The sequence below is a fragment of the Streptomyces sp. NPDC046335 genome (genome assembly GCF_055587985.1).
In genome coordinates, this window is sequence record NZ_JBVJFF010000005.1 from 145,202 (window position 1) to 201,250 (window position 56,049).

Annotated in this window: 50 protein-coding genes, 1 tRNA gene, 1 pseudogene and 1 riboswitch (1 of these 53 running past the window's edge); of the genes and pseudogenes, 22 read left to right on the top strand and 30 right to left on the bottom strand. The window is 71.9% G+C overall.

Annotated features, from left to right (window positions below):
* Positions 1-131, top strand: the final stretch of a protein-coding gene (gene hemC, locus ACZ6JY_RS13085) for a hydroxymethylbilane synthase (RefSeq protein ID WP_469195308.1). The gene continues 844 nt to the left of window position 1, outside the view; 131 of the gene's 975 nt are visible here — the last part of the coding sequence; its start codon lies beyond the left edge, outside the window; the stop codon is at positions 129-131.
* Positions 132-325: 194 nt separating this feature from the next.
* On the opposite strand, the gene ACZ6JY_RS13090 is transcribed toward hemC, so the two are convergent.
* The 15 genes from ACZ6JY_RS13090 to ACZ6JY_RS13160 form a co-directional block, all read right to left on the bottom strand.
* Positions 326-1,297, bottom strand: a complete 972-nt coding sequence (locus tag ACZ6JY_RS13090) for a Ppx/GppA phosphatase family protein (protein WP_469195310.1) — start codon at positions 1,295-1,297, stop codon at positions 326-328.
* Positions 1,294-1,842, bottom strand: a complete 549-nt coding sequence (locus ACZ6JY_RS13095; protein ID WP_469195312.1) for a DUF501 domain-containing protein — start codon at positions 1,840-1,842, stop codon at positions 1,294-1,296. The genes ACZ6JY_RS13090 and ACZ6JY_RS13095 overlap by 4 nt, the downstream gene beginning before the upstream one ends.
* A 264-nt stretch (positions 1,843-2,106) precedes the next feature.
* Positions 2,107-2,586: an FtsB family cell division protein gene (locus ACZ6JY_RS13100; RefSeq protein ID WP_469195314.1), complete on the bottom strand. Its 480-nt coding sequence runs from the start codon at positions 2,584-2,586 to the stop codon at positions 2,107-2,109.
* A 106-nt stretch (positions 2,587-2,692) separates the two neighbouring features.
* Positions 2,693-3,973, bottom strand: coding sequence for a phosphopyruvate hydratase (gene eno / locus ACZ6JY_RS13105; RefSeq protein ID WP_469195316.1), 1,281 nt, complete (start codon positions 3,971-3,973; stop codon positions 2,693-2,695).
* A gap of 330 nt (positions 3,974-4,303) precedes the next feature.
* Positions 4,304-5,023, bottom strand: a complete 720-nt coding sequence (locus ACZ6JY_RS13110; RefSeq protein ID WP_469195317.1) for a transglycosylase family protein — start codon at positions 5,021-5,023, stop codon at positions 4,304-4,306.
* A 4-nt stretch (positions 5,024-5,027) separates the two neighbouring features.
* Positions 5,028-5,213: riboswitch (cyclic di-AMP (ydaO/yuaA leader) on the bottom strand.
* 194 nt (positions 5,214-5,407) lie between these two features.
* Positions 5,408-6,490: a transglycosylase family protein gene (locus ACZ6JY_RS13115; RefSeq protein ID WP_469195319.1), complete on the bottom strand. Its 1,083-nt coding sequence runs from the start codon at positions 6,488-6,490 to the stop codon at positions 5,408-5,410.
* A gap of 136 nt (positions 6,491-6,626) precedes the next feature.
* A complete protein-coding gene (locus ACZ6JY_RS13120; protein ID WP_469195321.1) occupies positions 6,627-7,988 on the bottom strand; it encodes a cytochrome P450 family protein in 1,362 nt (453 codons plus the stop codon).
* A complete protein-coding gene (locus ACZ6JY_RS13125; RefSeq protein ID WP_469195323.1) occupies positions 7,985-8,980 on the bottom strand; it encodes a nucleoside triphosphate pyrophosphohydrolase in 996 nt (331 codons plus the stop codon). The genes ACZ6JY_RS13120 and ACZ6JY_RS13125 overlap by 4 nt, the downstream gene beginning before the upstream one ends.
* 61 nt (positions 8,981-9,041) lie before the next feature.
* Positions 9,042-9,716 (bottom strand): SurA N-terminal domain-containing protein, encoded by a 675-nt coding sequence (locus ACZ6JY_RS13130; RefSeq protein ID WP_469195325.1) that lies wholly within the window; start codon positions 9,714-9,716, stop codon positions 9,042-9,044.
* Between the two features lie 145 nt (positions 9,717-9,861).
* On the bottom strand, positions 9,862-11,418 hold the full coding sequence (locus ACZ6JY_RS13135) for a serine/threonine-protein kinase (RefSeq protein WP_469195327.1): 1,557 nt from the start codon (positions 11,416-11,418) through the stop codon (positions 9,862-9,864).
* Positions 11,419-11,420: 2 nt separating this feature from the next.
* Positions 11,421-12,002 carry a hypothetical protein gene (locus ACZ6JY_RS13140; protein ID WP_469195329.1) on the bottom strand — a complete coding sequence of 194 codons (582 nt, stop codon included), beginning with the start codon at positions 12,000-12,002 and terminating at the stop codon, positions 11,421-11,423.
* Between the two features lie 139 nt (positions 12,003-12,141).
* Positions 12,142-14,202 (bottom strand): N-6 DNA methylase, encoded by a 2,061-nt coding sequence (locus ACZ6JY_RS13145; RefSeq protein ID WP_469195331.1) that lies wholly within the window; start codon positions 14,200-14,202, stop codon positions 12,142-12,144.
* A gap of 129 nt (positions 14,203-14,331) precedes the next feature.
* On the bottom strand, positions 14,332-15,081 hold the full coding sequence (locus ACZ6JY_RS13150) for an N-acetyltransferase (RefSeq protein WP_469195333.1): 750 nt from the start codon (positions 15,079-15,081) through the stop codon (positions 14,332-14,334).
* A 66-nt stretch (positions 15,082-15,147) separates the two neighbouring features.
* Entirely contained in the window at positions 15,148-15,867 is a 720-nt protein-coding gene (locus tag ACZ6JY_RS13155) for an HNH endonuclease family protein (protein ID WP_469195335.1), read from the bottom strand.
* Complete coding sequence (locus ACZ6JY_RS13160) at positions 15,864-16,622, bottom strand: MOSC domain-containing protein (RefSeq protein WP_469195337.1); 759 nt, start codon at positions 16,620-16,622, stop codon at positions 15,864-15,866. Before ACZ6JY_RS13160 ends, ACZ6JY_RS13155 begins: the two co-directional genes overlap by 4 nt.
* A 158-nt stretch (positions 16,623-16,780) precedes the next feature.
* On the opposite strand from ACZ6JY_RS13160, the gene ACZ6JY_RS13165 reads away from it, so the two are divergent.
* Positions 16,781-17,203 carry a nuclear transport factor 2 family protein gene (locus tag ACZ6JY_RS13165; protein WP_469195339.1) on the top strand — a complete coding sequence of 141 codons (423 nt, stop codon included), beginning with the start codon at positions 16,781-16,783 and terminating at the stop codon, positions 17,201-17,203.
* Between the two features lie 23 nt (positions 17,204-17,226).
* On the opposite strand, the gene mfd is transcribed toward ACZ6JY_RS13165, so the two are convergent.
* Complete coding sequence (mfd, locus tag ACZ6JY_RS13170) at positions 17,227-20,757, bottom strand: transcription-repair coupling factor (protein WP_469195341.1); 3,531 nt, start codon at positions 20,755-20,757, stop codon at positions 17,227-17,229.
* Positions 20,758-21,284: 527 nt separating this feature from the next.
* Between mfd and ACZ6JY_RS13175 the strand changes: the two genes are divergently transcribed.
* The gene (locus tag ACZ6JY_RS13175; RefSeq protein ID WP_469195343.1) at positions 21,285-22,736 is read left to right on the top strand and encodes a DUF2079 domain-containing protein; all 1,452 of its coding nucleotides are present in this window, start codon (positions 21,285-21,287) and stop codon (positions 22,734-22,736) included.
* Positions 22,737-22,843: 107 nt separating this feature from the next.
* On the opposite strand, the gene ACZ6JY_RS13180 is transcribed toward ACZ6JY_RS13175, so the two are convergent.
* Together ACZ6JY_RS13180 and ACZ6JY_RS13185 are read right to left on the bottom strand one after the other, a co-directional pair.
* On the bottom strand, positions 22,844-25,426 hold the full coding sequence (locus ACZ6JY_RS13180; RefSeq protein ID WP_469195345.1) for an ABC transporter permease: 2,583 nt from the start codon (positions 25,424-25,426) through the stop codon (positions 22,844-22,846).
* Positions 25,423-26,211, bottom strand: coding sequence for an ABC transporter ATP-binding protein (locus ACZ6JY_RS13185; RefSeq protein WP_447039290.1), 789 nt, complete (start codon positions 26,209-26,211; stop codon positions 25,423-25,425). Before ACZ6JY_RS13185 ends, ACZ6JY_RS13180 begins: the two co-directional genes overlap by 4 nt.
* 367 nt (positions 26,212-26,578) lie before the next feature.
* On the opposite strand from ACZ6JY_RS13185, the gene ACZ6JY_RS13190 reads away from it, so the two are divergent.
* Positions 26,579-28,132, top strand: a complete 1,554-nt coding sequence (locus ACZ6JY_RS13190) for an MDR family MFS transporter (protein ID WP_469195347.1) — start codon at positions 26,579-26,581, stop codon at positions 28,130-28,132.
* Positions 28,133-28,539: 407 nt separating this feature from the next.
* Here the strand turns inward: ACZ6JY_RS13190 and ACZ6JY_RS13195 are convergent, their stop codons facing one another.
* The 4 genes from ACZ6JY_RS13195 to ACZ6JY_RS13210 form a co-directional block, all read right to left on the bottom strand.
* Positions 28,540-29,433, bottom strand: coding sequence for a cellulose-binding protein (locus ACZ6JY_RS13195; protein WP_469195349.1), 894 nt, complete (start codon positions 29,431-29,433; stop codon positions 28,540-28,542).
* A gap of 117 nt (positions 29,434-29,550) precedes the next feature.
* Positions 29,551-30,549, bottom strand: a complete 999-nt coding sequence (locus ACZ6JY_RS13200) for an LCP family protein (protein WP_469195351.1) — start codon at positions 30,547-30,549, stop codon at positions 29,551-29,553.
* Between the two features lie 84 nt (positions 30,550-30,633).
* Positions 30,634-33,699 (bottom strand): SUKH-4 family immunity protein, encoded by a 3,066-nt coding sequence (locus ACZ6JY_RS13205; protein ID WP_469196126.1) that lies wholly within the window; start codon positions 33,697-33,699, stop codon positions 30,634-30,636.
* Positions 33,700-33,706: 7 nt separating this feature from the next.
* A complete protein-coding gene (locus tag ACZ6JY_RS13210; RefSeq protein WP_469195353.1) occupies positions 33,707-34,693 on the bottom strand; it encodes an SMI1/KNR4 family protein in 987 nt (328 codons plus the stop codon).
* 654 nt (positions 34,694-35,347) lie between these two features.
* Between ACZ6JY_RS13210 and ACZ6JY_RS13215 the strand changes: the two are divergent.
* Both ACZ6JY_RS13215 and ACZ6JY_RS13220 read left to right on the top strand, forming a co-directional pair.
* Positions 35,348-35,878: pseudogene (locus tag ACZ6JY_RS13215) on the top strand (YwqJ-related putative deaminase); the annotation flags it as partial.
* A gap of 94 nt (positions 35,879-35,972) precedes the next feature.
* On the top strand, positions 35,973-36,503 hold the full coding sequence (locus ACZ6JY_RS13220) for an SUKH-3 domain-containing protein (protein ID WP_469195355.1): 531 nt from the start codon (positions 35,973-35,975) through the stop codon (positions 36,501-36,503).
* A 26-nt stretch (positions 36,504-36,529) separates the two neighbouring features.
* Here ACZ6JY_RS13220 and ACZ6JY_RS13225 read toward each other — a convergent pair whose 3' ends face one another.
* A complete protein-coding gene (locus tag ACZ6JY_RS13225; RefSeq protein ID WP_469195357.1) occupies positions 36,530-37,870 on the bottom strand; it encodes a sensor histidine kinase in 1,341 nt (446 codons plus the stop codon).
* Between the two features lie 167 nt (positions 37,871-38,037).
* On the opposite strand from ACZ6JY_RS13225, the gene ACZ6JY_RS13230 reads away from it, so the two are divergent.
* From ACZ6JY_RS13230 to pth, 6 genes are all read left to right on the top strand, one after another.
* Positions 38,038-38,697: a hypothetical protein gene (locus tag ACZ6JY_RS13230; protein WP_469195359.1), complete on the top strand. Its 660-nt coding sequence runs from the start codon at positions 38,038-38,040 to the stop codon at positions 38,695-38,697.
* 22 nt (positions 38,698-38,719) lie between these two features.
* Positions 38,720-38,791, top strand: a tRNA-Gln gene (locus ACZ6JY_RS13235).
* A 130-nt stretch (positions 38,792-38,921) separates the two neighbouring features.
* On the top strand, positions 38,922-40,370 hold the full coding sequence (gene glmU, locus ACZ6JY_RS13240; RefSeq protein WP_469195361.1) for a bifunctional UDP-N-acetylglucosamine diphosphorylase/glucosamine-1-phosphate N-acetyltransferase GlmU: 1,449 nt from the start codon (positions 38,922-38,924) through the stop codon (positions 40,368-40,370).
* Between the two features lie 115 nt (positions 40,371-40,485).
* Positions 40,486-41,460, top strand: a complete 975-nt coding sequence (locus tag ACZ6JY_RS13245) for a ribose-phosphate diphosphokinase (RefSeq protein WP_469195363.1) — start codon at positions 40,486-40,488, stop codon at positions 41,458-41,460.
* 189 nt (positions 41,461-41,649) lie between these two features.
* The gene (locus ACZ6JY_RS13250) at positions 41,650-42,237 is read left to right on the top strand and encodes a 50S ribosomal protein L25/general stress protein Ctc (protein ID WP_469195365.1); all 588 of its coding nucleotides are present in this window, start codon (positions 41,650-41,652) and stop codon (positions 42,235-42,237) included.
* A gap of 73 nt (positions 42,238-42,310) precedes the next feature.
* A complete protein-coding gene (pth, locus tag ACZ6JY_RS13255) occupies positions 42,311-42,913 on the top strand; it encodes an aminoacyl-tRNA hydrolase (protein WP_469195367.1) in 603 nt (200 codons plus the stop codon).
* A 71-nt stretch (positions 42,914-42,984) separates the two neighbouring features.
* Here pth and ppc read toward each other — a convergent pair whose 3' ends face one another.
* The gene (ppc, locus tag ACZ6JY_RS13260; RefSeq protein WP_469195369.1) at positions 42,985-45,729 is read right to left on the bottom strand and encodes a phosphoenolpyruvate carboxylase; all 2,745 of its coding nucleotides are present in this window, start codon (positions 45,727-45,729) and stop codon (positions 42,985-42,987) included.
* Positions 45,730-46,036: 307 nt separating this feature from the next.
* Here ppc and ACZ6JY_RS13265 point away from each other — a divergent pair, with 307 nt between their 5' ends.
* Together ACZ6JY_RS13265 and ACZ6JY_RS13270 are read left to right on the top strand one after the other, a co-directional pair.
* Positions 46,037-47,062, top strand: a complete 1,026-nt coding sequence (locus ACZ6JY_RS13265) for an acyl-CoA desaturase (protein WP_469195371.1) — start codon at positions 46,037-46,039, stop codon at positions 47,060-47,062.
* Positions 47,059-47,745 carry a TetR/AcrR family transcriptional regulator gene (locus ACZ6JY_RS13270; RefSeq protein ID WP_447039276.1) on the top strand — a complete coding sequence of 229 codons (687 nt, stop codon included), beginning with the start codon at positions 47,059-47,061 and terminating at the stop codon, positions 47,743-47,745. The genes ACZ6JY_RS13265 and ACZ6JY_RS13270 overlap by 4 nt, the downstream gene beginning before the upstream one ends.
* Before the next feature lie 6 nt (positions 47,746-47,751).
* On the opposite strand, the gene ACZ6JY_RS13275 is transcribed toward ACZ6JY_RS13270, so the two are convergent.
* Together ACZ6JY_RS13275 and ACZ6JY_RS13280 are read right to left on the bottom strand one after the other, a co-directional pair.
* A complete protein-coding gene (locus ACZ6JY_RS13275) occupies positions 47,752-48,114 on the bottom strand; it encodes a VOC family protein (protein ID WP_469195373.1) in 363 nt (120 codons plus the stop codon).
* A complete protein-coding gene (locus ACZ6JY_RS13280) occupies positions 48,108-49,001 on the bottom strand; it encodes a trans-aconitate 2-methyltransferase (RefSeq protein WP_469195375.1) in 894 nt (297 codons plus the stop codon). Before ACZ6JY_RS13280 ends, ACZ6JY_RS13275 begins: the two co-directional genes overlap by 7 nt.
* A gap of 65 nt (positions 49,002-49,066) precedes the next feature.
* Between ACZ6JY_RS13280 and tamR the strand changes: the two genes are divergently transcribed.
* Entirely contained in the window at positions 49,067-49,564 is a 498-nt protein-coding gene (tamR, locus tag ACZ6JY_RS13285; RefSeq protein WP_469195377.1) for a MarR family transcriptional regulator TamR, read from the top strand.
* Here tamR and ACZ6JY_RS13290 read toward each other — a convergent pair.
* A complete protein-coding gene (locus ACZ6JY_RS13290; protein ID WP_469195379.1) occupies positions 49,523-50,299 on the bottom strand; it encodes a LuxR C-terminal-related transcriptional regulator in 777 nt (258 codons plus the stop codon). The two genes, tamR and ACZ6JY_RS13290, sit on opposite strands and share 42 nt — an antisense overlap.
* Positions 50,300-50,557: 258 nt before the next feature.
* Between ACZ6JY_RS13290 and ACZ6JY_RS13295 the strand changes: the two genes are divergently transcribed.
* A complete protein-coding gene (locus ACZ6JY_RS13295) occupies positions 50,558-51,022 on the top strand; it encodes a GNAT family N-acetyltransferase (RefSeq protein WP_469195381.1) in 465 nt (154 codons plus the stop codon).
* 18 nt (positions 51,023-51,040) lie between these two features.
* On the opposite strand, the gene ACZ6JY_RS13300 is transcribed toward ACZ6JY_RS13295, so the two are convergent.
* Both ACZ6JY_RS13300 and ACZ6JY_RS13305 read right to left on the bottom strand, forming a co-directional pair.
* Positions 51,041-51,730, bottom strand: a complete 690-nt coding sequence (locus tag ACZ6JY_RS13300; protein ID WP_469195383.1) for an ATP-binding protein — start codon at positions 51,728-51,730, stop codon at positions 51,041-51,043.
* The gene (locus tag ACZ6JY_RS13305) at positions 51,730-51,924 is read right to left on the bottom strand and encodes a hypothetical protein (protein WP_469195385.1); all 195 of its coding nucleotides are present in this window, start codon (positions 51,922-51,924) and stop codon (positions 51,730-51,732) included. Before ACZ6JY_RS13305 ends, ACZ6JY_RS13300 begins: the two co-directional genes overlap by 1 nt.
* A gap of 405 nt (positions 51,925-52,329) precedes the next feature.
* Between ACZ6JY_RS13305 and ACZ6JY_RS13310 the strand changes: the two genes are divergently transcribed.
* The 6 genes from ACZ6JY_RS13310 to ACZ6JY_RS13335 all read left to right on the top strand — a co-directional run bounded on the left by ACZ6JY_RS13310 (position 52,330) and on the right by ACZ6JY_RS13335 (position 55,572).
* Positions 52,330-53,202 (top strand): helix-turn-helix domain-containing protein, encoded by an 873-nt coding sequence (locus ACZ6JY_RS13310; RefSeq protein WP_469195387.1) that lies wholly within the window; start codon positions 52,330-52,332, stop codon positions 53,200-53,202.
* Positions 53,199-53,411, top strand: a complete 213-nt coding sequence (locus ACZ6JY_RS13315; RefSeq protein WP_469195389.1) for a DUF397 domain-containing protein — start codon at positions 53,199-53,201, stop codon at positions 53,409-53,411. Before ACZ6JY_RS13310 ends, ACZ6JY_RS13315 begins: the two co-directional genes overlap by 4 nt.
* A 60-nt stretch (positions 53,412-53,471) precedes the next feature.
* Positions 53,472-53,678, top strand: a complete 207-nt coding sequence (locus tag ACZ6JY_RS13320) for a DUF397 domain-containing protein (RefSeq protein ID WP_469195391.1) — start codon at positions 53,472-53,474, stop codon at positions 53,676-53,678.
* A 71-nt stretch (positions 53,679-53,749) separates the two neighbouring features.
* Positions 53,750-54,973, top strand: a complete 1,224-nt coding sequence (locus ACZ6JY_RS13325; protein WP_469195392.1) for a helix-turn-helix domain-containing protein — start codon at positions 53,750-53,752, stop codon at positions 54,971-54,973.
* 111 nt (positions 54,974-55,084) lie between these two features.
* On the top strand, positions 55,085-55,384 hold the full coding sequence (locus ACZ6JY_RS13330) for an ATP-binding protein (RefSeq protein ID WP_469195394.1): 300 nt from the start codon (positions 55,085-55,087) through the stop codon (positions 55,382-55,384).
* Positions 55,381-55,572: a hypothetical protein gene (locus ACZ6JY_RS13335; RefSeq protein WP_469195396.1), complete on the top strand. Its 192-nt coding sequence runs from the start codon at positions 55,381-55,383 to the stop codon at positions 55,570-55,572. Before ACZ6JY_RS13330 ends, ACZ6JY_RS13335 begins: the two co-directional genes overlap by 4 nt.
* 61 nt (positions 55,573-55,633) lie before the next feature.
* Here the strand turns inward: ACZ6JY_RS13335 and ACZ6JY_RS13340 are convergent, their stop codons facing one another.
* Entirely contained in the window at positions 55,634-55,975 is a 342-nt protein-coding gene (locus ACZ6JY_RS13340; RefSeq protein WP_469195398.1) for a DoxX family protein, read from the bottom strand.
* Positions 55,976-56,049: the final 74 nt, after the last annotated feature.

The window sequence follows — 56,049 nt, forward strand, 5'->3', positions numbered from 1 at the left end:
ACGGTTCCAAGTTCGTTCACGCGCACTTCTGGGGCGAGTCCATGAACGATCCGGCCGTACTCGGCTCGCGCGTCTGCGCTGAACTGCTGCGGCAGGGGGCCCGCAACATCATTGAAGGAATTCCGCACTGACGGTCAATCCCCGAACAGAACGGCCCCGGTACCTACAGCGAGGTACCGGGGCCGTGCTGCCTGCCAGGGAGGCGCGGCAGATTGGGCGTTAGATCGCTCACGTGTTCGATTGCAACCGGCACATCTCCACGACAGGACGCGGCCCCGACCCCCAGGTAGGGGACGGGGCCGCGACTTACAAGCGTCTTGGCAGGTCAGAGGCCTTTCTTACCTTCCTCGACCTCTTCTGCCACTTTGTAGGCAATGCCGTCGAGGATGTCGTGTTCGCTCACCACGACCTCCTCCGCGCCGATCCTTTCCATGATCGCGAGCAGCACCAGCGCGCCCGAGGCGATCACGTCGACGCGGCCCGGGTGCATCGCGGGGATCGCGGCGCGTTCGGCGTGGGTGGCGGCCGTCAGGCGGTGCGTGATGGCGCGCACCTGCTCGTAGGGGAGCCGCGTGTGGTGGATCGCCTCGCTGTCGTACTCCTCCAGGCCGAGCGCGATCGCGGCGACCGTCGTCACCGAGCCCGCGAGGCCGACCAGCGTGCGGGCCTCCTTGAGCGGCACGGTGCGCTCGGCGAGGTCGAGGGCCGCCTCGATGTCCGCGCGGACCGCGTCGAACTGCCCGGGCGCCGGGGGGTCGGCGACCACGCCGTCGTGGACGAGGTGCCGCTCGGTCATGCGGACGCAGCCGACGTCGACCGAGCGGGCCGCACGGACGGAGTCGGTGCCGACGACGAACTCCGTCGAGCCGCCGCCGATGTCCACCACCAGGTAGGGCTTGGCGAGGTCGTCGCGGCCCGTCAGCTCCTTGGTGGCGCCGGTGAAGGAGAACTCGGCCTCCTGGTCGCCGGTGATGACCTCGGGGTCGACGCCGAGGATGTCCCGCACACCTCGTACGAAGTCGTCGCGGTTCTCGGCGTCGCGGGAGGCGGAGGTCGCCACGAAGCGGAGGCGCTCGGCGCCGTGCTCCTTGATGATCCCGGCGTACTCGCGGCAGGCCGCGAAGGTGCGCTCCAGGGCCTCCGGCGCGAGGCGGCCGGTCCTGTCCACGCCCTGGCCGAGGCGGACGATGGTCATCCGGCGGTCGAGGTCGACCAGTTCGCCGGTGGCCGGGTCGGCGTCGGCGACGAGCAGCCGGATGGAGTTGGTGCCGCAGTCGATCGCGGCGACGCGGGTCATTCGGCGCCCCCGTCGGCAGCGTCCTCGGCGGCGCTCGGCGTGACGCAGGGGCCCTTGGCCCACCACTCGGGCAGCATCGCGAGCGCCTCGTCGCCGAGCGGGTTCACGCCGGGGCCCGCGGCCAGGGAGTGGCCGACCAGGACGTGCAGGCACTTCACGCGGTCCGGCATGCCGCCCGCGCTGGGGAAGCCCTCCAGGACCTCGATGGCGTCGCGGCGCGCGATGTAGTCCTCGTGCGCGGCGCGGTACGCGGCGGCGAGTTCCGGGTCCGTCTTGAGCCGCTCCGACATCTCCTTCATGACGCCGTTGGCCTCCAGCGTGCCGATCGCGGACGCGGCCCGCGGGCAGGTGAGGTAGTACGTCGTCGGGAACGGCGTCCCGTCCGGGAGCCGCGGCGCCGTCTCGACGACGTCCGGCTGCCCGCAGGGACAACGGTGCGCGATGGCCCGCAGCCCGCGGGGCGGACGGCCGAGCTGCTCCTTGAAGGCCTCGACATCGGCGTCGGTGGGCTCGGTGCGCGGGGTGGTCGGCGGGGGCGTGTGCATGCCTGTCTTTCCATCAGGTGGTCGATCGCCGGCGCGATCGAGACGGTGGTGCGTCGGGGCGGTCGAGGGGGCTACTCGCCGGGGCGATGGGAGTCGGCCGTCAGGGCGGTCGACGCCGGGCGTCGTGACGAGCGAGAGGTCGGGCGTCGGGGCGGTCGGAAACGGCCGTCGGGGGCGGGCGAGAGGTCGGGCGTCGAGATGGTCGGAGTCGGGCGTCGGGCGAGCGGCATCGGGCTAGCGGAGGCGGTTGGCGGGGCGGTGGGGTCAGTTGGTGGGGCGGTCGGCCTTGTCCACGCTGTCCCAGACGTTCGAGTACCAGGGGCGTGACGCCGCGCCCTGGTCCGCGCGCCGGGTCTTCGCCGCCGACGGGTCGATCACCGTGAAGCCGGTCTCGCCCGGCATCACGTAGTGCAGGCGGTGCCGGATGCGCTGCTCGGCGTACGCGTCGTCCTGCCAGCGGGCCTTCTCGTCGCGGAGCTTCTCCACGTCGGCCCGGTGCTCGGTCTGCTGCCGGCGCAGGTTGTCGATCTCGGTGCGCTGGGAGACGTACTGCCTTATCGGGTACGCGAGCACCACGACCAGCGAGCAGAGCACCAGCGCGAGGAGCGCGGCCCGGCCGGTGAGCCGGGAGCGGCGGGCCTGGCGCTTGGTCTGGGAGCGGTAGACGCGCTCGGCGGTCTGCTCGCCGAGCAGCCGTAGCCGGGTAGCCGTGGAGAACCGGTCCCTGGTCCCGGCCTTGGCCATGGTTCCGCCTCCCCGAAGCAGCGCGTGCACGTGACTACGTCCCCGCACACGGTACGGGACCGGGTGCGGGGACGTAGGTAACCGGGCATTACGCCTGCGGCACGGCTCAGCCCTTGTAGCGCGGGAAGGCGCTGCGGCCCGCGTACACGGCGGCGTCGTCGAGGATCTCCTCGATGCGCAGGAGCTGGTTGTACTTGGCGACGCGCTCGGAGCGGGCCGGGGCGCCGGTCTTGATCTGGCCGCAGTTGGTGGCGACGGCCAGGTCGGCGATGGTGACGTCCTCGGTCTCACCGGAGCGGTGGGACATCATGCACTTGAAGCCGTTGCGCTGGGCCATCTCGACGGCGTCCAGCGTCTCGGTCAGCGAACCGATCTGGTTGACCTTGACCAGCAGGGCGTTCGCGGACTTCTCCTCGATGCCGCGGGCCAGGCGCTCCGGGTTGGTGACGAACAGGTCGTCGCCCACCAGCTGGACCTTCTCGCCGAGCTGCTCGGTGATGGCGTTCCAGCCGGCCCAGTCGTCCTCGAACAGCGGGTCCTCGATGGAGACGAGCGGGTACGCGGCGACGAGCTCCGCGTAGTACTCGGTCATCTCGGCGGCCGAGCGGGTCTTGCCCTCGAACTCGTACGAGCCGTCCTTGTAGAACTCGGACGCGGCGACGTCGAGGGCGAGCGCGATCTGCTCGCCGGGGACGTAGCCGGCCTCCTTGATGGCCTCGAGGATGAGGTCCAGGGCGGCGCGGTTGGAGTCGAGGTTCGGCGCGAAGCCGCCCTCGTCGCCGAGGCCGGTGGCCAGGCCCTTGCTCTTCAGGACCTTCTTCAGCGTGTGGTAGACCTCGGTGCCCCAGCGCAGGGCCTCGGAGAAGGACTCCGCGCCGATCGGGGCGATCATGAACTCCTGGATGTCGACGTTGGAGTCGGCGTGCGACCCACCGTTCAGGATGTTCATCATCGGGACGGGCAGCAGGTGCGCGTTCGGACCGCCGAGGTAGCGGAAGAGCGGCAGGTCGCTGGCCTCGGACGCGGCGTGCGCGACGGCGAGCGAGACGCCGAGGATGGCGTTGGCGCCGAGCGAGCCCTTGTTGTCGGTGGCGTCCAGGTCGAACATGGCCTGGTCGATCAGGCGCTGCTCGGTGGCGTCGTAGCCGACGAGCTCCGGGCCGATCTGCTCGATGACGGCGAGGACGGCCTTCTCCACGCCCTTGCCCATGTAACGGTTGGGGTCACCGTCACGGAGTTCGATGGCCTCGAAGGCTCCGGTGGAGGCACCGGACGGGACGGCGGCACGACCCGTGCTGCCGTCGTCGAGGCCGACCTCGACCTCGACCGTGGGGTTGCCTCGGGAGTCCAGGATTTCCCGGGCTACGACGACGTCGATGGACGGCACGAGCATCTCCTTCTGGGATGTGACGCGTTTACGCGGGGCCGCTTCGGCCCTGCGTCTCCTGAGCCTAACCGGCCCGGAGCCTTCGGCCAGCCGACCGCCCGCCCCGTGGGACGCACGAGCGCCCAAATACCGGGGAAACGGGACGGAAGCCCGCGTTTCTACTGACCAGTAGCTCGCTGAAGGCGAACAGCCGGGGGCGACCAGCCGGGGGCCGGGGGCGGACATACCCCCGCCCCGGTGCGTACGGGGGATACGCGCACCGGGGCGGGGAGCCCGTGGGGACGGGGGTACGGCCGTGCGTCCGCCGAGGCACGGCCGTGGCCGCGCGGGTCAGCTCAGGTGGAGCTGCTGGCCCGGGTAGATGAAGTCGGCGTTGTCGATGATGTCGCCGTTGAGCTTGTAGACCTTCTGCCAGCCGCCCTTGACGTCGTGCGACTCGGCGATCTTCGACAGGGTGTCGCCCGTCTTGACCTTGTACTCGCCGTCGCCCTTCTCGACCTTCTTGCCGGTCGGGGTCTCGACGGTCTTCTTGGTCTGGGTCTGCGGCGCGGGCTGCGGCTTCGGCGCGGCCTGCTCCTGCGGGGCGGCCTGCTGCTGCGGGGCCTGCTGCTGCGTCTTCTGCGGCTGCGGCTTGGTCTGCTGCTGCGGGGCCTGCTGCTGGGCGCCGCCGCCACCGGAGGCGTTGGAGAGGCCGACACCACAGCTCGGCCAGGCACCCTTGCCCTGGCCCGCGAGGACCTTCTCGGCGATCTCGATCTGCTGGGCCTTGGAGGCCTTGTCGGCGCTGGACGCGTACTTGGTGCCGCCGTACGCGGCCCAGGTGGACGGCGAGAACTGCAGGCCGCCCTGGTAGCCGTTGCCGGTGTTGATGGACCAGTTGCCGCCCGACTCGCACTGGGCGACGGCGTCCCACTCGGAGGCGGTGGCGGCCGAGGCCGAACCGGCGGCCATCAGCGGGGCCGCCACGGCGGCACCGGTGACACCGGCGAGCGTGACGACACGGGTGGCCTTGGACGGACGGCGGTGCTTGCCCTTGCTGGAAAACAGCATGAGTTGATCCCCTCACCGACGCCTGCGAGGTGAGCTGTCGGGTTCGGGCCAGTGAAGTTGCCCGGCCGCACTCTCCCGAGTGCGGCTCCACCCCTAGCCGGTCCGTACGTCCCGCTCCTGTTCGGAGCCGAACTTCCGGGCCCGGCACTTACCTTGGGTCCCCCGCTCCTGCCTACGGCGCTCGAAGCGACGATTGTTCCCGTCCGGCCGTTGGCAGGATTCGGCGTACCGACCGGCGGGGCCCACCAATGGCGAGCGGTCACGACCGTAGACAGGGGACCACCCGAATTTCAAAGACGATCAGGGCTTCTGAGACCCATCTCTCACTCGCGCCAAAACGGGCATTCGACGCGAAGTACCCCGCCGACGCATCGTCAACTACCCCTATTTTTCGCCCAAATCGAGGCTCTGACCGGGGAGAATGAGGTCCGGGTCGTCCCCGACGGTCTTCTTGTTCTCGGTGTAGAGCCTGGACCAACCGCCGTCCACACCGTGGTCGTCGGCGATCGCCGAGAGGTTGTCGCCGGAGCGGACCGTGTACGTCCCGTCGGCCGGCTTGTCCGTCCGCTCGTGGCCGCGCGAGGCGTGCCGGCCCGAACGGTCGCCGGAGGCACTCCCGTCGGCGCCCGAACCGCTCTCCCGCGCGCTGCCGCCGCGGTGCCGGCCGGTGGAGGAAGCGGAGTCCTCGTCCCTGCCCGTGGGCGAAGTGCTCTCGCCGTCCGCGGACTCGTCCGAGCCGTCCGGCGCGCCCTTCTCCGCCTTGCCGCCGGGCTCCGCCTCGTCGGCCTTGCCGTCCTTGCTGTCCTCGCTGTCCTTCTTGCCGGACTTGTCGTGATCCTTCTCTCGGTCGGAACCGGAGTCGGAACCGGAGTCCGGCGTGTCGCTCGCGTCGTCGGAGGGCTCCGCGCTGTCCGACGCGTCGTCCGAGGGCTTCTCCTCGCCCTCTGACGCGTCGTCGGACGACTCGTCCTTCTTCTCGGAGTCCCCCGTCTTCGCGGAGTCCTCCTCCTTCTTCTCCGACTTCTCCGAGCCGGACGAATCCGTGGGCGCGGGGACGATCGGGTTGCCGGGGTCCACGTCGGCCTCGGCGCCGTCGTCCGTGAGGCCGGCGATCGGGGCGCAGCTCGGCCACGCCTCGGGGCCCTGCCCGTTCAGGACGCGCTCGGCCACGGCTATCTGCTGGGACTTGGAGGCCTGGTCGGCGCTGGGCGCGTAGACGAGGCCGCCGTTGGCCTCCCAGGTCTCCTGGGAGAGCTGGAGCCCTCCGTAGTAACCGTTGCCGGGGTTGGCGCTCCACGCGCCGCCGCTCTCGCACTCGGCGAGCTTGTCCCACGTCACCGTGGGAGCGGCGCTCGCGCTGGTCGCTCCGAGGAGCGGGATGGCGATGGCGGATCCGGTGACTCCTGCCGCGACGATGAGGACCGGGGCCTGGCGGGGGCGTCGGTGACGACCATTGCCGGAGAGCATGCGGTTGCCTTTCGGGAGACTTGTGCGGCGACCGGGCAACGGGGTGCCCGAGTCGACGTGAACGTAGCCGCAGTCGAACGCTTGTCACAAGTCGATGCAGCGGAGATCACGTGAAAGTCACAATCGTGACGCCCCGTCAGTTGTGGGCCCTCCCCTGTGCGGATGTGAACTCCACCGGCAGCGTCCGCAGTCCGCGCATGATGAGCCCGCCACGCCACCGCAAATCCGACGGATCGACCGCCAGTTGCAGGTCAGGAAGGCGTCGGAGCAGCGTCGCGAGGGCGGTTCTGCCCTCCAGACGGGCGAGCGGTGCGCCCAGGCAGTAGTGGATTCCGTGGCCGTATCCGAGGTGCTGGTTGTCGCGGCGCGACAGGTCCAGGGTGTCCGGGTGCTCGAACCGCTCGGGGTCGCGGTCGGCGGCGGCGAGGACGACGAGGACGGGGTCGCCCGCGGCGATGCGCTGCCCGCCGATGGTCAGCGCCTCGGTGGCGAACCGCCAGGTGGCGAGCTCCACGGGCCCGTCGAAGCGCAGGAGTTCCTCGACGCCGGTCTCCAGGAGCCCGGTGTCGCCTTCGGCCAGCGCCTTCTGGAGGCGTTCGCGCTGCTCGGGGTGGGTCAGGAGGGCGTACACGCCGTTGCCGATGAGGTTGACGGTGGTCTCGAAGCCGGCGAAGAGCAGGATGAAGGCCATGGCGGCGGCCTCGTTCTCCGTGAGGTGCTCGCCGTGGTCGGAGGCGCGGATCAGGCCGGAGATGAGGTCGTCGCCCGGGTCGAGGCGCTTGCGGTGGATCAGCTCGGCGAGATAGCCGCGCATCTTCTTCACCGACCGGGCCACGCCGCCCCTCGGGCCCCCGCCGTGACGGATCATCATGCCCGCCCAGTCGCGGAAGTCGTCCTGGTCCTCGCGGGGGACGCCGAGCAGGTCGCAGATGGCGTAGATGGGGAGCGGGAAGGCGAACTCGTGGATGAGGTCGGCCGCCCCCTTCTTCTCGCCGTCCTTGCCGTCCCCGCCGTCCTGGCCCTCCTTGCCGTCCTCGCCTGCCTCACCGCCCTCACCGGCCTTCTCCAGGATCGCGTCGATGAGGGCGTCCGTCAGCTCCTGCACCCGCGGGGCGAACTCCGCCACGCGGCGCGGCGTGAACGCCTTCGCGACGAGCCTGCGCAGGCGGGTGTGGTCCGGCGGGTCGATGTTGAGCAGATGCGTCATCAGCTCGGCCTTGCGCTCGCCCGGAATGCCGGTCTTGCCCTTGGCGTGCGCGGGCTCGTCGTGATGGGCGGGGTTCTTGCTGAGCCGCTGGTCGGCGAGGGCGTCCTTGGCGTCGGCGTACCGCGTGACGAGCCATGCCTCCACCCCGCTGGGCAGCGTGGTCCTGTGCACGGGCGAGTTCTCCCGCAGCCAGGCGTACGCGGGGTAGGGGTCGGTGGCGAACTCCCAGGTGAAGAGCTCGGGCCCCTGCTCGCCCCGCTGCGGGGCGCTCGCGGCGCTGGGCCCGGTCATCGGCGCTCCGCCCCCTCGGCGGCCAGAACGGCGTCCCGGTAGGCCCGTGCGGCGACCCGCAGTGCCGACTCGGGGTCCACGCCCTCGGCCTCCGCGCGCAGGGCGAGCGCGAGGAGTTCGTAGGCGATGCCCTCGCCCTGGGGCACCTGGACCCGGAGGCCGGCCGTCCGCGCCCGCGAGGCCAGCTTCGCCGCGAGGGCCAGGCTCGGCTGGCCCAGCGGGACGCCCTCCGTCACCGACGTGCGCTGCTTCTCCTCGGCCTTGGTGCGCCGCCAGTGCTCCTTGACCTCCTCCGGCGTCTGCGCGGAGTCGTCGCCGAAGACGTGCGGGTGGCGGTGGATGAGCTTCTCGACGATGGTGCCCGCGACGTCGTCGACGGAAAACGGGCTCTCCGGGTCCTCCTGGGCGATACGGGCGTGGAAGACCACCTGGAGCAGCACGTCGCCGAGCTCCTCGCGCAGTTCCTCCCTGTCGCCCGCCTCGATCGCCTCGACCAGTTCGTACGCCTCCTCGATCGCGTACTTCACCAGGCCCTTGTGCGTCTGCCGCGAGGACCAGGGGCACTCCTCGCGGATGCGGTCCATCACCTGGACCAGGTCGAGCAGGCGCGCGCCCGGCAGGTCGTACGAGGCGGGGAGCAGCTCCAGGTCCGGCATGGCGACGCGGCCCGAACCCGCGAGGCGCGCCAGGCCGTCGGTGAGGCCGCGGTCGCCCTCGGCCGTGGCGACGACCAGGACCGTACGGCCGCCCGCGCAGGCCTCGACCAGCTCATCGGCGGTGGGCGTGGCGTGCGTGACGCTCACGCCCGCCTCACGCAGGTACGGGAGCTGGGGGTGCCGCGCGTCGCCGCAGACCACCTCGTCGGCGCCGTGCAGGGCCTGCCAGGCGGGCCAGGACAGGAGGCCGGGCGCGACGCGGTGGCTGGTGGTCAGGAGGATGACGCGGCCGACGGAGGGGGCGGCGGCCGGGGGCGTGGTCTCGGTCTCGTTCACCCGTCGAACGTAACCCGCCCCGCCGGCCCACCGGACGCCGCCGCCCTGCCGGGCCCGCGCGCTATGCCTGCTGGTCGGCGTCCCCGGCGCTCGCGTCGGTCACCTCGCGCACCCACGGTGTCTTGGCGTCGGCGCGCTTGTTCTTCTCGACGTCCCAGGTGCCGTAGCGCGGGTTGAGGTCGATGTCGAGCTTCTTGGAGGCCCCGGTGAGCGACTTCCAGAAGAGCGCCTGGCCTTCCGGCGCGTTCATGTCCGCGCCGAGCTTCTTCGCGAGCTTCTGCGCCTCGATCTCCGTGCGCAGGCTGTCGTCGAGGTGGGCCGGTGCCACGCTGTACTGCTGGAGCCAGCCCTGTTCCAGCTCCTTGCTGCCGCCCGCCTGCTGCTCAAGGCCCGCCCGCATGGTCTGGATGTCGCGGCGCGTGACACTCACCCCGGCGTCGGCCGCGGCGCGGTGCAGCACCTTGTCGAGGACCATCGTGTGCAGCGTGGAGCGGGTCAGGCCGCCGGACTTCGCGATGGCCTGGGAGTACTGCGCGTCGTCGGGGATGGCGGCCCGCTGCGCGTCGCGCACCTCGTTCACCCGGCTCTCCAGTTGCGCGACCGTGATGCGGTCGCCGCCGACGACGGCGGCGGCGCCGGGATGCGCCTCGCTGCCGCAGGCGGTCAGGAGCGGGGCCGCGACGAGCGCGGCGGTGGAGAGGACGAGCGCGGTGCGACGGCTGTTGCGGCGGTGCAAGGTGGGCCTCCCTGCTGAATGTTTGTGCTTCGGTGCACAAAGTCCGGCAGTGATCGATGGTAGGCAGTGGCCGTCTTCTCGGCCAGCCATTCGACCAACGATTCGCCGGGAGTCCGGGCACTGTGGCCCGCTCCCCCGCCCGGTGCTACCCGCGCACCTGTCCGAGCCACTGGAGCGTCCGCCTGATCTCCTGGGGGAAGGGGTGGCCGGGACCGTGCAGTATCTCCGCGTCGTGCAGCAGCCGCGCCAGGGTGTCGTGGGCGGCGGGCCGGTCGCCGAGGGCGAGCAGCAGCTGCCCGACCCGGCGGCGGATCTCCAGGGACTGGCGGCGGTCGTCCGTCGCGTACTGGTTCTCGTAATAGGGGAGCAGCGCGCGGTACTCGGCGAGCGCGGCGGCCGGTTCGCCGAGCTGTTCGAGGCACTGGGCGGCCTCGTAGCGGAACTGGAGGGAGTGCGGGTCGGCCTGGCCGGACTCGGCGGCCCGCTCGTCGGCGAGGCGCCGCAGCTCGGGCAGGGCGCGGCGGTACTGGCCGTCGTCCATGAGCGTGGCCGCGTACTGCTTGCGCAGGGTGCGTACGACGGGTGAGTGCTCGCCGTGCTTCGCGGCGGCGGCGGGCAGGATCGAGCCGAGGATGTCCACGGCCTGGGTGATGCGGCCCTCGCCGAGGAGCCGCTTGACGTCCTCGACGGCACGGGCGACGTCCTGCTGCGGCGGCGTCCCCGGTGGCTGCGCGGGCATATCGGGCGTGGCCGCGGGCGTCGCTGCCCGGTCGGGCCACGGGGCGTGCGGGCGCAGGAAGGGCCGCGTCGGGTCGAGCGGCCGGCCCGAGGGGGTGCCGCGCGCGGGCAGCAGCGGTTCGAGGTCGGCGTAGACCTCCTGGGCGCTGGCGTGGCGGTGCTGGGGGTCCTTGGCGAGCAGGCGCAGGACGAGCGCCTCCAGGGACTGCGGGACCTCGGGACGCAGCCTGCGGACCGGCAGCGGCGGCTCGTAGAGGTGGCGGTGCAGGACGCCGAGCGCGGTGGCCCCGGAGAACGGCACGTCGCCGCTGAGCAGTTCGTGCAGCAGCACGCCGAGGGCGTACAGGTCGGTGTACGGGCCGACCGCGCCGCCCATCGCCTGTTCCGGCGCCATGTACGCGGGGCTGCCGATCGGCGAGCCGGTGTGGGTGAGGCGGGTGGTGTCGGTGTCCATCACCGAGGCGATGCCGAGGTCGAGGATGCTGATGGTGCCGTCCTGCTTGACCATCACGTTCCGCGGCTTCAGGTCGCGGTGCACGATCGGCACGGCGTGCACCGCGGAGAGGACGGCGCAGAGCTGCGCGGCGACCGCGACGGCCCACTGCCAGGGGTAGGGGTCGTGCTCGGCGAGGTGGTCGCCGAGGTCCGCGCCGTCGACGTACTGCATGACGAGGTAGAGGTCCTCGGCCTCGCTGCCCGCGTCGTGCACGGTGACCAGGCCGGGATGGTCGACCTGCGCGGTGACGCGGCACTCGCGCACGAAACGGCGGCGCAGCTCCTCCGCTTCGGCGCCCGCGACACGGTCGGGGCGCAGCAGCTTCACGGCGACGCGGCGGTCGAGGCGCTTGTCGTACGCCGTCCAGACCTGGCCCATGCCGCCCTGGCCGATGAGGGTGGAGAGTTCATAGCGCCCGGCGACGACGCGGCCGCCCGCCGCCGCGCCCGGCGGCGTGCCCGCTGCCACGGTCAGTTGCCGCCTTCCTGCTTGCGCAGATAGTCGCTGAGTTCGTCGAGTTCGGCTCTGACCTGGTTGATGCGGGCGGGCGCGGGACGCGTCGGCGGCTGCGCGGCCTGCTGGTCCGGCCGCGGGTACACCGGGGCCGGGGCGGGCGTCGGCGTCGGCGTCGGGGCGGGTACGGGGGTGTGCGGGCCGGGGTAGCCGTAGGAGGGCGCCTGCGGCGCGTAGCCGGTGAACTGCGGCTGCTGATGCCGGTTGAAGTGGCGTATGTCCGCGAAGAGGTAGTAGGCGACGGTGACCGTCATCGTGCAGATCAGCACCACCATGCCCGTGTTGCCGGAGGCCTGGAACTCGTCCTCGCCGGGGTCGGTCCCGATCAGGATGTACGCCGTGATGTCGAGCGCGGTCACCACGGCGAGGAGCACCCAGTCGTGGACCTTGCGCGTCACGATGACGAGCCGCAGCATCGGCGCCCACGCGAACATCCCGCACGACATCACCGCGAGCACCACGAGGACCACGCGCAACGTCACATGGTTTCCGCCGGAAGGGGGCGGCTGGACTTGCGGCGCGTAGCCGGGGCCGTGCATGGCTGCTCCTGGTACGTGAAGGACGAACGAATGCGGTTTCGAGCGTATAGGCCGACGCGGTGAACCGGTCCCGGGATGTACCGAACCGTTGTCGTACTGGTCACGCCGCCGCACCGCCGGCCGGTTCCGTCCGGTCGCCTCAACCCGGCGGAAGTGTGCCGTCCGTCAGTCCGTCGTGCATGCCGCGCACCAGCCGCTCGCCGAGTCTGCCCGCGAGGCGCAGGGCGTCCTCGAAGGCGGCCAGTTCGCGGAAGCGCTCGCTGTATCCGCGCTGTCCGGCGAGCGGCAGCCGGGGCAGCTCCAGGCGGCGGACGTCGAGGCGCGCGGAGGTGGAGGCGTAGCTGCTGGCTTTGCGGTGGTTGGCGGTGCCGCGCAGGAAGCCCGCGAGGAACCACGGGTCGAGGGCGGCCGGGTCGGGGCGGAGCAGGGTGAGTCCGCGGCCGAGCGCCGCGCCCGCGGTGGTCTCGTCGATGACGCGGGCCGCCGCGCCGCCGCCGAAGACGGGGACGACGACGTCGCCGGGTTCGGTGCGTACGTCGGTGCCCTCCGCCGTGCTCTCCCGCGCGGCCGGGAAGGGCACGGTCGCGGAGGGGGCGCCGCCGGTCAGGACGTCGTGGTCGGTGAGGACGGGGACGCCGCCGGCCCCCGCGCCCGTGCCGTTGTGCAGGGTCAGGGCGCCCGCGCGGGCCAGTTCGCCGACGGTGGTCAGGGGCGGGCGCGGCGCCGCCCCGGTCTCCCCCGGCGGGAGGTTCGGCGTGAGGTCCGCGGCCCGGCGCTGGGCCGCGCGGAGGTTCTCGCGTACGGCCGTGAGGTCCGCGGTGGTGCCGTCGGCGGCCGGGGGCGGCAGACGGCGCGCGGGGGCCAGGTCGACCTCGTCGTCGAGGAGTTCGAGGACCGGCACGGAACGGGCGAGGCCCGGACGTTCGGCCGTGCCGTGCCGCTCGAAGTGGCGCCAGGCGTCGAGCACGGCGTCCTGCACGGCGGGCCAGAGCTTGTCACGGCTACCGGTGGCCGGGGCCCCGGCAGCCTCCACGAGGAGCAGTTCGGGCGCGGGCGGCACGGGCCCGGGCCTGCGCAACACCCATACGTGCAGCGGCAGGTTGTAGGGCGGCGCGGCCCCCGCGGGCAGGGCGATGACCGCCCGGAGCGCGCCCCTGCGCAGCAGATCGGCGCGGATGCGGCGGCCCGAGCGGCGGGACGCGGCGGCGGGCGGCATCAGGAGCACGGCCGTGCCGCCGTCGGTGAGACGGGCGAGCGCGTGCTGGACCCAGGCGAGCTCCGACTCGGCGCGGGCCGGGAAGCCGTACGTCCAGCGGGCGTCGTAGGCCAGTTCGTCGTGGCCCCAGTCGCGCTCGTTGAACGGCGGGTGGCAGAGCACCGCTTCGGCCCTGCGGTCGTCGTAGGCGTCGGCGCGCAGGGTGTCGGCGGGCATGGTGCGCACGGTCGCGTCCGAGTGCAGGGCCAGGCGGAGCGCGGTGAGGGCGGCCAGTTCGGGCGCGCTGTCCTGGCCGTACAGGTACTGGTCGGGGCGGGCGGGGACGGCGCGCAGCAGGGCGCCGGTGCCGCAGGCGGGGTCGAGGACGGTGCGCGCGGGGCCCGCGAGCTGCGCCATCAGGGCGGCGGGGCCCTCGGGGGTGAGGGTGTACTGGCGGGGGTTGGCGTCGAGCTGCCTGCCGAGGAGGAACTCGTACGTCCGGTGGGCGCCCAGATCCGCCGCGAGCTCGGCCGCGCCCCGCAACAGCGGTACGGAGGGCAGGAGTTCGGCGGGCTCGGGGATGCGCACGGCCCGCCTGCGGCGAACGCCGAACCGCGCGGTCACCACCTCGTCGAGTTCGGCGGGGAGCAGCGCCGCGAGCCGCTCGTCGGAGACGGCGCTCAGCGCGAGCCAGGCGGGGGGCCTGTCCCGGAGCAGCAGCAGGGCCAGGCCGGTGTGCGAGAGGGCGGCGGAGGGGCCCGCGGGGTGCCCGGAGAGCTGCTGCCAGACCCGTTCACGCAGGGGCACCTCGACGAGCTTGCCCTGCGCGCGCAGCCACCGCTCGACCTCGGCGAGGGCGAAGGCGGGGCTGGTGTCGGTACCGCCCACCGGCTTGGGGAAGTCGCCGTGCCTGCGGCGCCAGTTGCTGACAGCGGCCCGTCCCACCCCGGCGAGCCGGGCGATACCGGCGGCGGTGACTTCGGTCGTCCGGTCCGGCGGCGTCATGGTGAATCCCCCCTCGTCGCGGCGTCGAGCATACCCAGCGCCTGCTCGCACGCGACGCTTCACACCCGTGAACTTAGAGTACACATGCCGCCGCGTTGACTCGGTTCACAGCCGTGGCGCGGGCCCCCGTCACAACGCGTGCCGTACCCACACGTTCGGCTCGACGTACACCGCATAGCCGCGCCGCGCCTCGCAGTGCACCGGTACGAGCGCGCCCGGGACCTCGACCGGGCCCTCCTCGTCGAAGGGCAGTCCAGTCCATTCGCGCCACTGCGCGGTCGACCCGGACACCGTCATGGAGGCGTGCGCGACCTTCTCGATCACGCCGCCCGCGCGCACGTGGACCCGCAGCCAGGGATCGTGGGGCAGGCCGTCCTCGCGCATGCGGTACGCGTACTCGTCGATCTGCGCGGCCGGTTCGAGATGCTTGGCGTTGGGGCGTACCGGCGCGACGACCTCGCTGAAGCCGCGGGCGCGGGCGTTGTCCCGCATGGCCGCCAGCATCTGCCCGGAGACACCCTTGCCCTGCGCCGAGCGGTCGACGGTTATCTCGATGGCGCTCACCGTGTCGGGGGCGTTGCCGTGCCTCAGGTCGGAGAAGGCCCAGAGCATGACCTGGTCCCAGCCGCCGTCGGGCAGCCCGTCCCCGGCGCGGGCGCGCAGCCCGAGCGGCACGCTGAAGGCGCGGGCCACGACCTTGCCGTCGGCTTCGGCGTCAGTGGCGATCAGGACGTACTCCGGGAAGTCCTTGAGGAGGCGTCCGATCAGCGACCAGCCGACCGGGTCGTGCAGGATGAACTCGGGCCAGTCCTCGGCCATGTTCCAGAGCGGCCCCGCGAGTTCGGGCCGCTCGGCAAGGGTCGTGATCTTGAGGTCCATGCGGCGCACGCTAACCGGCGGGGCCCCGCACCGGCACCCCGTTTTCCTCCCCGGCCCAGTCCCGCGTCACCTCGCGCGGAAGCGCCCCGGAGCGTCGGTCGGCGCGCCACCCGCCGGCAGTTCCTCGCCGGGGCAGGCCGCGAGCACCTTCTTCATGGCGTCGCGTTCGGCACCGGTCACCCACACCCCGTACTTCTTCTTCACCGCGACCTGCCCGGCCACGTACGTACAGCGGAAGCCCTTGTCCGGCGGCAGCCAGGTCGCGGTGTCGCCGTCACCCTTGCTGCGGTTGGGGCCCGCGTCGACGGCGAGGAGATTGAGCGGGTCGTTGGCGAAGGCGATGCGCTTGCTCGGCTCCCACTTCGCGGCGCCCTTCTGCCAGGCGTCGGAGAGGGCGACGAGGTGGTCTATGTCGACCTGGCTGCGCCCGCGCCGGAACGTTACTTCCTTGCCGGTGTACGGGTCGGGGGCGAGCTTCCCGGAGGCGACCCGGCAGTCCCCGCCCTCGTACGTGACGTCCTTCAGGTCCCGCTTGAGGATGTCGTCCCTGGTCGGGCAGCTGTTGGAGTCCGTGTCGGCCCAGGCGGTGCCGAACCTGGCCCGGTCGTAACCGGTCTTCGGGGCGCGGCCCTTGACGGTGAGCGTGTCCACGGCGGCGAGCGCGGAGCCCGCCTCGGCATCGGACCCCGAAGCGCCGCCCTCCGCCTTGCCGCCGGTCTCACAGCCCGTCAGCAGTGCGGGCACGGCGAACAGGGCGAGCAGGGCCGGGGCGGTGCGTCGGCTCATCGGACGGTCACCGTGTCGCCGAGGGTGATCGGCGCGGGCGTCACGACGTCCGTGTGGACCCCGGCGCACATGCCGCGGGCGGCGGTGAGCGCCTTCAGGACGCGGCTGTCCACGGGCAGGCCGGGCTGGGCCTGGGTGACCATGACGCAGCGCTTGACGCGCTTGACGACCCGCAGCCGCAGCGGCCCCGCGCCGCGGTCGACACCCCCGTGCCCGTCCCCGTGCCCGTCCCCGTGCCCGTCCCCGTCCCGGTCCGCGCCGATGGTGATCTCGCGGCCCACCCAGTCCTCCTCGATCCACGGCTCGTCGGTCTCCACGACGACGTTCTTGCGCAGCCGCCGTACGTCGACGGGGTCGGCGTCACCGAGCAGGTCGCCGATGGCGCGGAGCGAGGCGGTGCCGATGACGGAGACGGCGGAGACGTCCTTGTGGCTGCTCTCGCCCTCGCGGACCAGCTCGACGCCCTCGCCGAAGCGTTCGGCGATGCGCGGGTCGCCCGGCCGCAGTGCCGCGCCGTCCGGCGCGGTGATGACGGGCGTGCCGCCCCCGTCGTAGGTCACATGGTGCTCCAGCATGCCGGGGGTGCGGCGGAAGCGCTGGTGGTTCTTGCCGCTGGCGAGCTTGCCGTCGGGGTAGCGCAGGGCCCACCACCGGTCGCCGACGACGCCGCGCGCGTCGCACTCAAGACGCTCGTGCTCCTCGCCGAGCATCGACTTCACCGGGAACCGGTACAGACCCACGACCTTGAGCGTCACTGCGCTCTCCCCTCCCCTGGGCGGACTCTCCCGGGCACCACGGTAACCGCAGCCCCGCCTCGGCCACCGGCATGACCTCCCGGGTAATCGACCGGCCGCCCCCGCCCCGGCAGGATCGGACACGTCAACGAGGCCCAGCCCACGCCGAGGAGAGCACGATGACCGCCCAGCGCCCCGCCCCCGAAGCCACCCGAGCCGTCGTGCAGGCGTTTCTCGAAGCCCGCATGGCCGGCGACACCGGACGGATGGTGGAGCTCTTCGCCGACGACGTCGACTGGCTCCTCGCCGAGAACCCCGCCGCGCCCTGGATCCGCCCGCGCCGCACCGGCCCCGAGTGCGCCGCCCAGTCCGCCGATCTCGCCGCGCACACCGTCGCCGAGGACTCCCGCGCCACCCTCGACACGTTCCTCGTGGACGGCGCCGACGCGGTCCTGATGGGCCACCTCTCGGGAACCGTCCGCGCCACCGGCAAGTCCTTCGAGGGGCCCTTCGCGCTGCGGCTCACCGTCGAGGAGGGGCGGATCACCCGCCACCACCTCTACGAGAACAGCCTGTCGATCGCCGAGGCGTGCACGCCCTGACGCCCGCCCCGCCGCTACTGCCGCTACGACCCCAGGATCGAGGTGAGGAACTCCCCCACCCAGCCGAGCAGTTCCCGCCCGACCAGCGGCTTGCCGCCGACCTTCGCGGTCTTGGGGCGCGGCACCAGGATCTGGTGGGCGTTGCCCTTGATGAGCGTGCCGGGGTAGAGGCGCTTGAGGCGCAGCTCCTGGGACTCGCGCAGCTCCACCGGGGCGAAGCGGATGTTGTTGCCCTGGAGGACGATCTCGCCGACCTCGCAGGCGCGCGCGAGCATCCGCAGGCCCGCGACCAGGAGGAGGTTCTCGACCGGCTCCGGCAGCTTGCCGTAGCGGTCGGTGAGTTCCTCGCGTACGGACTTGACGTCCTCCTCCGTGGTGGCGGAGGCGATGGCGCGGTAGGCCTGGAGACGGAGGCGCTCGCCGGGGGCGTAGTCGTGCGGGACGTGCGCGTCGACCGGGAGCTCGATCTTGACCTCCAGGGGCGGCTCCTCCTCGACACCGCCCTCCAGCGAGGCGCGGTAGTCGGCCACCGCCTCGCCGACCATGCGGACGTACAGGTCGAAGCCGACGCCCGCGATGTGACCCGACTGCTCGCCGCCGAGGAGATTGCCCGCGCCGCGGATCTCCAGGTCCTTCATCGCCACGTACATGCCCGCGCCCATCTCGGTGTGCTGGGCGATCGTGGCGAGGCGCTCGTGGGCGGTCTCCGTGAGGGGCTTCTCCGGCGGGTAGAGGAAGTAGGCGTAGCCGCGCTCGCGGCCACGGCCGACACGGCCGCGGAGCTGGTGGAGCTGGGAGAGGCCGAAGTTGTCGCCGCGCTCGACGATGAGCGTGTTGGCGTTGGAGATGTCGATGCCGGACTCGACGATCGTCGTCGAGACGAGCACGTCGAACTTCTTCTCCCAGAAGTCCACCACGACCTGTTCCAGGGCCTGTTCGGACATCTGGCCGTGGGCGGTGGCGATACGGGCCTCGGGGATGATGTCGCGGAGCCTGGCCGCCGCGCGGTCGATGGACTCGACGCGGTTGTGGATGTAGAAGACCTGGCCCTCACGGAGCAGTTCGCGGCGCACGGCCGCGCCGATCTGCTTCTCCTCGTACGGCCCGACGAAGGTCAGGACCGGGTGGCGCTCCTCGGGCGGCGTGGTGATGGTCGACATCTCGCGGATGCCGGTCACGGCCATTTCGAGCGTACGGGGAATGGGGGTGGCCGACATGGTCAGCACGTCGACGTTGGCGCGGAGCTTCTTCAGCTGCTCCTTGTGCTCGACGCCGAAGCGCTGCTCCTCGTCGACGATGACCAGGCCGAGGTCCTTGAACCTGGTCTCGGAGGAGAAGAGGCGGTGCGTGCCGATGACGATGTCCACCGAGCCGTCGCGCAGGCCCTCCAGGGTGGCCTTGGACTCGGTCTCCGTCTGGAAGCGGCTCAGCGCCTTCACGCTGACCGGGAACTGCGAGTACCGCTCGCCGAACGTGCCGAAGTGCTGCTGCACGAGCAGCGTCGTCGGGACGAGGACCGCGACCTGCTTGCCGTCCTGCACCGCCTTGAAGGCGGCGCGGACCGCGATCTCCGTCTTGCCGTAGCCGACGTCGCCGCAGATCAGGCGGTCCATGGGGATCGTCTTCTCCATGTCCTCCTTGACCTCGGCGATGGTGGTGAGCTGGTCGGGCGTCTCCACGTACGGGAAGGCGTCCTCCAGCTCGCGCTGCCAGGGCGTGTCGGGGCCGAAGGCGTGGCCGGGGGCGGCCATGCGGGCCGAGTACAGCTTGATGAGGTCGGCGGCGATCTCCTTGACCGCCTTCTTCGCGCGCGCCTTCGTCTTCGTCCAGTCGGCGCCGCCGAGCCGGTGCATGGTGGGGGCCTCGCCGCCCACGTACTTGGTGATCTGCTCCAGCTGGTCGGTGGGGATGTAGAGGCGGTCGCCGGGCTGGCCGCGCTTGGCGGGGGCGTACTCCACGACGAGGTACTCGCGGGTGGCGCCCTGGACCGTGCGCTGGACCATCTCGATGTAGCGGCCGACGCCGTGCTGCTCGTGGACGATGTAGTCGCCGGCCTCCAGGGTCAGCGGGTCGATCGTCTTGCGGCGGCGCGCGGGCATGCGCTGCCCGTCCTTGCCGGCCGCCTTCTGGCCGGAGATGTCGGTCTCGGTGAGGACGGCGAGCTTGAGCGCGGGGTCGATGAAGCCGTAGTCGATCGAGCCGCAGGAGACGTGCACGAGCGACGGCGTCAGCTCGCCGAGGTCGCCGTCGAGGCGGGCCGCGATGCCCTCGCCGCCGAGGACCTCGACGGTACGGGCGGCGGGGCCGTGGCCCTCGGTGACGTAGACCGTGCGCCAGCCGTCGGCGAGCCAGCCCTTGGTGTCCGCGAGGGCCTTCGCGGTGTCGCCCCGGTAGGTCTCGGGGGCGTGCATGCCGAGCTTCAGGGTGTCGTCGTCGAGCTCGGCGTCGGCGGCGAAGGGGCTGACCGACCACCACATCATGCCCAGCTCACGGGCGTGGTCGCGGACGTCCGCGATGCCCCACAGGGACGCCGCGTCCACGTCGATCGGGGCCTCGCCGCCGTCCGCCGTCGCCGCCCAGCTGGCCTGGAGGAACTCCTGCGAGGTCGCCACCAGGTCGGCCGCGCGCGAGCGCACCCGCTCCGGGTCGCAGACCACCGCCATGGAGCCCTTCGGCATGACGTCGATCAGCAGCTCCATGTCGTCCACCAGGACGGGGGCCAGGGACTCCATGCCCTCGACCGCGATGCCCTCGGCGATCTTGCCGAGGAGCTCGCCCAGCTCGGGGTGGAGCTCGGCGAGGGCCGCGGCCTTCCGGCGCACGTCGTCGGTGAGCAGCAGCTCGCGGCAGGGCGGCGCCCACAGGCCGTGCTCGGCGACCTCCAGGGAGCGCTGGTCGGCGACCTTGAAGTAGCGGATCTCCTCGACGTCGTCGCCCCAGAACTCGACGCGGAGCGGGTGCTCCTCCGTCGGCGGGAAGACGTCGAGGATGCCGCCGCGCACGGCGAACTCGCCGCGCTTCTCGACCAGCTCGACCCGGGCGTACGCGGCTGCCGCGAGCGCCTCGACGATGTCGTTCAGGTCGGTGGTCTGTCCGGCGCGCAGCGCCACCGGCTCCAGGTCGCCGAGGCCCTTGACCTGCGGCTGGAGGACCGAGCGGACCGGCGCGACGATGACGGAGACCGGGCCCGTCTCGGGGTCGTCCATCCGCGGGTGCGCCAGGCGGCGCAGCACGGCGAGGCGGCGGCCGACGGTGTCGGAGCGGGGCGAGAGGCGCTCGTGCGGCAGCGTCTCCCAGGACGGGTAGTCCACCACGCCGTCCGGCGGCAGGATCGTGCGCAGCGCCGCGGCCAGGTCCTCCGCCTCGCGGCCCGTGGCCGTGACGGCGAGGACGGGACGGCCGGAGTCCCGGGCGAGCGCCGCCACCGCGAACGGGCGGGCCGCGGGCGGGCCGACCAGGTCGACGTGCATGCGGTGGCCGTCGCCGGCGGCCTCGACCGCTTCGGCGAGTGCGGCGTCCTTGACGACGGCATCGAGCAGACCGTGCAGGCTCATGTGGGCTTTTTCCGTCCAGGTACGGAGTGAGCGAAGCTCAGGTGGGCAACGCGAACCGCCCGGCACGTCGCACGGGCCGGGGGTACCCAGCGTACGACTTGAGACCGACACACACAGCGCGCATCGCCACGCCCCCACCCCCGAGCACGCCACACCCCGCCTCCGAGCGCGGCACACCCCACGTCCGAGCGAGGCACGACCGACCCCCGAGCACGCCACACCCCGCCTCACGATGCGGCGCTCCCCCACCTCGCGCCGCCGCACACCCGATCCCGCCGTGCCCGCCCCACGACGCCGCTCTCCCCACCTCGCGACGCGGCACGCCCCGCCTCACCCGAGCGCGGCCAGCCCCACGTCGCGGCTCTCCCCGCCCCGCGACGCGGCACACCCGATCCCGCCATGCGGCGTGCCCGGCTCTGGTGTCGCGGGGGCCTTCCCGCACAATGTCCCGAATACGCCGGTACGAAAAAGCCGCCCCGCCCCCGCGAAGCCCGTCGCACCACTGTCGTCGATCAGGAAGCCACGTCATGCCCGGAGCACAGACCGACGCCCCCGCCCTGGAGCGTGCCGACGAGCTCATATCCGGGCGGGACCGGGCCGACGCCCCCGCCAAGGGGAGCCGCGGGCTCTGGGACCGCGCGCCGCTCGTCCTCGCCGCCGGTCTCTTCCTCGCGTACGCCATGGTGTCCGTCGGGCGGTACCGGCAGATGGAGAGCCTCTCCTGGGACCTCGGGATATTCGAGCAGGCCGTGCGGGCCTACGCGCACCTCCAGGTGCCCGTCGCCGACCTCAAGGGGCCCGGCGCGAACATCCTCGGCGACCACTTCAGCCCGGTCACCGCCCTCCTCGCGCCCGCCTACCGCCTCTTCCCCTCGCCCGTCACGCTCCTCGTGGCCCAGGCCCTGCTCTTCGCCGTCTCCGCGATCCCCGTGACGCGCGCCGCGACCCGGCTGCTCGGGCGCGGCCCCGGGCTCGCGGTCGGCATCGCCTACGGGCTCTCCTGGGGTCTCCAGCGCGCCGCCGACTTCGACTTCCACGAGATCTGCTTCGCCGTACCGCTGATCGCCTTCTCCCTGGAGGCGCTGCTGCGGCTGCGCTGGCGGGCCGCGCTGCTCTGGGCGCTGCCGCTGGTCCTCGTCAAGGAGGACCTGGGGGTGACGCTCGCCGCCATCGCCGTCGTCGTGGCGATCCGCTGCCGCCGCTGCGACCCCAAGGCCCTGCCCTACGCGCTCGGCGTCGCCGCCTTCGGGGCCCTCGCCACCGCCGCCACGCTCACGCTGATCATCCCCGCCTTCAACTCCGTCGGCGCCTACGACTACTGGGACAAGGTCGGTGACGGCGGCGGGCTCCCCGTCCTCTTCGACGGCTTCTGGACCAAGGTCCGCACCCTCGCCTGGCTGCTCATCCCCACCACCGGGCTGCTCGCCCTGCGCTCGCCGCTGCTCCTGATCATCCTCCCCACCATCGGCTGGCGCTTCCTCTCCGCCGACGACCACTACTGGGGCACCGACTGGCACTACAGCGCCGTCCTCATGCCGGTGCTCCTGCTCGCCCTCGTCGACGCCGTCGCCACCGCCCGCCGCAGCGAGCGGCCGTGGCTGCGGCGGTACGCCGAGCTGCTTCCGGCCTGCGCCGCCGCCGCGGCGCTCGCCCTGACGACCTCCCTGCCCATCTCGTCCCTCGCCGAGGCCCGTACGTACGAGAAGAGCGGGGAGGTCGCCGCCGTGGAGCGGCTGCTGGGCCGGATTCCCGACGGCGCCACCGTCGAGGCGAACATCGGGCCCATCAGCAGGCTCACCTCCCGCGCCCGCGTCTTCTGGGTCGGCACGGCCCGCCCGGTCGTCCCCCGGTACCTGGCCCTGGACAACCGTTCCGGCTGGGCCAAGGACCCGGTCGCGTACGCCCAGAAGCTGCACCCGGGCGTCCGGTACGTCCACGAGGCCGACGCCCACGGCTACGTCCTGATCCGCCGGGCCTGACGGCGCCGGGCCAGCCCCGTCGACATCCCGATGACACCCAGCCGGCCCCGGCGGGCGCTGTGCGCTCCCGCCGGGGCCGGCTTCCCCGTTCCCCCGTTCACAGTGGGCTATTCGGTGGCGATGGCGTTCAGTACGTTCATCCGGCCCGCCCGGAAGGCGGGGACGAGCGCGGCGAACAGGCCCACGAACGCCGACCCGATGAAGACCGCGATGATCGTCGGCCACGGGATCTCCAGGACCTTCAGGCCCTCCAGGGCGAGCAGCTTCTGTGCCGTGGCCCCCCAGCCCATGCCCAGGCCCAGGCCGAGCAGCGCGCCGAAGAGGGCGATGACCACGGACTCCATGCGGATCATGCGGCGGAGCTGGCGGCGCGAGAGGCCGATCGCCCGCATCAGGCCGATCTCCCTGGTGCGCTCGACCACCGAGAGGGCCAGGGTGTTCACCACACCGAGGATCGCGACGATGATCGCGAGGCCGAGCAGGCCGTAGACCATGTTCAGCATCTGGCCGACCTGGTCCTTCAGGGTCTGCTTGAAGTCGGTCTGGTCCATGACCTTGTACTGCGGGTACTCGGCGAGGGAGTCCTTGAGGGACTGGTACGCGGCCTTGTCCTGGCCCTTGGCGGCCGTGGCGAACATGATGTCGTTCTGCGGCATCCGGTCGGCCGGGACGTAGCTCTCCAGCGTCGTGATGTTCGTGTACATCGCGCCCTTGTCGACCGTGCCCTCGTCCGAGGTGATCGCCGCGAGCCTCAGCTCGGCCGTCTTCCCGTGCTCGAAGGCGATCTTCAGCTCGTCGCCGACCTTCAGGCCGTGCTTCCGGGCGAACTCGTCGCCGACCGACATGGCGTTCTTCCCGTACGCGGCGGACAGTTCACCGGCGAGCGTCTCGCGGCGCACGTCCTTGGCGTACGTCGGGTCGGCGGCGCTCATGCCGACGCCGTCCACGGTCTTGCCGTCGGGCGTCGTCATGTCCGCGTTGATCTGCTTGTAGCGGGTGATGTGGCCGAGGTGCTCGGCCTTCGCCATGGACTCGGCGGCCTTCGCGGTGATCGCCACGCCGGGCTGGTCGGACTGGACGATGAAGTCCGCGCCCACCGACTTGTCGAGCTCGTCGGTGGCCGAGGCGACCATCGAGGAGCCGACCACGGAGAGGCAGGCGACCAGCGCGAGGCCGATCATCAGGGCCGCGCCGGTCGCTCCGGTGCGGCGCGGGTTGCGCAGGGCGTTGCGTTCGGCCATCCGCCCGACGGGGCCGAAGGCCCGCAGCAGGACCGCGCTGAGGACGCGCACCACGCCGGAGGCGAGGACGGGGCCGATGACGACGAAGCCGATGAGGGTGAGGACGACGCCGCCGCCCAGGAAGAGCGAGCCCTCCGAGGCCTTGTCGGCCTGCGAGGCCAGGTAGAGGCCGAAGGCGCCCGCGCCGGTCAGGACCAGGCCGATGACGGCGCGCACCGCGCTCGCACGGCCGTCGGCCGGGGTCCCCGCGTCGCGCAGCGCGGCCATCGGGGAGACCTTGCCCGCCCTGCGTGCCGGGAGGTACGCGGCGAGGACGGTGACGACGATGCCGAGCACCATGCCGATGACGGGCGTCGTCCACTTGACGGTGAGGTCTGCGGTGGACAGTTCCATGCCCATGCCGGACATGAGCTTCATCAGGCCGACGGCGAGGCCGACGCCCGCGCCGACACCGAGGACGGAGCCGGCCACGCCGAGCATCGTCGCCTCGGCGAGCACCGAGCGGTTGACCTGCTTGCGGCTCGATCCGATGGCCCGCATCAGGCCGATCTCACGGGTGCGCTGGGCGACCAGCATCGAGAAGGTGTTGATGATCAGGAAGATGCCGACGAGGAAGGCGATCCCGGCGAAGCCGAGCATCGCGTACTTCATGATGTCCAGGAAACCGCCGACGGACTCGCGGTTGTCGTCGGCGCTCTCCTTCTGCGTCTTGATGTCGAGCGCGGCCTTGTCCAGGGACGTCGCGACGTTCGCCTTCAGCGCGGTGTCGCTGACGCCCGCGTCGGCGGTGACGTTGACGTGCGTGAACCGGCCGGTGACGCCGAGGAGTTCGCGCTGGGCGGTCTCGGTGTCGAAGTAGACGATCGCGGCGCCGGGGTTGGTGACCTTGAACGTGGCTATGCCGGAGATCTTCGCGGTGTGGTCGCCGGTGGCGGCGATGGTGCGCAGCTCGTCACCGATCTTGAGGTCGTGCTTGTCGGCGGTGTCCGCGTCGACCATCACGTCGGTGGGGCCGCGGGGCGCGTGACCGGAGGTGATGTCCATCGAACGCAGGTCGTTGCGCGTCCAGTTGCCGGCGAAGGTCGGGCCGCCGCCGGTGGGGCCCACGTTCTCGTTCTTCGCGTCGACGACGGTCACGCTCTGGCTGCTGACCACGCCTTCGGCGGACTTGGCGCCCTCGGTCTTCGCCGCCTCGCGGACGGCGGAGGCGGGCATCGACTCGGGCTTGCCGCTGCGCGGGGTCTCGCCCGCGTCCTCGGCGGACTTGGGGCTGACCGTGACGTCGGCGGAGGTCGCCGCGAAGAGCTTGTCGAAGGTGGTGCTCATGGTGTCGGAGAAGACGAGCGTGCCGCACACGAACGCCACCGAGAGGATCACGGCCACGGCGGAGAGCGCCATGCGCCCCTTGTGCGCGAAGAAGTTGCGCATCGAGGTCTTGAGCACGGTCATGACGTGCGCCCCCGCGCGTCGAAGGACTTCATGCGGTCCAGGACCTGGTCGGCCGTGGGGTGGTGCATCTCGTCGACGATCCGGCCGTCGGCGAGGTACAGCACGCGGTCCGCGTACGAGGCGGCGACCGGGTCGTGCGTGACCATCACGATGGTCTGGCCGAGCTCGGTCACCGACCTGCGCAGGAAGCCGAGGACTTCGGCGCCCGCGCGGGAGTCGAGGTTTCCGGTCGGCTCGTCGCCGAAGATGATCTCGGGCCGTGAGGCGAGCGCGCGCGCCACGGCCACGCGCTGCTGCTGGCCGCCGGAGAGTTCGGTCGGGCGGTGCTTGAGGCGCTCGGCGAGGCCGACGGTCTCCACGACCTGGTCGAGCCAGCCGCGGTCCGGCTTGCGGCCCGCGATGTCCATCGGGAGCGTGATGTTCTCGATGGCGTTGAGCGTCGGGAGCAGGTTGAACGCCTGGAATATGAAGCCGATCCGGTCCCTGCGGAGCCGGGTGAGCTTCTTGTCCTTCAGGCCGGTGATCTCGGTCTCGTCGAGGTAGATCTGCCCTTCGCTGACCGTGTCGAGGCCGGCGAGGCAGTGCATCAGGGTGGACTTGCCGGAGCCGGAGGGGCCCATGATCGCGGTGAACCGGCCCCGGTCGATGTCGACGTCGATGTGGTCGAGCGCGACGACGCGGGTCTCCCCGGACCCGTACGCCTTCACTACCTGGCGCGCCCGAGCCGCCACGGCCGTACGCCCTCCAGTGCCCCCGTGCCTGGGTGTGGTCACAGCCGTTGTCACGGTAAGTCTCCTAAGTCGGTTATGCGATGCGTCGGGCGGGTCCGCCGCGTGCTCAAGTCTGGTGTGACGACCGGCTCCGGCGCGCTGGTGCTCAGCGCAGTCTTTTCGGGGGGGTAAACCCCACCCCCCAGGTGCGGTTCGGCGCCCCTCCGGTGGTGCGGTGCGTCGTAAGAACAATCTAAGGACCGACTACGGGCCCGCTCATCCTCCGGCGGTACGAGCCCTCCCCGGTCCGCAGTACGGAGGATCCCCTAGGGGAACTCCACCCGCCGGTGGAGATCGTCTCAGGGTTGACTACACCCTGCCCTCCTCCCTCGGGGGATGAGAAAGTGGCCCGCAGCAACTGGTGCACAGGGAAGGGATATTGGTGGACGGGCGGGGCGGGAAGGGCGGGCAGGACGCGATACGGGGCCGGGACCGCGGCCGGGGCGCGGTCGTCGCCGCGCTGATGCTGTCCATGGCGCTCACCGCCGTCGACTCCACCATCGTCTCGACCGCGGTCCCGCAGATCGTCGGCTCGCTCGGCGGCTTCCCGATCTTCTCCTGGCTCTTCTCCGGCTATCTGCTCGCGGCCACGGTCACCCTGCCCCTCTACGGCAAGCTCTCCGACACCTTCGGCCGCAAGCCCGTCCTCATCGCGGGCTGTGTCCTCTTCCTTCTCGGCTCCGCGCTCTGCGCCCTCGCCCGGGACATGGAGTCGCTCATCGCCTTCCGCGTCGTCCAGGGCCTGGGCGGCGGCGCCATCCAGGGCACCGTGCAGACGCTCGCCGCCGACCTCTACCCGCTGAAGCAACGCCCGAGGATCCAGGCCAGGTTGTCGACCGTGTGGGCCACGTCGTCCGTCGCCGGGCCCGCGCTGGGCGGCCTGATCACCTCGTACACGGACTGGCGCTGGATCTTCCTCATCAACCTGCCGATCGGGGCGCTCGCCCTCTGGCTCATCGTGCGCCACCTGCACGAACCCGAACGGGAGACGGTGCCGCGCGGGCGCGTCGACTGGCCCGGGGCGATCGCCGTCTTCGCCTGCGGCGGCGTACTCCTGACCGCACTCGTGCAGGGCGGGGTCGCCTGGGCCTGGCTCTCCGCGCCCTCCCTCGCGCTGTTCGCCGCCGGCCTCGCCCTGGTGGCCGTCGTCGTGCTGGTCGAGCGCCGGGCCGAGCAGCCGATCATCCCCGGCTGGGTCTGGCGGCGGCCCACCATCGCCGCGGTCAACCTCGCCCTCGGCGCGCTCGGCCTCCTGATGGTCGCCCCCACGGTCTTCCTGCCGACCTACGCCCAGTCCGTGCTCGGCCTCGCACCCATGGCCGCCGGGTTCGTGCTCTCCGTGATGACCCTGAGCTGGCCGGTCTCCGCCGCGCTCAGCCAGCACGTCTACCGCAGGATCGGCTTCCGGAACACCGCGGTCGTCGGCATCTGCGCGGCGGGCCTGATCCTGCTGGCCTTCCCCCTGCTGCCCTACCCCGGTGCGGCCTGGCAGCCGGCCCTGATCATGCTGCTCCTCGGCGCGGCCCTCGGCCTCTTCCAACTGCCGCTGATCGTGGGCGTCCAGTCCACCGTCGGCTGGGCCGAGCGCGGCACGGCCACCGCGTCCATCCTCTTCTGCCGCCAGATCGGCCAGACCCTGGGCGCCGCGCTCTTCGGCGCGGTGGCCAACGGCGTCCTGAGCGCCCGGCTCGGCGGCTCGGGCTCGCTCGACGCGGTGGCCCGCGTCCTGGACGACCCCGGTTCGGTCGCCGACCCCGAGCGTCTGCGCCGAGCGGTGGACGCGGCGGTCGACGCCGTCTACATCGGCGCCGCCTGCGCGGCAGCCCTCGCCCTCCTGACCCTGCTGCTCCTGGCCCCGCGTCGCTTCCCCGTCCTACGGGAGGAACAGCAGGGCCCACAGCCGGACGAACGCCCGTCACGACGGGGGGCGGACTGAGCGGGTGGACCGGAACGCGGAGTCACGGGTGGGCCGGATGCGAGGTCACGTCGGCCCGGATACGGGCCACGGGTGGGCCGGATGCGGAGTCACAGGTGGGCCGGATGCGGAGCCACGGGCGGCCCGGATGCAGAGCCACAGGCGGCCCCGAGTCACAGGTGGGCCGGATGCGGAGCCACAGGCGGCCCCGAGTCACAGGTGGGCCGGGTGCGGGGCCACAGGCGGCCCGGATGCAGAGCCACGGGCGGCCCGGACGCCGGACCACAGGCGGCCGGATGCGGAGCCACAGGCAGCCCGGACGCCGGACCACAGGCAGCCCGGACGCGGGGGCACGGAGGGTCCGTGGGGCAGCATCCGCCGGGAAGCTGCGGCCTTGACGCGTGCCCGAGGGCCCCGGCCGGGAGCCGCTACGAATCCACCGCAGCCCGCCCGGTCAGCGAGGCGAGGCTGCTCTTCACGTGCTCCATGTGGGCCCGCACCTCGTCCCACTCCTCGCCGTGCTCCCGCAGCACCCGCTCCGTCTCCCGTGCGATCCGCTCCTCCCGGACCCCCGCCTCCGCGACGATCTCCGCGGCGCGGGCCGACGCGTCCTCCTGGCCGTGCCGCGCTGCCTCCTCCACCTCGGCGAAGGTCCGCTTCGCCGCAGAGAGGCCGGCCTCGGCCGCGGCGATCCGCTCGGCGTCCGCGGCGTCCGACGAGGCCAACCGCTCCGCGATCTCCCCCTCCAGGACCTCCTGCCGCTCCTCCTGCTCCTTCGCCTGCCCGGCGAGCAGCCCCTCGCACCGCTGCCGCACCTCCCGCAGCACGGCAAGCGCCTCGCCGCGCACCTCCTTCGCCTCGCGCCGGGCGGAGATCCTGGCCTCGTCCGCCGTCGCCCGGTCGGCGAGCTGCCGCCGCCCGACCCACTCGTCGGCCTCCGCGCCGACGGAGTCGGCGTACTCACGAGCGGCCCCCCGCACCTCGCGGCCCCAGGCCTCGGCCGCCTCGACCACGGCCTGCGCGTCCGCCCGTCCCGACTCGAGGACCGCCTCGGCCTCCGCCTCGGCGAGCGCCAGCAGCTGCTGGGCCCGCGCGCCCAGTTCCTCGTACGTCTGAGGGGCGAGCCGCGAGACCGCCTCCCGCAACTGCTCGGCCTGCTCCTGCATGTCCCTGGCGAGAACGGTCAGCCGTGCGGCACGCTCCCACGCATCGTCCCGCTCCCGGAAAAGTCCGTCGGCGTACGCCTCGACCTGCGCGGGACGGTAGCCGCGCCCGCGCACGCTGGTGAACCCGTGCGACGACGGCGCACCGCTGCTGCTCATCCTGGACCCCTCTCCGACGTACCTCGCACGTAGAGCACGATTGGCGCACATCCTGATGGATCAAACCGAAGCGCTCATAACGCGACACTCCGCCCACTCCACCAGCCCAAGGATGCGTCAATCCACCCCCGAAGCCCGCATCGGGGTGTCGTTTTTGAGCGCTTCGAAAAGCCGTCCGGCCTTGACCTGGTCCCACACCACGACGTCACCGGCCCCGGCGATCTCCGGCTCCCCCGCCAACGGCACGGTCGTGGCGACCCCCGGACGACCGGCCAGGCCCTCCATCCGAAGGCCCATGCGGGCCAGCGTCCCCGTACTGGTCGCCCGGTCGAGGGTGAGGGCGTCGAGCGTGGTCGACAGGAACGGCACCAGCCGCCACGGCGGGAGCAGCACGGAAGCCTCCGTGGCCTTCGCCGAGACCGCGCTCACGAGCTGCCGCTGCCGCTCCACCCGCCCCAGGTCGCCCCGCGGATCGGCGTACCTGGCCCGCACGTACCGCAGCGCCCGCACCCCGTCCATCCGCTGGCAGCCCCCGCGGAAATCCGCCCCCGACCGCTCGTCGCGCAGACCGTCCCCGGGTACGCAGAGGGAGACGCCGCCCAGCGCGTCGACGACGTCGACGAGGCCGAGGAAGTCCACCTCGGCGTAGTGGTCGAAGCGCAGCCCCGTGGCCTGCTCGACGGTCCGGGTCAGCAGCGGGGCACCGCCCGCCGCGTAGGCCGAGTTGATCTTCCCCTTGCCGTGCCCGGGGATCGGCACGTACGAGTCACGCGGCAGCGAGACCAGGCGCGGCCCGTGGTCCCCGTGGTGCAGGACCATGATCGTGTCGGTGTTGAGCACCTCGTCGTTGCCGACGTGGAGCGCCTCGCGCTGTCCGGGGGTGAGCGAGGAGCGGCTGTCGGAGCCGACGAGCAGCCAGTTCGTGCCCTTGCCCGGCTCCGGCCGGCCGGCGTAGTCGGTGAACGCCGCCGTGGTCCGCAGCCGCGGACCGGCCCAGAAGTACAGGCCCGTGCCGTACGCGGCCACCACCACGACCAGCGCGAGCAGCACCAGCGCCGCCCGCTTCGCCCGCCGCCGGCCCGCCGACGGTCCTGCCCGCCCACCGCTCTCCGCCATGACCGCATGATCGGGGGCGCCCGGCCCGCCACGCAGGCCGAACGCCCCGATCTCACCCGTCCGGGCCAGGACCCGGCTCCCTCGCTACAGCAGTCCGTCCCACATCTGTTCGAGCATGACCGCCCACCAGCTCTCCGGCGAGCCGAGCGCCGCCGGGTCGAGGGCGGCGAGCTGGTTCTGGAAGTCGACGGTCCAGCGGCCCGCCTGCTCCTGGTTGAGGCCGAAGCGCAGCCGCCACATGCGGCCGAGCAGGGCCAGGCAGCGCGCGAACTCGGGCAGCCCCGTGTTCACGAACTGCGGCGGCACGGGCGCCCCGCCCGGCCCCGCCTCCACCGGCACGGCCACGATGTTCGCCGTGCCGTACTGGACGCACAGCGCCCGGCCGAAGTCGCTGCCCATGACCAGGTACGAGCCCGCGTCGGACGCCGGCTGCACACCGCGCTCCTGCGCCAGCTCCGCCAGCGTCGGCACCGGGCGCCCCGGCTGGGCCTGCGCCCAGAAGAACGGCCCGAAGTCGACGGGCAGCCCCGCCACCACCAGGGTGTGCGCCACGATGTCCGGCACGCCCTGGCGCGACACCGCCCGCTGGTCGAAGCGGAAGATGCCGGGCCCGAAGGCCGCGGCCAGCTCCTGCGCGATGCCCTCCGGCGGGATCGGCGGGACCGGCGGCATCTGCTGCAACGGGGCGCGCACCGGCGCCGGGCGCGCCGGGCCGTCCGCGACCTGGTGCAGCTCGCCCTGGTGCGCGAGCAGTTGGTGCATGCCCTGCTGCCGGGACGCGTGGTCCCTGCCGTACGGGGCGATGGACGTGATCCGCGCCTGCGGCCAGGTCTCGCGGATCATCCGGGCGCAGTAGGCACCCGGCAGATCGCAGGACTCCAGCTCGGTGTGGAGCTCCAGCACCTGCTGCGGGGGCACGTTCATGCCGCGCAGCTCGTGCAGGATCTGCCACTCCGGGTGCGGGGTGCCGGGCGCCGAGCGGCGGATGAGCTGCTGCTCGGAACCGTCGGCCGCGCGGTAGCGCAGCACGGCCTGGTAGCCGGGGCCGACGGTGGGCTGCCCGGTGGGCGGCTGCGGATAGCCGTACGGCTGACCGGGCGGGCCCTGCGGCACCGGCTGCCCCGGCGCGGCAGGGGGCGGCATGCCGGGGCCGCCGACCGCGGGCCCCGCCAGCATCGTCGCGGCGTGGTGCACACCGTCACCGGGGGGCGGCGTGCCCGGAACGCCGGGGGCGCCTGGAGGCTGGGGCGCGCCGGGCGCACCCGGGGGCTTGATCCCGCCGCCGAGGCTCGGATCGGCGAACATCGTCGCGGCATGGTGCACACCACCGGGAGGCGTACCCGGAGCACCCGGAGCACCGGGCGGACCGGGCGGACCGGGCGGCTGCGGCGCACCGGGAGCACCCGGCGGCTTGATCCCGCCACTGAGGCTCGGATCGGCCAGCATCGTCGCGGCGTGGTGCACACCACCGGGAGGCGTACCCGGAGCACCCGGAGCACCGGGCGGACCGGGCGGCTGCGGGGCACCGGGAGCACCTGGCGGCCCCGGAGGCTGCGGGGCACCGGGCGCCGCGGGCGGCTTCGGCCCGTCGGGGCCGAGCGAGGAGACGAGCTGGGTCGGCACGTAGCCCCCGGCGGGCGTACCGGGAGCACCGGGCCCGGACGCCTGCGGCGCACCACCGGGCACACCCGGCGGACTGGGCGGCGGCGGCGCCGCACTCCCACTCCCCCGCGCCCCACGCGGCGGCCCCTGAGCCTTACTGGTGGCAGCATCGGCGATATCCCCGGCGTGGTCCCCTGCGGGCGGCTGCGGGGCGTTGGGCGCGGGACCCTGCGGGTAGCCGTACGCATCCGGCGCACCCGGCGGCGGAGTCGCCGAACCAGCAGACGGCTGCGCGGCATTCGGCGCCGGGGCACCGGGGCCCTGCGGGTAGCCGTACGGGGGAGCACCCGGCGGCGGAGTCGCCGAACCAGCAGACGGCTGCGCGGCATTCGCCGCCGGGGCACCAGGGCCCTGCGGGTAGCCATACGGAGGAGCGCCGGGCGGCGGAGTCGCCGAACCGGGCGGCTGCGGGGCGTTGGACGCCGGAGCGCCAGGGCCCTGCGGGAACCCGTACGCATCCGGCGCACCCGGCGGCGGCGTCGCCGAACCAGCAGACGGCTGCGGAGCATTCGGCGCTGAAGCACCGGGCCCCTGCGGGTAGCCGTACGGGGGAGCGCCCGGCGGCGGCGTCGCCGAACCCGCAGGCGGCTGCGGGGCATTCGGCGCCGGGGCGCCGGGGCCCTGCGGGTGCGCGGCAGCCTCCGGCGTTCCCGGTGGCGGGGTGCCCGGAGTGTTCGGTCCGTCCAGGGCCGGGGCGATCGCCGTCGCCGGGAGGTGGCTGCCCCCGTGCATCAGGGCCGTCTTGGCGTCCGGCGCGGCCGCCGGCGGGGTGTCACCCTGGTCCAGCCCTGCCAGCGGCGGCGAGAACACCGTGGCGGGCAGCGGCACCGAGTGGTCCTCGCCCGCGTCGGCGTTGGTGTCCGTACCGGCCCACGGGGTGGCCCCCAAGGGCACGCCCGCCGACGTCGCGGGCAGGCTGTCGTCGCGCCCGGGCTCCTCCTCGTCGGCGGAACCACCGGCCGCGGGCCACGGCGTACCGCCACCCGGCACGGCGGAAGCCGCAGGAGCCGCGGGAGCCTCCGGTACCGGGGCACCAGCCGCCCCCGAAGCGGAGCCAGACGCGGAGCCAGACGCGGAGCCGGACGCCGCCGCTTCCGACCTCCGGTCGGGAATGCCCAGCTTGTCCGCCGCCTCCTGGAGCCACTCCGGCGGGCTCAACAGGAACGACGTCTGGTTCAGGTCGACCCGTTCCGGCGGCGGCGGAGCCGCGTCCTGCGGGGCCGTGGCCGGCAGGCCGTACTCCTCCTCGTACCGGCGGATCACCTCGCCCACGGCGAGCCCCGGCCACAGCGTGGCCTCGCCGCTGTCCCGGGCGATGACGAGCCGCTGGGCACCGCCGTCGGAGACGGGACCGCTCTCCCGGTCCTCGGCCCAGACGACGAACCCGAGGTCGAACTCCCGGACCCGCACCTCACGGTGCTGGTAGCCCGGCACGTCGCCGTTGATCCATTCCTCGGCGCGCTCCTGCGCCTGCGCGAAGGTCACCATTGCCACGTCACTCCCCAGCCGAGGACACGGGGACGGCGCGCGCGAAGCCGCCGTCCACCATCAGGTTCGCCACGGTCTCCAGCTCCGGCGGATTGCCGGCCAGCCGCGACAGGAAGGCGTCGAAGTCGTCGCCGCACGGCAGCAGCAGCCGCCGCACCCGCTCGGCGGGCGGCCACGCGTCCTGGTCACGCACGTCGTCGTACGCGCAGAACCACACCGAACCGGCCCGGTCGCCCCTGACCTTCACGGCGAGCAGACCGCCCTGCACGAACCCGACCCCGAGGTAGTCCTTGGTGAGGTGGTCGCGCAGACACTTGTTGACGTACACCAGGTCGTTGACCGCGGCCTCGTCCCGCACCGTGAAGAACGGCTGGTCGACCAGGAGACCCAGCTCGGCGTCGAGCGCCGCGCCCACCGGCGCGCACCCGCCCGCCGCCTTCAGGAAGGAACGGTAGGCGCCCGGCAGGCGGTAGCCGAGGTCCTCCTCGACGCCCTGCACCTGCTGCTCGGTCACCGCGACCGCGGCCTTCGGCAGCCCGAAGTGCGCGGGCCGCGTCTCCTGCAACGGCCGCGTCCCCCGCTTCTCGTGGTCCACGGCCGTCGTCGCGATGCCGCCGTGGTGCCGCAGCAACGCCTTCACCTCGACCGGCACGAGTTCGAGCCGGCGGCCGCCCCGCGCGTGATGCCACGTCCAGCCGTGCGGGGTCGCCACCGCGGGAATCGTGTCCCACAGCTCGTGGCCGTCCGCCGCCAGCGCCGCGTTCGCCGACACATAGTCCGTCAGGCGCAGCTCGTCGACGCCGAACCCCTCCGGGGGCTCGGCGATCTCGGCCGCGGCACGCGCGTAGGCGGAGAAGTCCGGATAGCCCTGCTCGTCCACCCGCACCCCTCTGGGATGGCGGGCGGCGCGGACCGGGTCCGGGAAGTGCACGACCTGCCCGGCGTACGCCGCGTTCGGCGGCGCGGACTGCTGCCCCAGCCGACCTGTCGTCATGGCGATTGCCCCCTGCGGCACTGTGGAAGATTCTGGTTCTGCTGTCTGGTTCTGCTGTCTTTATCTGCTGCCTTGATCCGCGGGGTTCGGTCCGCGGACTTTCGGTTTCCACGGGTTCCGGTACTGCGGATGTCGACACAGCCTATGCGTTGGGACGACACCGGTCACCGGGCCTCCGGTTCCATGACCAGCAGCCACCGGACGGTCACCGTGCGACGAAACCAGCGAGAAGCCAGGCGTGTCGCAGAGCCCCAGCTTCCGCACCACCCGCCCCATTTGGCAGTCTGTCCCAGCAACGCGGGGGCGTGGCACCCGCGGTGACGGCCGCGGAGCAGGGGGAGGGGACACAGCATCATGAAGACGGCACCGAGCGGCACGACCGCCCACAGGCTGTCCACGACGGCGCCCGGCACGGCGCCCACGGCAGCGCTCAGGACGCCCAGGACGACGGGCCCGACGGCAGGACTCACCGTGGCCACCACAGCCGGATCCACCACAGCCGGAACCACCGCGGCGGGATCGCCCGCAGCCGGGCCCCCGGCAGCGGGGCCGACCGCAGCCGGGCCCACGGCAGCGAGATCGACCGCAGCGGGACCCACCGCAGCCGGATCGTCCGCAGCCGGGTCCACCGCGGCGAGGCCCACCGCGGCGGGGTCCACGGCGGCGGGGCCCGCCACCACGGGCGACCCCGCGCAGGCCGGGCCCTTCGGCGACCCGCGCGTCGGCTGGAGCAGCACCGCCGCCCACGCGCCAGTCCTGCGCCAACGCCGCGACGGCATCCTGCCCACCGTCGCCGCCGCCCTCTCCGTACGCGGCCAGACCACCCTGACCTGCACCCCGGGCCGCGGCGAGGAACCCCCCGCGCTCCACCCGCTCGTCCAGGACTTCCTCGACGCCCTCACCAGCGGCCAGCGCGAACGCTTCACCGGCCGCTGCGCCGAGGCGATCCTCGTCTCCCGGCACATCGCCGCCGCCGACGCGAGCCGCTCCAAGCGCGCCGCGCGCAAGCCCATGACCAACGGCGAAGCCCGCAAAGCGCTCAAACACGCCAAACTGACCACCCGTCGCATCCGCGAGGACGGCGACCCCCTGCACGGCTCCTTCGCCCCGCCGTGCCGCTCCTGCACCGCCCTGACGGCGCACTTCGGCGTACGCGTCGTCGACCCGTCGGCCACCGAATCCTGACCGCCACCGCGCCGCACCGCACCACCGGACCGCGACCGGACCGACGCCCCACCGTCCAGCCGCCCGTCCACCCGACCGAACAAGGGCCAACCCCATGCACGCCGACCACTCCGCCACCGCCACCGCGGCCGGCCGCACCGCCCACACCGGCGGAACACCGCTGCCCGTCCCCGTCGACGCCGCCCTGCGCGCCGCCGGCTGGCGGCCCGGGCGCTGGGACATCAAACAGGCCGAGATCTGGGCCGACACCCTGCGCCGCCACACCTCGCCCGCCGGACACCGGCACGCCGTCTTCCCCGCCGCCGTCGAGGCCTGGGCCGAGTACGGCGGGCTCCACATCACCCCTCAGGGGAGCGGCCGGGAGATAGCTCCCGCGACCATCCACCTCGATCCCATGTACGGACTCCACCTCGCCCGCACCCTCGGCGACCTCGGCCGCGCCCTCGACACCGAGGTCAGCCCCATCGGCGAGGAGACCGAGACCCAGGCGCTCCTCGCCATCGACGCCCAGGGCCGCGTCTACAGCCTCGACCACAGCGGCGACTGGTTCCTCGGCGCCCACATCGACCACGCCCTGACGACACTCTTCACCGGCGCCCGCCCGACCCGCCTTACGGTGAGCTGACCCCCGTACCCGTACGAACGGACCTGCTAACCCACCGCCGGAACCGCCACCGGCAGCACCGCCGAGACACGGAAACCGCCGCCGTCCGTCGGACCCGACACGAACACGCCGCCGAGCCCCGTGACGCGCTCCTTCATGCCCACCAGGCCATTGCCACCGCTCGGCAGCCGCGCGTCCGCCGTGGAACCCGCCTCCGGCGGCGGTTCGTTCTCCACCTGCATCGCGATCTCCGCACCCCGGTGCGCCAGCCGTACGTACGTCTTCGCGCCCGCCGCGTGCTTGTGGACGTTGGTCAACGCCTCCTGCACCACCCGGTACGCCGTCTGCTCCACCTCCGCGGCGTAGTCCCGCGGATCACCCTCCACCGACACGTCCACGGCCATCCCCGCCGCACGCGACTGCCCCACCAGCTCGTCCAGCTCCGCGAGGCTCGGACCCTCCTCGTCCACCGCGCGCGAGGCGGCCACCGCCGCCGCATGCCCCACCGCCGCCAACGGCACCGGCTCCACCGGCCTCGCGCCCCCCGCGCCCTTCGCGCCGTCGTCGCCCGCCCGCAGCACGCCCAGCATCTCCCGAAGCTCCGTCAACGCCTGCCGGCCCATGTCGCCCACCAGCGCCGCATTCTTCACGGCCTTCTCCGGGTCCTTCCGCGCCACCGCCTGCAAGGCCGCCGCGTGCACCACCATCAGACTCACCCGGTGCGCGACCACGTCGTGCATCTCACGGGCGATCCGCGTCCGCTCCTCGTTACGCGCCCACTCCGCGCGCTCCTCCGCGCGCTCGGCCAGCAACTGGAGCTCACGCTCCAGGTCGTCCGCACGCTCGCGCAGTGACTCCATCAGCCGCCGCCGCGCCCCCACGTACAGACCGAGCAGCACCGGCGGCGCCGTCACCCCGATCGACCCCGCCACCGCGAAGAACGGCAGGAACTCGCTCCCGATCGGCGGATTCGCGCCCTCGCCGCCGAGATCCTGACTGGCCCGCACCAGCGCCACGATGAGCGTGCCCGCCATCGACATGCCCGCGAGGGCGCCCGTGATGCGGCGGGGCAGCTCCGAGGCGGCCAGCGTGTACAGGCCCACGATCGTCAGGACCATGCCCATCTGGGCGGGCGTGATCGCGATCGATATCAGCACCACGGCCACCGGCCAGCGCCGCCGGATCAGCAGCGCGGAGCCCGCGAGCACCCCGAAGCCGACCCCTACCGGCGGGGGCAGCCCCGCGTCCGACGCGAACGCCACCCCCTCGAATCCGCACTCCGTCGCGGACGCCGCCGCGAGCCCCACATCCAGCGCGGCCCCGCGCCACCGCTCCCACCACCACGGCCCGGTCATGGCCGTGGTGCGGTCGTCCCCCGTCGTGGTCATGCCTTCCAGCGTACGGGCGTTCCGCCCCGGTTTTCCGGCGAGTTTCCGGCCCAGTGATCCAGCACACCCACCGTTCGAGCGAAAGCGAAACGTGCCGGTATCCCTCGAACTGTTGATCCCAGCGCCATTCCAGCCCGGAGGCCCCCATTCCGGACGACCGTTCTCACATGACAGAGATCACGGACAAGCGCGAGGGCTTCGGCGCGCCCAAGCGCCCGCGCGCCAAGGACGGGCTGCGGCGGCGAGCGCGCGAGCTGCGCGGCCAAGGGTGGACGTACAGCGAGATCCAGGCCGAACTGGCCTGCTCGAAAAGTTCGGTCTCCCTGTGGGTACGCGATCTGCCCGCGCCGGAGCCTCGACGCACCCCCGACGAACCACAAACCCCGGCCGTGGGCAGCCTGTCGGAGCGTGAGCTCTTCATGGCCGGGGTGGTCCTCTACTGGGCCGAGGGCACCAAGAGCAAGACGTACCGCCGCAGCGAGGCCCTGCAGTTCATCAACAGCGATCCCGACGTGATCCGTCTCCACCTGCGCTGGCTCGCCTCGCTGGGTGTCACGAAGGACCGGCTGACCCTGCGGCTGAGCATCCACGAGAGTGCCGACGTGCCCGCCGCCGAGGCGTTCTGGGCCGACGTCGCCGGAGTCGGGACCGCCGCGTTCAGCAGGGCGACGCTGAAGAAGCACAACCCCCGCACCGTGCGGAAGAACACCGGGGAGGCGTACCACGGCTGCCTGATCGTTTACGTCCGCCAAAGCGCTGAACTGTACCGTCGCGTGGAAGGCGCTTGGTACGGCATAGTGTTGGGTGCCATTCGGCAGGCGGACTGAATGTCCGGTTTAGCCGATATATTCCCCTGTGGTGTAATTGGCAGCACTGTGGCTTTTGGTGCCATCTGTCCGGGTTCGAGTCCTGGCAGGGGAGCCGCACCGTCCGGGTCCCGGCCTCCAAGGTCGGGACCCGTCTCCGTTTCCACCTCCCTACGCCCCGGTATCCTGCGGATGTCCTCCCCCCAGAGGAACCCCAACCCATCCGAAGCCGAAGGGCATCCTCCGTGAGCGCAACTTGCCCGGCCGCCGTCGTCGTCCTCGCAGCGGGTGAGGGCACCCGTATGAAGTCGGACCTTCCCAAGGTCCTGCACGAGATCTGTGGCCGCTCCCTCATCGGCCACGTCCTGGAAGCCGCCTACGCGCTCTCCCCCGAACAGCTCGTCACCGTCGTCGGTTTCCAGAGCGAGCAGGTCCGCGCGCACCTCTCCGCCGTCGCCCCGCAGGTCCGCACCGCCTACCAGGCGGAGCAGAACGGCACGGGACACGCCGTCCGCATCGGCCTGGAGGAGATCGGCGGCTCCGTCGACGGCACGGTCGTCGTGGTCTGCGGCGACACCCCCCTGCTCACCGGCGCGACGCTGCGCGAGCTGGCCGAGACGCACAGCGCCGACGGCAACGCCGTGACGGTGCTCACGGCCGAGGTGCCGGACGCCACGGGCTACGGCCGCATCGTGCGCGACGGCGCCAACGGCTCGGTCACCGCGATCGTCGAGCACAAGGACGCCTCCGACTCGCAGCGCGCGATCCGTGAGATCAACTCCGGGGTGTTCGCCTTCGACGGCCGGCTCCTCGCGGACGCGCTCGGCAAGGTGCGCACGGACAACAGCCAGGGCGAGGAGTATCTGACGGACGTCCTCGGCATCCTGCGTGAGGCGGGCCACCGGGTGGGCGCGGCCGTGGCCGGCGACCACGAGGAGATCGCCGGCATCAACAACCGCGTGCAACTGGCCCAGGCCCGCAGGACCTTGAACGACCGGCTCCTGACGGAGGCCATGCTGGCCGGTGTCACGGTGGTGGACCCCGCTTCCACGTGGGTGGACGCGACGGTCACCTTCGAGCGTGACGCGGTCGTGCACCCCGGCACGCAGCTCCAGGGCGCGACGAGCCTGGGCAAGGGCGCCGAGGTCGGGCCGAACACGCGGCTTGCGGACACGAAGGTCGGCGCGGGGGCCCGGGTCGAGAACAGTGTGGCGAACGGCGCCGAGGTGGGCGAGCAGGCGATCGTCGGTCCGTTCGCGTATCTGCGGCCCGGCACGCGGCTCGGCGTGAAGTCGAAGGCGGGCACGTTCGTCGAGATGAAGAACGCGGCGATCGGTGACGGCTCGAAGGTGCCGCACCTGTCGTACGTGGGGGACGCGACGATCGGTGAGCAGTCCAACATCGGTGCGGCGAGCGTCTTCGTGAACTACGACGGCCAGGCGAAGCACCACACGACGGTGGGGTCTCACGTCCGTACGGGTTCGGACAACATGTTTGTGGCTCCTGTCACGGTCGGGGACGGTGCCTACACCGCTGCCGGGTCCGTGATCACGAAGGATGTGCCGGCCGGTTCGCTGGCCGTGGCGCGGGGCCAGCAGCGGAATATCGAGGGCTGGGTGGCCCGTAAGCGTCCGGGGAGCGCGGCCGCGAAGGCGGCCGAGGCGGCGTCCCGGGAGACGGACGGCACAAGCTGACCGGAAACAGTTGCGTCTGACACGGCGTACCGTGATAGGGCACATATTCGGCCGACTCGACGCACCGGGACGCGTGGGTACGGCAGCGGGAAGAACTCTCTGAGGAGACAGTGCTGTGACCGGGATCAAGACGACCGGCGAGAAGAAGTTGATGCTCTTCTCCGGCCGCGCCCACCCCGAGTTGGCCGAGGAGGTCGCACACAAGCTGGGTGTCGGCATCGTGCCGACGAAGGCCTTCGATTTCGCCAATGGTGAGATCTACGTCCGTTACCAGGAGTCGGCGCGCGGCGCGGACTGCTTCTTGATCCAGAGCCACACCGCTCCGATCAACAAGTGGATCATGGAGCAGCTCATCATGATCGACGCGCTGAAGCGCGCGTCGGCCCGCTCCATCACCGTGATCGTGCCGTTCTACGGTTACGCGCGGCAGGACAAGAAGCACCGTGGCCGTGAACCGATCTCGGCGCGTCTGATCGCGGACATGATGAAGACGGCGGGCGCGGACCGCATCCTCACGGTCGATCTGCACACGGACCAGATCCAGGGCTTCTTCGACGGCCCGGTGGATCATCTCTTCGCGCTGCCGATCCTGGCGGACTACGTGGGTGCGAAGCTCGACCGTTCGAAGCTGACGGTCGTGTCGCCGGACGCGGGCCGTGTCCGGGTCGCCGACCGCTGGTGCGACCGTCTCGGCGCTCCGCTGGCGATCGTGCACAAGCGCCGTGACAAGGACGTCGCCAACCAGGTCACCGTGCACGAGGTGGTCGGTGAGGTGAAGGGCCGCGTCTGCGTGCTGGTGGACGACATGATCGACACGGGTGGCACGATCTGCGCCGCCGCGGACGCCCTGTTCGCGCACGGCGCGGAGGACGTCATCGTGACGGCCACGCACGGTGTGCTCTCCGGTCCCGCCGCGGACCGTCTGAAGAACTCCAAGGTGAGCGAGTTCGTGTTCACGGACACGCTGCCGACCCCGGGTGAGCTGGAGCTGGACAAGATCACTGTCCTCTCGATCGCCCCGACCATCGCGAACGCGGTGCGTGAGGTCTTCGAGGACGGTTCGGTGACGAGCCTCTTCGAGGAGCAGTAGGAGCCCGGAGCCCCGGCTCCGTGAAGATCCTTTTGGGTGTGGCCTCCCGGCCGAGTAGACTTGGCGAGTTGCTCGGCGAGGGAGGCCGCACTTTTTTGGTGTGGCGGTCCGTTATCGACGCGCTCTTCGTAGCAGGCCAGTCGTATGGCCGGGTAACCCCATCCGACACCTGTTGTACGAGGAGTGCACATGCCTGAGGTCAAGATCTCCGCGGAGACCCGCACCGAGTTCGGCAAGGGCGCTGCCCGCCGCATCCGCCGTGAGGACAAGGTTCCCGGCGTTCTCTACGGCCACGGCGCCGACCCGGTCCACCTGGCGCTGCCGGGCCACGACCTGCTGATGGCGCTGCGTACGCCGAACGTCCTGATCTCCCTGGACGTCGACGGCAAGACCCAGCTCGCGATCCCGAAGGCCGTGCAGCGTGACGTCATGCGTCAGGGCATCCTGAAGCACGTCGACCTGCTGCTCGTCCGCAGCGGCGAGAAGGTCACGGTCGAGATCCCGGTCCACACCGAGGGTGAGCTGGCGCCGGGCTCCAACCTGCTGGAGCACGTCCTGAACACGCTTCCGGTCGAGGCCGAGGCCACGCACATCCCGACCGAGGTCACGGTCTCCGTCGCGGGCCTGGACGCCGGTGCGTCCATCCTCGCCAAGGACATCCCGCTGCCCGCCGGCTCCACCCTGGCGATCGACGAGGACGCCGTGGTCATCCAGGTCCTGTCCGCGCAGGCCGAGGAGGCCCCGGCCGAGGGTGCCGAGGGCGACTCCGAGGCCTGAGTCTCGCGACGTACATCCGGCACGGCGGCCGCCGCTCCCTCGGGGGGCGGCGGCTGCCGCGTATGAAGGAGACATGCAGGTGACGACCGATGCCAGTGCGCCGTGGCTGATCGCGTGCCTGGGCAATCCCGGGCCCGATTACGCGATGAACCGGCACAACGTGGGTTTCATGGTGGCGGATCTGCTCGCGCGGCGCATGGGCGGCACGTTCAAGCGGGCCGCGAAGGCGCAGGCCCAGGTGGTCGAGGGCCGGTTCGGGCCGCCGGGTCCCGCGAGCCGTCGCGTCATCCTGGTGAAGCCGATGTCGTACATGAACGTCTCCGGGGGGCCTGTGACGTCTCTGCGGGACTTCTACAAGGTCCCGACCGAGCGCGTCGTGGCGGTCCATGACGAGCTGGACATCGATTACGGCACGCTGCGTCTGAAGCTGGGCGGTGGCGACAACGGGCACAACGGTCTGAAGTCGATGACGAAGGCCATGGGTCCTGACTACCACCGGGTGCGGTTCGGCATCGGGCGTCCGCCGGGCCGTATGCAGGTGGCGGATTTCGTCCTGAAGGACTTCTCGTCCGCGGAGCGCAAGGAGCTCGACTACTTCGTGGACCGGGCGGCCGACGCGGTGGAGGCGCTGGTCTCGGATGGCCTGGAGCGGGCGCAGAGCACGTACAACTCCTGAGAGCCTGAGCCGACGACAAGGGCCCCGCATCACCGAAGTGGTGCGGGGCCCTTGTCGCGCCGGTCGGGGCGTCAGCCGGTGTTGCGCAGCCCCGCCGCGACCCCGTTGACGGTCAGGAGCAGCGCGCGCCCCAGCAGCGGGTCGGGCTCGGCGCCGGCCTCCGCCGCGTCCCGCTGCCGCTTGAGGAGCGCGACCTGGAGGTACGAGATCGGGTCGAGGTAGGCGTCGCGGATGGCGAACGTCTGCTGGAGGACCGGGTTGGAGCCGAGGAGCTCGGTCCCGCCCGTGACGCGGAGGATTTCCCGCACGGTCAGTTCGTGCTCGGCCTCGATGGCGGCGAAGACGTGCTTGAGTTCGTCGGGCACGAGGGTGTCGACGTAGTGGCGGGCGATCCGCAGGTCCGTCTTGGCCAGCGTCATCTCGACGTTGGAGACGAAGTTGCGGAAGAAGTGCCAGTGCTCGCGCATCTCGTCGAGCACGGTGTCGAGCCCGGCCTCGCGCAGTGCCTTGAGGCCGGAGCCGACGCCGAACCAGCCGGGGACGATCTGCCGTGACTGGGTCCAGCCGAAGACCCACGGGATGGCGCGGAGGCCGTCGAGCGAGACGCCCGAGCCGGGGCGGCGGGATGGCCGGGAGCCGAGGTGCATGTCGGCGAGCTGGTCCACCGGCGTCGACGCGAGGAAGTACGCGGGCAGGTGCGGGTCCTCGACGAGCTTGCGGTAGGCGGTGTGGGCCGCGTCGCTCACCACGTCCATGGCCGCGTCCCAGCGGGCGAGGGCCTCGTCGGACTGGCGCGGGGAGGTGTGCAGGGCGGATGCCTGGAGGGTCGCCGCGACGGTCAGTTCGAGGTTCTCGCGGGCGAGGGACGGCACGAGGTACTTGTCGGAGATGACCTCGCCCTGCTCGGTCACCTTGATCTCGCCCTCCAGGGTGCCCCAGGGCTGCGCGAGGATCGCGTCGTGGGAGGGGCCGCCGCCGCGGCCGACCGTTCCGCCGCGGCCGTGGAACAGCCTGAGCCGGACCCCGTAGCGGTGGGCGACGTCCCTGAGCCTGCGCTGGGCGCGGTGGATCTCCCACTGGGAGGTGGTGATGCCGCCGAACTTGGAGGAGTCGGAGTAGCCGAGCATGACCTCCTGGACGTCACCGCGCAGGGCCACCAGCCTGCGGTAGGAGGGGTCGGCGAGCATCTCGTCGAGGATGACGTCGGCGGCGCGCAGCTCGTCGGTGGTCTCCAGGAGCGGCACGATGCCGATCTTCGCCCAGCCGGCGTGCAGGTCGACCAGGCCGGCCTCGCGGGCGAGGACGGCGGCGGCGAAGACGTCGTCGGCGCCCTGGCACATGGAGATGATGTACGACTCGACGACCTCGGGGCCGAAGACCTCGAGGGCCTTCTTGACGGTGAGGAAGACGCCGAGGGTCTTCTCTCCCGCGGCGTCGAGCGGGGCGGGCTGCGGGCCGAGCGGGCGCCGGGACCGCAGCTCCTTGGCGAGCAGCTTCTGGCGGTACTCGCGGGGCATGTCCGCGTAGCGCCAGGATTCCTCGCCGAGGCGGTCGAAGAGCTGGCCGAGGGCGTGGTGGTGGGCGTCGGCGTGCTCGCGTACGTCCATGGTGGCGAGCTGGAGGCCGAAGGCGTCGAGGGTGCGGATGGTGCGGTTCATCCGGCCCTCGGCGAAGAGGCCGCCCTTGTGCTCGCGCAGCGAGGTCTGGATGAGCGTGAGGTCCTGGATCAGCTCGGCGGTGCCGAGGTAGTCGCGGCCCGGCTCGTGCGCGGTGCTGTTGGCGAGGCGCTGCTTGGTGTTCTCCAGCTTCTGCCGGATGCAGGTCGCCTTGAGGCGGTAGGGCTCCTCGGCGTTCAGCCGCTTGTAGCGCGGGCTGATCTCGGGCAGCCGCTCCAGGTCGCGCTGGAGTGACGCGGTCAGCTCGTCGGTGGCTCCGGTGTAGCGGATGGAGTTGGAGAGGAAGCCGCGGAGTTCGTCGACGAGGGCGAGGGCGTCGTTGATGCCGTGCTCGTGCTGGAGGATCAGGACGTCCCAGGTGACGGCGGGCGTCACGTTGGGGTTGCCGTCGCGGTCGCCGCCGATCCAGGTGCCGAAGCTGAGGGGACGGGTGCCTTCGGGCAGTTCGACGCCGACGCGCTCCAGCTCGGACGTGAGGTCTTCCAGTACGTCCCCGACGGCGCCGGCGTGCAGCTCGTCGAGGTAGTAGATGGCGTTGCGGGCCTCGTCGGCGGGCTCGGGGCGCACGACGCGCAGTTCGTCGGTCTGCCAGACGAGGTCGATGTTCTCGGCCAGTCGGGTGTCGTGGCGGCGCCGGTCGGACTCGATGACCGGGGTCTCCAGGAGCTCGGCGACGCGGCGGAGCTTGTTGAGCACGGAGCGGCGGGCGGCCTCGGTGGGGTGCGCGGTGAAGACGGGCCGCACGTTGAGGTGCTGCACGGTCTGGCGCAGGTGTTCGGGGTCGGCGTCCTTGAGGCGGTCGGCGGTGCGGGCGAGGAGCCCGCCCTCGGCGGCGCGCCGGGCGCGCAGCTCGCGGCCGCGGTGGACCTGCTCGGTGACGTTCGCCAGATGGAAGTAGGTGGAGAAGGCGCGGACCAGCTTGGCGGCGGTCTCCAGTTCGGTGCCCCCGAGGAGCCTGGCGGCGGCCTCGCCGTCCTCGCGGGTCAGGCTGCGCACCTTCTCGACCAGTTCGAGGAGCTCGGGGCCCTCCTGGCGTACGAGGGTCTCGCCGAGCAGGTCGCCGAGGCGGCGGATGTCGGCGCGCAGCTCGGTGCTGGCTGTACTGGTGGCCTGGCGGCCCTGGTCGTCGGCACTGCTCACAGGTGCGGCTCCTTGCAGTGTTGAAGCACGTCTGGGAGGGGTCCCGGGGGTGGGACCCCGGGGATAAACAGAGCGGACCGCGCTGTCCGACCGTTCCTAAGGATAGGTGTCACTCCAGGGCACGGGCTCGCGGCCTCTTGCCGTGGGGCTCCGCGCTGCCATACTTACGTCGCCGTAGGTTACGGACCCGTAGGTAACGTAGGAATCGCAACGGGAGTGTGTCGGTCGACAGCTCCCGGGGAACCCACGGAACCGTGCCCGAGCACTCACTCCCACCTGAACCCTCGACCCCACAGGGGACGTGCCCATGACGACGACTTCCAATGCGCCCTCCGACACCGATGTGATCGACGACGCTTCCGGCGCGGGGGCGGATGCCGGCGCCGCGTCCGCGACGCTGGGCGGTGAGCGGAAACGCTCGCTCGAACAGATCACCCTGCTGCTGTTCATCATCGTGCCGTTCCTCGCGCTGCTCGCGACGGTGCCGCTGGCCTGGGGCTGGGGTGTGAGCTGGCTGGATCTCGGCCTGCTGGTCTTCATGTACTACCTGGGGTGCCACGGCATCACGATCGGTTTCCACCGCTACTTCACGCACGGTTCGTTCAAGGCGAAGCGGCCGCTGCGGATCGCGCTCGCGGTCGCCGGGTCGATGGCCGTGGAGGGTCCGCTGGTGCGCTGGGTGGCCGACCACCGCAAGCACCACAAGTTCTCCGACGCCGAGGGTGACCCGCACTCGCCATGGCGCTTCGGCGAGACGGTGCCCGCGCTGATGAAGGGCCTGTGGTGGGCGCACATCGGATGGATGTTCGATGAGGAGCAGACGTCGCAGGAGAAGTACGCGCCGGACCTGATCAAGGACCCGGCGATCCGTCGCGTCTCGCGTCAGTTCCTGCTCTGGACGGTCGTCTCGCTGGGCATTCCGCCGCTGGTGGGCGGTCTGGTGACGATGTCCTGGTGGGGCGCGTTCACGGCGTTCTTCTGGGGCTCGCTGGTACGTGTGGCGCTGCTGCACCACGTCACCTGGTCGATCAACTCCATCTGCCACGCGGTCGGCAAGCGCCCCTTCAAGTCCCGTGACCGTTCGGGCAACGTGTGGTGGCTCGCGGTGCTGTCCTGCGGCGAGTCCTGGCACAACCTGCACCACGCCGACCCGACGTCGGCGCGGCACGGTGTGATGCGGGGCCAGGTCGACTCCTCCGCGCGGATCATCCGCTGGTGCGAGCAGCTCGGCTGGGCGTACGACGTGCGGTGGCCGTCGAAGTCGCGCATCGAGTCCCGCCGGACGCCGGCGGCCGAGTCCCGCCGCGAGCCGCGCTCCGCCGACGCGGCATGATGGGTGACGTGGCGACCGACTCCAGCAACACAAGCCCTGCCGGCAAAGAGAAGCAGCCCCGTCGTGCCCGGCGGACGCGGATGACGGGCGCCGAGCGCCGGGAGCAGTTGCTGGACATCGGCCGCACGCTGTTCGCCGCGAAGGGGTTCGAGGGCACGTCGGTGGAGGAGATCGCCGCGAAGGCCGGGGTCTCCAAGCCGGTGGTGTACGAGCACTTCGGCGGCAAGGAGGGCCTTTACGCGGTGGTGGTCGACCGGGAGATGCGCCAGCTCCTGGACATGGTGACGAGCGCGCTGACGGCCGGGCACCCCCGGGAACTCCTCGAACAGGCGGCCTTCGCCCTCCTCGACTACATCGAGAAGTACACGGACGGCTTCCGCATCCTGGTCAGGGACTCCCCCGTCGCCCAGTCGACGGGCACCTTCGCCTCCCTGATCTCCGACATCGCCACGCAGGTCGAGGACATCCTCGGCCAGGAGTTCAAGGGCCGCGGCTTCGACCAGAAACTGGCCCCGCTGTACGCGCAGGCCCTGGTCGGCATGGTCGCCCTCACGGGCCAGTGGTGGCTGGACGTCCGCAAACCGAAGAAGGCGGAGGTCGCGGCACACCTGGTCAACCTGGCCTGGCACGGCCTGGACGGCCTGGAGCCGAAGCCGCGGCTGATAGGCCACAGGAAGAGCTGACTTCCCTCAGGCCAGGGGTTCCAGGAATTCGAGCCGGTTCCCCACGGGGTCGTGGGCGTAGAAGCGCCGGTGGCCCGGCAGGTCGTCGTCCCAGGTGATCTCGGCGCCTCGGGAGGCGAGCCGTTCGGCGAAGGCCTCGATGCCGTCGACGCGCAGGCCCGGGTGGGCCTTGCGGGCCGGGCGGAAGTCACCCTCGATGCCCAGGTGGAGCCGGACGGCCCCGGCCCGGAACCAGCAGCCGCCGCGGGCCGCGAGGGCCGGGGGCTTCGCTTCCTCCGTCATGCCGAGCACATCGCCGTAGAAGGCCCGCAGCCGCGCCTCGCTGCCGGGCGGGGCGGCCAGTTGTACGTGGTCGACGGCGGTCAGCATCCGGCGCCGCCGCCCTTGCGGGCCACCGCGCCCTTGCGGGCCACCGCGAAGACGCGGCGGAAGGGGAAGACCGTGCCGTGTTCCGTGGCCGGATACGCCGTGCGGAGCAGGTCGCGGTAGTCGGCGAGGAAGGCGTCGGTCGCCGCCGGGTCGTCCGCCAGGGCCGTGAGGACCGGCCGCAGACCCGTCCCCTTGACCCAGTCGAGGACGGGGTCGTCGCCCGGCAGGAGATGCTGGTACGTGGTCTCCCAGGCGTCGACCTCGCAGCCGAGTCCCGCGAGCCGCTCCAGGTACGCCCCGGGGGACAGCACCGCGTCGGCGTGCCGCAGCCGCCCGCCGAGCCGGTCCCGCCACCGCGGCGACTCACTGAGCTCCCGCATCAGGACGTGGCTGGGGGCGTCGAAGTTGCCGGGCACCTGGAAGGCGAACGTACCGCCCGGGGTGAGCGCGTCGATCCAGGCAGGGAAGGACTCCGGATGGCCGGGGACCCACTGGAGGGTCGCGTTGGAGAAGATCAGGTCGTACGAGCCCGGGGCGGGGGCCCAGTCCGTGGCGTCGGCGGGGGCGAAGCCGAGGCGCCCGCCCTCGCGCGTCGGCCCCGCGAACCGCTCGGCCTCGGCGAGCATCTGCGGGGAGTTGTCGTAACCGGTGATGTGCGCGGCGGGCCACCGCTCGGCGAGGAGGCGCGTGACGTTGCCGGGGCCGCAGCCGAGGTCGGCGATGCGCGGGGGCCTGCCGGGCGCCTCGGGCAGCTCGGGCACGCGGGCCAGGAGGTCCACGAAGGGCCGGGCCCGGTGGTCGGAGTGGCGCAGATACTGGGTCGGATCCCAGGTGGCGGCGGTGGACACGGGGGCCTCCTCGGCGTGCGGGGCTTGGTCTGCCGCCATACTCGACCCAGAAGTATCTTGACGTCAAGAGACTTCACGTCGACAGACCCCCTACACTGATCGTCATGGAGGACGAGGTCGATCGGCTGGTCGCGGCGTGGCGCAGGGAGCGCCCGGACCTCGACGTGGAGCCGCTTGAGGTGCTCAGCCGCGTGAGCAGGCTCGCGCGGCACCTGGACCGCGCCCGCAGACTCGCGTTCTCCGAGCACAGCCTGGAGCCGTGGGAGTTCGACGTACTGACGTCACTGCGCCGCGCGGGCGCCCCCTATCAGCTCTCCCCCGGCCAGCTCCTCACGCAGACCCTCGTGACGTCCGGCACGATGACCAACCGCATCGACCGCCTGGCGAAGAAGGGCCTCGTCGAGCGCCTGCCCGACCCGAGCGACCGGCGCGGGGTGCTCGTGCGGCTCACCACCGAGGGCCAGGACCGCGCCGACCAGGCCCTGGCGGGCCTCCTGGAGCAGGAGCGGGCGATCCTCGCCGAGCTGTCACGCGCCCAGCGCGGCGAACTGGCCGCGCTGCTACGCCAGTTGACCGCCCCGTTCGACAACATCCCCGGCTAGGTCGACCGGTCCCACGCCCGCACGCCTGGCCAGCGCGACCGCCGCCAGTGTGGAGTGCACGCCCAGCTTTCCCAGCACGTTCTGCATGTGCGTACGCACGGTGTGCGGGGAGAGGAAGAGGCGCTCGGCGACCGCCTTCCTGCCCAGGCCCGCGACCATGCAGCGCAGCACCTCGCGCTCGCGGGGGGTCAGCGACTCCACGAGGCGCTCGGACTCGGTGCGGTGCTTGCGGGCCGCGGTCAGCTCCCGCAGGACGCCGGTGAGCAGGGCGGGCGGCAGGTGCGTCTCGTCGCGCAGCACGCCTCGTATGACGCTGAGCAGGCGCGACAGGGAGCAGTCCTTGGCCACCCAGCCGGACGCGCCCGCCTGGAGCGCGAGGGCCGCGCGGCGCGGGTCGTCCTTCTCGGCGAGCACGACGGTGCGCACGGCGGGCTGTCCTGAGCGGACGCCCGCGACCAGGGAGATGCCGTCGACGAGACCGTCGGCGTTGCCCTCCTGGACCGGGACGGCGGGGCGGATGCCCTGCAGGGCGCTCGCGGTGGCGCCGAGGTCGGCGTCGACGAGCAGCACGTCGTATCTGCGGCCTTCGGTGACCGCCCGCTCCAGGCAGCGCAGCGCGGCGGGGCCGCTGCCGGCCGCTGACACGTCGACATCCGGTTCGGCCGCGAGCGCGGCGGCCAGTGACTCGGCGAAGATGCGGTGGTCGTCGACGACCAGTACTCGAATGCGAACCACAGAAACCCCCTTCCCCACGCTCCCGGCAGGAGCTGGGGATCCCATCGGGAACGGCCGGTACGGGTACGACGCCGGGGCCGGGGGTCGCCACGGTCGCTCGGCCGCCGCCGCGCGATGAGTGCTCTCCCCCGGGCCGGGCGTCGTACCCGACTGTCTCGCCCCCTGATCAGCGCCGGCCCCCACCGGCACTGTTCTTCAGAGTAGGGCCGCACGCCAGGAGGGGAAGGTGATTTGCAGAACTGATAGGCCGACGCGTTTATGGTGGGCCGCATGTTTCGTATGGAGACAGGAGTCGACAAGGAACGGCTGGTGGCGCTCCAGGCGCGGCTCGGCGAGGCGAACACGGCGTCGTCCCCGGAGCTGCGCGCCCTGCGCGGCACGGTCGACGACCAGGAAGTGCCGTTGGCGGTCTGGGTGTTGGACACGTCGGGCGCCCTGGCGGGCGGGCTCGCCGCGCACACCTGGGGCCGCTGGCTCCATGTGAACCACCTCTGGGTCGACGGCCACCACCGCGGCGCGGGCCTGGGCGCCCGCCTCCTCGCCGAAGCGGAACGCATAGCCCACGAGGAGCGCGCCTGCGTCAACTCCCGCGTGGAGACCTGGGACTTCCAGGCCCCGGGCTTCTACCGCAGCCACGGCTACGAGTTGGTGAGCGTGATCCCCGACTACCCGGAGGGAGTAAAGGAGTTCACCCTGACCAAGCGATTGCGCCCTCCGTCCTGAGCGGACCCCGCCCCTCACTCACCGGCCATCCCCACCGGCCGCGCTCACCTCGGCCCATACGGTCACCCCGTCGGATGCCCGGTACCACCCCCACCGGCCGGCGAGCGCGGAGACGATCAACAGACCCCGCCCTGACTCGGCCTCGCCCCCGGCCGGTGGCCCCGGAAGGCCTGTCCGTGCCCCCTGCACGAGGCCGCGCCCCTCGTCCGTGACGCTGAGAGTCAGCACCCGGTCGGTCAACGCCAAGGTGACAGTGACCGTCTCCCCACCGCCGTGCACCAGAGCATTGGTGACGAGTTCGCTGGTGATGACCTCCAGGGTCTCCACCGGGCCCTGCGGCAGCTCCCAGGCGCGGGCCGTACTCCGTACGAATCGGCGAGCGGCCGGAGCCGAGGCGGGCTCCGCGCCGGGGAACCTACGTACGGACAGGCTCTCCGGAGCGGTGCGAAGTGCGGCGCCCCCCAAGGCCGGGGCCGGCCCGGAGCGTCCGGCCTGACGCTCCGCGATGAGCAGCGTGTCACCCAGGGCGCTTGCCAGTTGAGACGCCAGGGGCCCCATGTCACACCGCGTCGCACCGGCCGCCCCCTCCAGAGCCTGCCGGGCGCGCCCCAACAGCCGCCGCGCAAGCTCGAGTTGGAGAAGCTCCAGCCCGACCGTGCACCGCTCCGCCGTGCCGCCACCGATGACCCCGTCGAAAGCACCGCCCATCACGCCACCTCCAGCGCGCGATGGATGTCGCGGACGTCGAGGTCGACGCCGTATGTGGCACACCAGAGGGTGTCGCGCCGAAGCCGCTGAAGCCGCGAGCTCTCCTCGTCCTCCCACGCCGTCAAGTACGGGCGGACCAGACGCGAGGCGCTGCCGTCGAGGGGTTCGTACCACCGGCGTACGGTCGCGGCCACGGGGGGACGGGGCCAGCCTGTCGGGGGCAGTCGGGGCACGGCTCTCGGAGCTCGGCGGGCCGGAGCCCCGGCGCGGTGACGTCCGCGCGGCGGGCGGAAGGCTTTTGCGCACCTGGTCAGCAGCTTGAGTACCCCTCTTCGGATGACGGATCCGTCGAACGAGGGGGCGAGTGGACACCGATGGGTGCGGGGCGAAACGTGAAGGGCCATGCCTTCTCCTGAAAAGGACTGCCGGAAGGAACACGGGAAGCCTTCCATGGGAATCCCATGACAGGAGATCCTTCGCAACGAGTTCACCGATGTGGGTGACGGCCGTGCCGCATGGTGTCTCCGGGCACCTCACGGGTCATAAATTCGCCTCGTTGCTACGCGCTGCCGGTTGACGACCAACAAGAGGGTGAAGACGTGACCGCCATACACACAGGTCCGGCAGGCCGGATGCAGATCGCGCGCGGTTTGATCGCACTACGGGAACGCTGCGGAGTGACTCAGGCGCAGATCGCGCAGCGTGCCGGTGTCAGTACCACGACGGTGAGCCGTTACGAGATGTGGCAGGACCGAGCCCGCATCCGGTGGGCCACCGTCAAAGCCCTGGCCGATGCGTGTGAGGCCACCGTCGCAGAACGGGAGGCCCTCGTCCGCATCGCCAAGTCGCAGTCCGACGGGTGGTGGGTCGGCAACAGTGCGGTGCCCGAGTGGATGGACCCGCTCGTGTCCTTCGAACACGAGGCGGCTTATGAGCATGTGTACGCCAACACGGTGATCCCCGGCCTGTTGCAGACAAGGGAGTATGCGCTCGCCATCCATCAAGCGCGCGAAGTCCGCAGCGACAACGAGGCCATCGAGCGGATGGTGGACGCCCGTATTGCGCGCCAGGGGATTCTTCGGCGAGACCCTTCACTGCATCTGTGGGTGATCCTGGATGAGGCAGTCCTTCGCAGAACCGTGGGCGACGCGAAGGTCATGGCACGACAGTTCAGGCATCTGCAAGAGGCGGCCGAGAGCCCCGACGTAGACATCCAGGTGCTGCCGTTCAGCGCTGGTGCCCATGCGGCGGGAGCCGGACACTTCGTGATCCTCGGTCGCGACGACGACCGGCAGCCACTCAACTCCATGGCCGTCGTCTACATCGAGATGCGCCGCCGCGGGCTGTATCTCGACGACCCCGGAGACGTCGGCGCCTATAAATTGACGTTCGACTACCTTCGTTCACAGGCAGCAGATACGACAACATCGTCTCGGCTCATCGCAGAAGCCCGACAGGAGCAGTCCCCATGACTGAAGCGTCAGCCCTCGCCACGGGTGCGGGAACCACCACGTGGATCAAGAGCAGTTACAGCGGCGGAGAAGGCAACGAATGCGTCGAGATCATCCGTGTCGATTCAAGGGTGGGCATACGCGACTCCAAGGATCTCCAACGAAATGGGTTGACCCTGTCGACCACGGCTTTCGCCGCATTCGTGAACGGTGTGAAAGCGGCGGAGTGACTACCCCGCTCCTCGCTATCAGCTTTGCCCTGCTACCCCCAGCAGACTGGAGCTCACCCGATGAACGAAGCACCGATTGCCGCGCAGATCGCGTCAGCGAACTGGCGCAGGAGCAGTTACAGCGCGGCGAACAACGAATGCGTAGAGGTCGCTCACGTCCAGTCGTGGGCCCTGCTACGTGACTCCAAAGACCGTGACCGAACCGGTCTGACCACATCGGCCGCAGCCTTCACCACCTTCGTCGACAGCGTGAAGGCCGCAGACTGACCCCGAGGTGTCCCCCCCGCTCCCATGGGTGCGGGTAGCGTTCTGGATGCGACGTCAGAACGGAGCCCATCATGGCGCACGACGCTGAAAACGGCCCGCCGCCCCGCACGTTCGGTCAACGGATACAGCAAGCACGCGAGCGTAGGGGACTGACCCGGCCGGTGCTGGCCGGTCTCGTCGGTCGAAGCACGGAGTGGGTGAAGTCGATCGAGACCGGTAGGCGGGGCATGCCGCGTTATCCGCTCCTGCTGCGGCTGGCGGAAGCGCTGGGTACCGATGACCTCTCCTCCCTCACAGGAGACGAACGGGTGACGCTCGCCGCCTACACCAAAGCCGCGCACCCGAAGTTGGTCCGGGTGAAGGACGCCTTGATCTCGTACGAACTGACACGTGATCAGGAGCCGGTGTCCGCGCCGGTGCTGGCCGACAGGGTGCGGGAAGCCTGGCGGTCCTGGCACGGATTCGGTGAGCACCGCTCGCGGGTCGCGGAACTCCTGCCCGGGCTCCTTGCGGATCTCCAGTACGGAGCACGCGTACACGAAGACTCCGAGCGGCGGCGCACCCTGGTCTGCCTGGCGCAGGCCTACCACCTGGCGCAGCTCTACCTGAGCTTCCAGCCTGCCCCCGAGCTGATCATGCTGGCCGGTGACCGGTCGATGACGGCAGCTCAGGACGCCGACAGCCCGCGCGCGATCGCGGCTGCGGCCTGGTACCTGAACCACGTCTTCCGTGACGCCGGCGAGGCCCACGAGGCCCGCGTCGATCTGGCGATGCGCGCGGCCGGTCTTCTACACCCTGATCGAGGCCCCGAGGACATCGCGCTCTCCGGGCTTCTGCATCTGGCGGCGGCCCTGTCGTACGCGAAGGTGGGGTCCAAGGGATCCGCCGAGCACCATTTCGACAAGGCCAATGAAGCGGCGCGTCGTCTCCCCGGATATGTACATCCGTGGCTGATGTTCGGGCAGGGCATGGTCGACGCCTACGCGATCACCATGAACACCGACCTCGTGCGGGTCGGTGCGGCGGTCGACGCGGCGACCCACGTCGACCTCGCCACCATGCCGTCGGCCACCCGCCGCAGCTTCCACATCATCGAGACCGCACGCGCACTGCACCTGAAGGGCGAGGTGCTGTCCGTCCTGCACCTCGTGGGCAAGGCGTACGAGGCGAGTCCGGAGACCGCGCGATTCAACTTCTTCGCCAGGAGCACCGCGCTGGAGTTGTCTCAGGACGACAGTGCGCTGGTCCGCGAGGACGCTCGCGGGCTCGCGCGACGACTGGGGGTCGCCGCTTAGGGGTACAGGCCGCACCCCTGCGGACGGGGGTACAGCCTGTACCTGACCCCACCTCCGCCTGCCCCTACGGTCGGTGAGACGCACCCGACACGAGGTTTGGCGATGACACGCATGGCCGCAACGCGCCCCCACACCACGCACCCCGGATACAACGTGACGTCCGCTACGCGCGGGCCCTCGGTCCGCATCATCGTCCGGCGTGCCTCCCCGGTACGGGTCTACCTGGCAGTGGTCGACCTCGACCCCGGCCGGACTCCTGAACCACGCCCCCGGAGGCTGGACGCGGTGGACGGCCGCGGGCTGCTACTGGTGGACGAGCTCGCCGACCGGTGGGGCTACGACCTGTTGGGCACCGGCCCGCGCGCCTGGGGCAAACGCGTCTGGGTCGACCTGAAGGCGAGCGACGGATGAACGAGCCCCTGCCCTCCGTGGGCGACGAAGTCCGGGACGGACCGCACCGCGCCATCGTCACCGACGTCCGGAAGGGCGTCGTCTGGCTGCGCCCCGCACGCGGAGGCATGGAGTGGCCGGTCGACGACCCGAAGCACCTGACGGTGACCCGCACCCGGGCTGAGGTGATCGCAGCAGGTGACCTGTGAGCGCCCGTCGACCATAGGACCACGCCCCACACCGCGTCGTCCTGCTCGCCGAGTGGCCCGGTCACGCCGCCAGCCACAGGGCGGCGGCCACCGGGGCCGCGTACACCAGGGGGAACGGGATGTGGGCGTACCAGCGGGCGCGGACCACGAAGACGACCGCGCCCGTGAAGTACAGGACCAGCGCGATGCCGGCGGCCGCCCCTACGTACGGGATGAACAGGCCCGCCACCAGGCCCGCCGCGCCCGCGGCCTTGGCGGTGCCGAGCCAGGGGAGCCAGGACATCGGGATGCCGTAGTCGGCCATGGGCTCGACGACCCACTTCGCGCGCTGGAAGACCGAGACGGCCGAGAAGCCGACCATCGCGGCGGCCAGGAGGGTGACGATGATGTGAGCGGTGGACATCTGGGGCTCCTTCTCGGGCGGGCGGCGCCGGTCGCGTGGTGTCACGCCCCGGCAGACGGTCCTTGGTGGCCGTT

What these genes read in the sequence shown, in the direction of transcription:
- ACZ6JY_RS13315 (WP_469195389.1), top strand. Translation starts at nt 53,199, where the DNA reads ATGACTGAAGCGTCAGCCCTCGCCACGGGTGCGGGAACCACCACGTGG.
- pth (WP_469195367.1), top strand. Translation starts at nt 42,311, where the DNA reads ATGCAGGTGACGACCGATGCCAGTGCGCCGTGGCTGATCGCGTGCCTG.
- ACZ6JY_RS13325 (WP_469195392.1), top strand. Translation starts at nt 53,750, where the DNA reads ATGGCGCACGACGCTGAAAACGGCCCGCCGCCCCGCACGTTCGGTCAA.
- mfd (WP_469195341.1), bottom strand. Translation starts at nt 20,757, where the DNA reads ATGAGCCTGCACGGTCTGCTCGATGCCGTCGTCAAGGACGCCGCACTC.
- ACZ6JY_RS13210 (WP_469195353.1), bottom strand. Translation starts at nt 34,693, where the DNA reads ATGACGACAGGTCGGCTGGGGCAGCAGTCCGCGCCGCCGAACGCGGCG.
- ACZ6JY_RS13100 (WP_469195314.1), bottom strand. Translation starts at nt 2,586, where the DNA reads ATGGCCAAGGCCGGGACCAGGGACCGGTTCTCCACGGCTACCCGGCTA.
- ACZ6JY_RS13270 (WP_447039276.1), top strand. Translation starts at nt 47,059, where the DNA reads ATGATGGGTGACGTGGCGACCGACTCCAGCAACACAAGCCCTGCCGGC.
- ACZ6JY_RS13265 (WP_469195371.1), top strand. Translation starts at nt 46,037, where the DNA reads ATGACGACGACTTCCAATGCGCCCTCCGACACCGATGTGATCGACGAC.
- ACZ6JY_RS13280 (WP_469195375.1), bottom strand. Translation starts at nt 49,001, where the DNA reads ATGGCGGCAGACCAAGCCCCGCACGCCGAGGAGGCCCCCGTGTCCACC.
- tamR (WP_469195377.1), top strand. Translation starts at nt 49,067, where the DNA reads ATGGAGGACGAGGTCGATCGGCTGGTCGCGGCGTGGCGCAGGGAGCGC.
- ACZ6JY_RS13220 (WP_469195355.1), top strand. Translation starts at nt 35,973, where the DNA reads ATGCACGCCGACCACTCCGCCACCGCCACCGCGGCCGGCCGCACCGCC.
- ACZ6JY_RS13155 (WP_469195335.1), bottom strand. Translation starts at nt 15,867, where the DNA reads ATGAGCCGACGCACCGCCCCGGCCCTGCTCGCCCTGTTCGCCGTGCCC.
- ACZ6JY_RS13110 (WP_469195317.1), bottom strand. Translation starts at nt 5,023, where the DNA reads ATGCTGTTTTCCAGCAAGGGCAAGCACCGCCGTCCGTCCAAGGCCACC.
- ACZ6JY_RS13335 (WP_469195396.1), top strand. Translation starts at nt 55,381, where the DNA reads ATGAACGAGCCCCTGCCCTCCGTGGGCGACGAAGTCCGGGACGGACCG.
- ACZ6JY_RS13195 (WP_469195349.1), bottom strand. Translation starts at nt 29,433, where the DNA reads ATGAGCAGCAGCGGTGCGCCGTCGTCGCACGGGTTCACCAGCGTGCGC.
- ACZ6JY_RS13300 (WP_469195383.1), bottom strand. Translation starts at nt 51,730, where the DNA reads ATGGGCGGTGCTTTCGACGGGGTCATCGGTGGCGGCACGGCGGAGCGG.
- ACZ6JY_RS13200 (WP_469195351.1), bottom strand. Translation starts at nt 30,549, where the DNA reads ATGGCGGAGAGCGGTGGGCGGGCAGGACCGTCGGCGGGCCGGCGGCGG.
- ACZ6JY_RS13140 (WP_469195329.1), bottom strand. Translation starts at nt 12,002, where the DNA reads ATGCACGGCCCCGGCTACGCGCCGCAAGTCCAGCCGCCCCCTTCCGGC.
- ACZ6JY_RS13230 (WP_469195359.1), top strand. Translation starts at nt 38,038, where the DNA reads ATGACAGAGATCACGGACAAGCGCGAGGGCTTCGGCGCGCCCAAGCGC.
- ACZ6JY_RS13180 (WP_469195345.1), bottom strand. Translation starts at nt 25,426, where the DNA reads ATGACCGTGCTCAAGACCTCGATGCGCAACTTCTTCGCGCACAAGGGG.
- ACZ6JY_RS13115 (WP_469195319.1), bottom strand. Translation starts at nt 6,490, where the DNA reads ATGCTCTCCGGCAATGGTCGTCACCGACGCCCCCGCCAGGCCCCGGTC.
- ACZ6JY_RS13205 (WP_469196126.1), bottom strand. Translation starts at nt 33,699, where the DNA reads ATGGTGACCTTCGCGCAGGCGCAGGAGCGCGCCGAGGAATGGATCAAC.
- ACZ6JY_RS13340 (WP_469195398.1), bottom strand. Translation starts at nt 55,975, where the DNA reads ATGTCCACCGCTCACATCATCGTCACCCTCCTGGCCGCCGCGATGGTC.
- ACZ6JY_RS13250 (WP_469195365.1), top strand. Translation starts at nt 41,650, where the DNA reads ATGCCTGAGGTCAAGATCTCCGCGGAGACCCGCACCGAGTTCGGCAAG.
- ACZ6JY_RS13150 (WP_469195333.1), bottom strand. Translation starts at nt 15,081, where the DNA reads ATGGACCTCAAGATCACGACCCTTGCCGAGCGGCCCGAACTCGCGGGG.
- ACZ6JY_RS13175 (WP_469195343.1), top strand. Translation starts at nt 21,285, where the DNA reads ATGCCCGGAGCACAGACCGACGCCCCCGCCCTGGAGCGTGCCGACGAG.
- ACZ6JY_RS13145 (WP_469195331.1), bottom strand. Translation starts at nt 14,202, where the DNA reads ATGACGCCGCCGGACCGGACGACCGAAGTCACCGCCGCCGGTATCGCC.
- ACZ6JY_RS13120 (WP_469195321.1), bottom strand. Translation starts at nt 7,988, where the DNA reads ATGACCGGGCCCAGCGCCGCGAGCGCCCCGCAGCGGGGCGAGCAGGGG.
- ACZ6JY_RS13095 (WP_469195312.1), bottom strand. Translation starts at nt 1,842, where the DNA reads ATGCACACGCCCCCGCCGACCACCCCGCGCACCGAGCCCACCGACGCC.
- ACZ6JY_RS13275 (WP_469195373.1), bottom strand. Translation starts at nt 48,114, where the DNA reads ATGCTGACCGCCGTCGACCACGTACAACTGGCCGCCCCGCCCGGCAGC.
- ACZ6JY_RS13225 (WP_469195357.1), bottom strand. Translation starts at nt 37,870, where the DNA reads ATGACCACGACGGGGGACGACCGCACCACGGCCATGACCGGGCCGTGG.
- ACZ6JY_RS13320 (WP_469195391.1), top strand. Translation starts at nt 53,472, where the DNA reads ATGAACGAAGCACCGATTGCCGCGCAGATCGCGTCAGCGAACTGGCGC.
- ACZ6JY_RS13165 (WP_469195339.1), top strand. Translation starts at nt 16,781, where the DNA reads ATGACCGCCCAGCGCCCCGCCCCCGAAGCCACCCGAGCCGTCGTGCAG.
- ACZ6JY_RS13090 (WP_469195310.1), bottom strand. Translation starts at nt 1,297, where the DNA reads ATGACCCGCGTCGCCGCGATCGACTGCGGCACCAACTCCATCCGGCTG.
- ACZ6JY_RS13295 (WP_469195381.1), top strand. Translation starts at nt 50,558, where the DNA reads ATGGTGGGCCGCATGTTTCGTATGGAGACAGGAGTCGACAAGGAACGG.
- ACZ6JY_RS13330 (WP_469195394.1), top strand. Translation starts at nt 55,085, where the DNA reads ATGGCCGCAACGCGCCCCCACACCACGCACCCCGGATACAACGTGACG.